Annotated in this window: 36 protein-coding genes, 1 tRNA gene and 1 other annotated feature; of the genes, 2 read left to right on the forward strand and 35 right to left on the reverse strand. The window is 45.4% G+C overall.

Annotated features, from left to right (window positions below; translation table 11 throughout):
• Positions 1–589: 589 nt before the first annotated feature.
• The 6 genes from hemL to hemA form a co-directional block, all read right to left on the reverse strand.
• Complete coding sequence (hemL, locus tag J7E38_RS23075; protein ID WP_214704717.1) at positions 590–1,882, reverse strand: glutamate-1-semialdehyde 2,1-aminomutase; 1,293 nt, start codon at positions 1,880–1,882, stop codon at positions 590–592.
• A 79-nt stretch (positions 1,883–1,961) separates the two neighbouring features.
• Positions 1,962–2,942 (reverse strand): porphobilinogen synthase, encoded by a 981-nt coding sequence (hemB, locus tag J7E38_RS23080; protein WP_214704822.1) that lies wholly within the window; start codon positions 2,940–2,942, stop codon positions 1,962–1,964.
• 3 nt (positions 2,943–2,945) lie between these two features.
• Complete coding sequence (locus J7E38_RS23085; RefSeq protein WP_215038992.1) at positions 2,946–3,722, reverse strand: uroporphyrinogen-III synthase; 777 nt, start codon at positions 3,720–3,722, stop codon at positions 2,946–2,948.
• Positions 3,719–4,654: a hydroxymethylbilane synthase gene (gene hemC / locus J7E38_RS23090; protein WP_214704719.1), complete on the reverse strand. Its 936-nt coding sequence runs from the start codon at positions 4,652–4,654 to the stop codon at positions 3,719–3,721. Before hemC ends, J7E38_RS23085 begins: the two co-directional genes overlap by 4 nt.
• 13 nt (positions 4,655–4,667) lie before the next feature.
• On the reverse strand, positions 4,668–5,501 hold the full coding sequence (locus J7E38_RS23095) for a cytochrome C assembly family protein (RefSeq protein ID WP_214704720.1): 834 nt from the start codon (positions 5,499–5,501) through the stop codon (positions 4,668–4,670).
• Between the two features lie 12 nt (positions 5,502–5,513).
• A complete protein-coding gene (gene hemA, locus J7E38_RS23100; protein ID WP_214704721.1) occupies positions 5,514–6,860 on the reverse strand; it encodes a glutamyl-tRNA reductase in 1,347 nt (448 codons plus the stop codon).
• Positions 6,861–7,117: 257 nt separating this feature from the next.
• Between hemA and J7E38_RS23105 the strand changes: the two genes are divergently transcribed.
• Positions 7,118–7,603 (forward strand): LiaI-LiaF-like domain-containing protein, encoded by a 486-nt coding sequence (locus J7E38_RS23105; RefSeq protein WP_214704722.1) that lies wholly within the window; start codon positions 7,118–7,120, stop codon positions 7,601–7,603.
• Between the two features lie 55 nt (positions 7,604–7,658).
• On the opposite strand, the gene yihA is transcribed toward J7E38_RS23105, so the two are convergent.
• The 29 genes from yihA to J7E38_RS23250 all read right to left on the reverse strand — a co-directional run bounded on the left by yihA (position 7,659) and on the right by J7E38_RS23250 (position 40,478).
• Positions 7,659–8,243, reverse strand: coding sequence for a ribosome biogenesis GTP-binding protein YihA/YsxC (gene yihA / locus J7E38_RS23110; RefSeq protein WP_214704723.1), 585 nt, complete (start codon positions 8,241–8,243; stop codon positions 7,659–7,661).
• A complete protein-coding gene (gene lon, locus J7E38_RS23115; RefSeq protein WP_214704724.1) occupies positions 8,240–10,567 on the reverse strand; it encodes an endopeptidase La in 2,328 nt (775 codons plus the stop codon). The genes yihA and lon overlap by 4 nt, the downstream gene beginning before the upstream one ends.
• A gap of 138 nt (positions 10,568–10,705) precedes the next feature.
• A complete protein-coding gene (locus J7E38_RS23120; RefSeq protein ID WP_214704725.1) occupies positions 10,706–10,879 on the reverse strand; it encodes a hypothetical protein in 174 nt (57 codons plus the stop codon).
• Positions 10,880–12,547: an ATP-dependent protease LonB gene (gene lonB, locus J7E38_RS23125; RefSeq protein ID WP_214704726.1), complete on the reverse strand. Its 1,668-nt coding sequence runs from the start codon at positions 12,545–12,547 to the stop codon at positions 10,880–10,882.
• 1,208 nt (positions 12,548–13,755) lie between these two features.
• A complete protein-coding gene (gene clpX, locus J7E38_RS23130) occupies positions 13,756–15,018 on the reverse strand; it encodes an ATP-dependent protease ATP-binding subunit ClpX (RefSeq protein WP_214704727.1) in 1,263 nt (420 codons plus the stop codon).
• A gap of 477 nt (positions 15,019–15,495) precedes the next feature.
• Complete coding sequence (gene tig / locus J7E38_RS23135; protein WP_214704728.1) at positions 15,496–16,785, reverse strand: trigger factor; 1,290 nt, start codon at positions 16,783–16,785, stop codon at positions 15,496–15,498.
• A gap of 158 nt (positions 16,786–16,943) precedes the next feature.
• Entirely contained in the window at positions 16,944–17,981 is a 1,038-nt protein-coding gene (locus J7E38_RS23140; RefSeq protein WP_214704729.1) for a tetratricopeptide repeat protein, read from the reverse strand.
• A 181-nt stretch (positions 17,982–18,162) separates the two neighbouring features.
• Entirely contained in the window at positions 18,163–18,759 is a 597-nt protein-coding gene (gene leuD / locus J7E38_RS23145) for a 3-isopropylmalate dehydratase small subunit (RefSeq protein ID WP_214704730.1), read from the reverse strand.
• Between the two features lie 60 nt (positions 18,760–18,819).
• Positions 18,820–20,232, reverse strand: a complete 1,413-nt coding sequence (gene leuC / locus J7E38_RS23150; protein ID WP_483297189.1) for a 3-isopropylmalate dehydratase large subunit — start codon at positions 20,230–20,232, stop codon at positions 18,820–18,822.
• A 105-nt stretch (positions 20,233–20,337) separates the two neighbouring features.
• Positions 20,338–21,450 carry a 3-isopropylmalate dehydrogenase gene (gene leuB / locus J7E38_RS23155; protein ID WP_214704732.1) on the reverse strand — a complete coding sequence of 371 codons (1,113 nt, stop codon included), beginning with the start codon at positions 21,448–21,450 and terminating at the stop codon, positions 20,338–20,340.
• A gap of 33 nt (positions 21,451–21,483) precedes the next feature.
• Positions 21,484–23,022 (reverse strand): 2-isopropylmalate synthase, encoded by a 1,539-nt coding sequence (locus J7E38_RS23160; protein WP_214704733.1) that lies wholly within the window; start codon positions 23,020–23,022, stop codon positions 21,484–21,486.
• Complete coding sequence (gene ilvC, locus J7E38_RS23165) at positions 23,009–24,031, reverse strand: ketol-acid reductoisomerase (protein ID WP_214704734.1); 1,023 nt, start codon at positions 24,029–24,031, stop codon at positions 23,009–23,011. Before ilvC ends, J7E38_RS23160 begins: the two co-directional genes overlap by 14 nt.
• 38 nt (positions 24,032–24,069) lie before the next feature.
• Positions 24,070–24,585: an acetolactate synthase small subunit gene (gene ilvN, locus J7E38_RS23170; protein WP_214704735.1), complete on the reverse strand. Its 516-nt coding sequence runs from the start codon at positions 24,583–24,585 to the stop codon at positions 24,070–24,072.
• Positions 24,582–26,297, reverse strand: a complete 1,716-nt coding sequence (ilvB, locus tag J7E38_RS23175) for an acetolactate synthase large subunit (protein ID WP_214704736.1) — start codon at positions 26,295–26,297, stop codon at positions 24,582–24,584. Before ilvB ends, ilvN begins: the two co-directional genes overlap by 4 nt.
• An 85-nt stretch (positions 26,298–26,382) precedes the next feature.
• Positions 26,383–26,619, reverse strand: a binding site (T-box leader).
• A 59-nt stretch (positions 26,620–26,678) separates the two neighbouring features.
• Positions 26,679–27,581: a branched-chain-amino-acid transaminase gene (gene ilvE, locus J7E38_RS23180; RefSeq protein ID WP_214704737.1), complete on the reverse strand. Its 903-nt coding sequence runs from the start codon at positions 27,579–27,581 to the stop codon at positions 26,679–26,681.
• 328 nt (positions 27,582–27,909) lie between these two features.
• A tRNA-Arg gene (locus J7E38_RS23185) sits at positions 27,910–27,986 on the reverse strand.
• 121 nt (positions 27,987–28,107) lie between these two features.
• Positions 28,108–28,632 (reverse strand): metallophosphoesterase, encoded by a 525-nt coding sequence (locus J7E38_RS23190; RefSeq protein ID WP_214704738.1) that lies wholly within the window; start codon positions 28,630–28,632, stop codon positions 28,108–28,110.
• Positions 28,633–28,637: 5 nt separating this feature from the next.
• Positions 28,638–29,231 carry an XTP/dITP diphosphatase gene (locus J7E38_RS23195; protein WP_214704739.1) on the reverse strand — a complete coding sequence of 198 codons (594 nt, stop codon included), beginning with the start codon at positions 29,229–29,231 and terminating at the stop codon, positions 28,638–28,640.
• Positions 29,232–29,244: 13 nt separating this feature from the next.
• Positions 29,245–30,000 carry a ribonuclease PH gene (gene rph, locus J7E38_RS23200; RefSeq protein ID WP_214704740.1) on the reverse strand — a complete coding sequence of 252 codons (756 nt, stop codon included), beginning with the start codon at positions 29,998–30,000 and terminating at the stop codon, positions 29,245–29,247.
• Positions 30,001–30,112: 112 nt separating this feature from the next.
• Positions 30,113–31,183 (reverse strand): GerMN domain-containing protein, encoded by a 1,071-nt coding sequence (locus tag J7E38_RS23205; protein WP_214704741.1) that lies wholly within the window; start codon positions 31,181–31,183, stop codon positions 30,113–30,115.
• Between the two features lie 137 nt (positions 31,184–31,320).
• Complete coding sequence (gene racE / locus J7E38_RS23210) at positions 31,321–32,118, reverse strand: glutamate racemase (protein WP_214704742.1); 798 nt, start codon at positions 32,116–32,118, stop codon at positions 31,321–31,323.
• Between the two features lie 10 nt (positions 32,119–32,128).
• Positions 32,129–32,587, reverse strand: coding sequence for a MarR family winged helix-turn-helix transcriptional regulator (locus J7E38_RS23215; RefSeq protein ID WP_214704743.1), 459 nt, complete (start codon positions 32,585–32,587; stop codon positions 32,129–32,131).
• 189 nt (positions 32,588–32,776) lie between these two features.
• On the reverse strand, positions 32,777–33,001 hold the full coding sequence (gene gerE, locus J7E38_RS23220; protein ID WP_019154738.1) for a spore germination transcription factor GerE: 225 nt from the start codon (positions 32,999–33,001) through the stop codon (positions 32,777–32,779).
• 243 nt (positions 33,002–33,244) lie between these two features.
• Positions 33,245–33,712 (reverse strand): acyl-CoA thioesterase, encoded by a 468-nt coding sequence (locus tag J7E38_RS23225; RefSeq protein ID WP_214704744.1) that lies wholly within the window; start codon positions 33,710–33,712, stop codon positions 33,245–33,247.
• A gap of 131 nt (positions 33,713–33,843) precedes the next feature.
• Positions 33,844–36,129, reverse strand: coding sequence for a DUF6359 domain-containing protein (locus J7E38_RS23230; RefSeq protein ID WP_214704745.1), 2,286 nt, complete (start codon positions 36,127–36,129; stop codon positions 33,844–33,846).
• Between the two features lie 213 nt (positions 36,130–36,342).
• Entirely contained in the window at positions 36,343–36,909 is a 567-nt protein-coding gene (locus J7E38_RS23235; RefSeq protein WP_214704746.1) for a class D sortase, read from the reverse strand.
• 338 nt (positions 36,910–37,247) lie between these two features.
• Complete coding sequence (sdhB, locus tag J7E38_RS23240) at positions 37,248–38,009, reverse strand: succinate dehydrogenase iron-sulfur subunit (protein WP_214704747.1); 762 nt, start codon at positions 38,007–38,009, stop codon at positions 37,248–37,250.
• Positions 38,010–38,015: 6 nt separating this feature from the next.
• Positions 38,016–39,773 carry a succinate dehydrogenase flavoprotein subunit gene (gene sdhA / locus J7E38_RS23245; protein WP_214704748.1) on the reverse strand — a complete coding sequence of 586 codons (1,758 nt, stop codon included), beginning with the start codon at positions 39,771–39,773 and terminating at the stop codon, positions 38,016–38,018.
• Between the two features lie 96 nt (positions 39,774–39,869).
• Positions 39,870–40,478, reverse strand: a complete 609-nt coding sequence (locus J7E38_RS23250; RefSeq protein WP_214704749.1) for a succinate dehydrogenase cytochrome b558 subunit — start codon at positions 40,476–40,478, stop codon at positions 39,870–39,872.
• A 456-nt stretch (positions 40,479–40,934) separates the two neighbouring features.
• Here J7E38_RS23250 and J7E38_RS23255 point away from each other — a divergent pair, with 456 nt between their 5' ends.
• On the forward strand, positions 40,935–41,387 hold the full coding sequence (locus J7E38_RS23255; RefSeq protein ID WP_214704750.1) for a YslB family protein: 453 nt from the start codon (positions 40,935–40,937) through the stop codon (positions 41,385–41,387).
• The last annotated feature ends 288 nt before the right edge of the window (positions 41,388–41,675 follow it).

Below are 41,675 nucleotides of genomic sequence, written 5' to 3' on the forward strand. Positions count from 1 at the left end.
ATTGTTTGTCTGAACCTGGAGCTACTTTGGACAAAGTTACGGGATTACCTCTAGGTTTTGTCCGAACCTGGGGCTATTTCGGAAAAAGTTACTGGATTACCTCTAAGTTTTGTCCGAACCTGGAGCTACTTCGGACAAAGTTACGGGTTTACTTCTAGGTTTTGTCCGAACCTGGAGCTACTTCGGACAAAGTTACGGAATTACCTCTAGGTTTTGTCCGAACCTGAAGCTACTTCGGACAAAGTTACGCGATTACCTCTACGGTTTGTCCGAACCTGGGGCTACTTCAGACAAAGTTCCGGCATTTCCTCTAGGTTTTGTCCGAACCTGAGGCTACTTCGGACAAAGTTACGGGATTACCTTTAGGTTTTGTCCGAACCTGGTACTACTTCAGACAAAGTTACGGAATTACCTCTAGGTTTTGTCCGAACTTGAGGCTACTTCGGACAAAGTTACGGGATTACCTTTAGGTTTTGTCTGAACCTGGTACTACTTAAGACAAAATTACAGAATCGACACAAGGTTTTGTCTGAATCATTCAGACAATTAAAAAAGACACTCCCAAAATATTGAGAGTGTCCAATTTCATTTACATATTCTGCAGCTTGGCAAATGCTTTTTCGGCTGCTTCGATTGTTTTTTGCAGGTCTTCGTCTGTGTGTGCTGTTGACAGGAACAGGCCTTCAAATTGTGATGGCGGCAAGAATACTCCTTCGTTTGCCATTTCACGGTAGTAGGCCGCGAAGAATTCAAGATTCGATGTCCTGGCCACTTCGTAGTTGATGACATTTTCGTTGGTGAAGAAGATGCCGATCATGGAGCCTGCGCGGTTGATGGTATGCGGGATTCCGTATTTTTCGGCCGCGGCTTTCAGTCCTGTTTCAAGAATGTCAGCTTTGCGCTCAAATTCTTTGTAGGATTCCGGAGTCAGCTGCTTCAACGTTTCGAGTCCGGCTGTCATGGCCAGTGGGTTCCCAGATAATGTACCCGCCTGGTAAATCGGTCCGCTCGGGGCGATTTGCTCCATGATTTCTCTCTTTCCGCCGTAAGCTCCTACAGGAAGTCCTCCGCCGATTACCTTTCCAAGGCATGTCAGGTCAGGGGTTACATTAAAGTATCCCTGAGCACAGTTATAGCCTACACGGAAGCCTGTCATGACCTCATCAAAGATCAATACTGTTCCGTACTGGCTTGTAATTTCACGCAAGCCTTCAAGGAAGCCTTCAACTGGCGGCACGACGCCCATATTGCCGGCTACCGGCTCTACGATCACGCCGGCAAGATCCTCACCATACTGTTCGAATGCGTAACGGACGCTTTCAAGATCGTTATAAGGCACCGTAATCGTGTTTTTAGCGACACCCTCAGGAACTCCAGGGCTGTCAGGCAAGCCAAGTGTAGCGACCCCTGAGCCAGCTTTGATAAGCAGCGAATCGCCATGGCCGTGGTAGCATCCTTCAAATTTAAGGATTTTATTCCGGCCAGTGTAGCCGCGCGCCAGGCGCAATGCACTCATCGTTGCTTCTGTTCCTGATGATACCATCCTGACCATTTCGATCGATGGCACGCGGTCAATGACAAGCTGTGCAAGCTCGTTCTCCACGACTGTTGGTGCACCGAAGCTTGTCCCAAGCTCTGCTACTTTCTTGATTCCCTCGACGACTCTGTCATTTGTGTGGCCAAGGATGAGTGGTCCCCATGATAATACATAGTCAATATATTCATTGCCATCAATATCATAGATTTTTGACCCCTTGCCTTTTTCCATGAAAATTGGATCCATATCAACGGATTTGAACGCGCGGACAGGGCTGTTAACTCCGCCTGGCAAAAGATCTTTTGCTTCTTTGAAAGCTTCAATCGATTTATTATATGAGCGCATAATATCCCTCATTTCTTTTGATTGTCTGCCTCTTTTTTTACAGAATCAGCTAACTGAAGTCCTGCAGCAAGAAGCATGATTACTGTTCCTTCAGCCAGCGCGCTGCATCCTTCGCATGGTAGGTGATGATCAGGTCTGAACCGGCACGCTTCATTCCTGTCAGCATTTCCATGACGATGCTCTTTTCGTCAACCCAGCCGTTTTGTGCAGCTGCTTTAACCATTGAATATTCCCCGCTGACATTATAGATGACAACTGGCAGGTTAAAGTTATTTTTCACATCGCGGACGATATCAAGGTAAGGCATCCCCGGCTTGACGATCAGGAAGTCAGCACCTTCCACTACATCGGATTCAGCTTCACGCATTGCTTCAATGCGATTTGCCGGATCCATCTGGTAGGATTTGCGGTCACCGAACTGCGGTGTGCTTTCTGCCGCTTCACGGAATGGACCGTAAAATGCAGAGGAGTATTTTACTGCATAGGACATGATCGGCACATCCTCGAATCCTGCTTCATCAAGAGCAAAGCGAATCGCAGCAACGAAACCGTCCATCATGTTTGATGGTGCGATGATATCTGCTCCGGCCTTCGCCTGGCTGACAGCTGTCTTGCCAAGCAGTTCCAATGATGGGTCATTCAAGACCTTGCCATCCTCGATGACGCCGCAATGGCCATGGCTTGTGTATTCACACAGGCATGTATCGGCAATGACAATCATTTCTGGAAAATCCTTTTTGATGACTCGGATTGCTTCCTGCAGAATACCGTGGTCATGATACGCCTGACAGCCTACTTCATCTTTTTCGTCAGGAACGCCGAAAAGCAGCACTGACTTGATACCCAAAGAATCCACTTCAGTCATTTCCTCTTTTAAATTATCAAGAGATAATTGATAGACTCCCGGCATTGAAGAAACTTCTTTTTTCACATTCTCTCCTTCAACGACGAAAAGCGGGTAGATCAAGTCTTCAGTTCGAAGATAGTTTTCACGTACAAGTGCGCGCATATTCGCTGACTGGCGAAGACGGCGATGGCGGCTGAATTCAAGGTGTTTCATCATTTACCCTCCAATTTGTATATACTTGGCAATGCTTTTCAGCATCTCTTCAACAGTGTATTTCTCTGGCATAGCATGGACCTTTAACCCCCATTGCTCGGCCTTCCTTTTGGACACTGGGCCGATGCAGGCAATGAGGCAACGCGCCAGCTTGCCTCTTAAATTATGTTCTTCAACGATTCCCATAAAATGATCAATCGTAGAAGGGCTTGTAAATGTAAGTATATCAAGTCTTTCATCAGTTAGCATCTGAACGAGCTTGTCACGGCTGTCTCCTGGAAGATAGGTTTCATAGATAATGAGTTCTTCGACGACGGCTCCCTTTTCTTTCAAGGACGAAGAGATATAGTCCCTGGCCAGGTTTCCTTTTGGGATGAGGATTTTGTCGCCAGCCTTCACATATGGCAAAAATTCTTCCACGAATCCTTCTGCCACATACTCTTCAGGCATAAAATCCACCTGTTCTCCCCTATCCTCGAGGGAAGCTCTCGTTTTGTCTCCAATGACCGCTATTTTAGGAAGCGACGGCCTATTTTTTTCAAAAAAAGAAAAAAAGGTTTCCACCGTTACATTGCTGGTGAAAATGATCCAATCATAAATATGTAATTCTGCAAGTGCATGAAGCAATTTTTCCGAAGCTGCAACCGGTTGAAAGGCAATAAGAGGGATTTCCACCGGAATCCCTCCATTTCTAGCAACCAATTCGGAGAAAGGCTTTGAATGGGCCTTTCCCCTTGGAATCAATACTGTTCTATTTTGCAGCGAAAAAGGGGCTATCATTCACTATCAAGCTCCTGCTTTACCTTGTCGATCAACTCTTTCGCACCCTGGCTGATCAATTTGTCTGCAGCAAGCTCTCCAAGCTCCTCTGGATTAGTTCCAGTAACCTGCTCCTTGATGATCGTCTTTCCATCCGGAGATCCAACAAGGGCTGTCAGGACGATTTCCTCCTGGTCGTTCAGGTGAGCATATCCGGCAATCGGAACCTGGCAGCCGCCCTCCATTTTGTGAAGGAATGACCTTTCTGCTCTTACTGTCGCACTTGTTTCTGCTGAAGTGAATTTTTCAAGAAGCTCAAGAAGTTCTGTATCATCGCCGCGGCACTCAATCGAAAGCGCTCCCTGGCCAACTGCCGGCACACAGATGTCCGGATCGATGAATTCAGTGACGACATCACTTGCCCATCCCATCCGTTTCAAACCGGCCGCAGCAAGGATGATCCCATCATAGTCATCTGTTTCCAGCTTTGAAATCCTTGTATCGATATTTCCGCGAATCCATTTCATTTCAAGATCAGGACGCTGAGCCAAAAGCTGGGCACTTCTGCGAAGGCTGCTTGTTCCGATAACAGAACCTGGTTGTAATTCTTTGAAAGGAACATGGCCGTTTGAAATCAAGACATCGCGGTGATCTTCCCTCTCAGGGATAGACCCAATGACAAGTCCTTCCGGCAATACTGCCGGCATATCCTTCATGCTATGTACAGCCATATCAATCTCTTTATCAAGCATTGCCTGCTCAATCTCTTTTACGAAAAGCCCTTTTCCTCCGACTTTAGAAAGTGTGACATCGAGGATTTTATCCCCCTTGGTCACAATTTCCTTCACTTCAAATTCAAAAGGAGCACCTAAATTTTTAAGCTGTTGTATTACCCAGTTTGTTTGTGTCAATGCGAGCTTACTCCGTCTGGAGCCAACGATAATTTTTCTCATGACAGCCTCCTATTTATTGATACCAAAAATGGAAAGAAGATAATTTTCCAGAAAGAAAGAAGTTAATTAATACGATCAGGAACGATGCAATATTCAATAGGGCAAGCGATTTCCCATACATCTCTTTGCCGACCCTCAAGTAAAGGTAAATGCTATAGACTGCAAGGACGATGAACGAGCCTAATAGCTTGGCATCATACCAGGCAAGATCGGGAACCTTGATCCATGCCCATTGCAGCCCAAGGATGAGGCTTAGGATCAGCATCGGCACCCCAATGACGTTCAATATGTAAGACCAATAGTCGAGCCGCGTTAAATCGGATATCCTCCATAACAGCTTACCCCACTTTTTCCTCTTTAAAAGGTCATATTGGATAAGATATAACAGCGAAAAGACGAATGAGATAGAAAAAGCCCCATAAGACAGGATCGCCATTGTGATATGGATGAGCAGAAGCTCTGATACCAGCTGCTCGGACATGACATTGGAGTCGTATTGCACCGGGGCGAAGGTATGGATTGCCATGATGATGAAACCCAGGATATTCGTGAAAAAAACAATGAAATCCACTTTCAGCAGTTTATTGATTGCCAGCGACAGCGTAACCAGCACCCATGCATAAAAGTAGAGCCCCTCAAAAAGAGTCAGGACCGGGAACCGGCCTGTCTCGACCATGTAATATACCAGGAAAACCGTCTGGAATCCCCATACAAATGCAAGTAACCAGAAGGCAACTTTATTCGCCCTCCGGTTACGGTTAAGAAAATCGATGAAATATAAGAGCACGCTGGCCGCATAAATCACAATGGTTATTTCATGGAGACGCGTAATATAAAGATCACCCATGGGCACCACCCCTTATGGCTGAAATGAAGCCTGAGGCGAAGGAACATTTACCTGCTTTGTCTCAGCCGTTTTCATTCCTTCTTGTTCTGCGACGAGCTGTTCAATATTAAAAATCTTGACGAAAAGTTCAAGAGCATCTTCTGCATCAGGACCAGCCGCAAGCTCCTTGGCCTGCAGGATTGGGTCTTTCAGAAGCTGGTTGATGATACTCTTTGTATGCTTGTTCAGCACCTTTTTATCCCGATCAGACAGATGCGGCAGTTTCCGTTCAATGCTATTCATTGTCTCTTCCTGGATCGAAAGGGCTTTGACTCTCAACGCAGAAATGACCGGTACAACACCTAGAGTGTTAAGCCATTGCTTGAATTGAACAATCTCGCCTTCGATCATGATCAGGATCTTCTCAGCAGCTTTCTGGCGTTCCTGCAGATTCGCTTCGACAATCCCTTCCAGGTCATCTATATCATATAGGAAGACATTTTCCAATGTTGCGATTTCCGGATCCAGGTCACGCGGAACAGCGATATCCACCATAAATAATGGCTTTCCTTTTCGCTTTTGCTCGACATTCGCCATCATATCCTTTGTGACAACAAAATCCTTGGCCCCTGTCGAACTGATCAGGATATCTGCATCAGCCAGTGCAGTCTGGAGTTCATCCAGGCTCTTGGCAACTCCAGAAAAACGATTGGCCAAGTCTTCCGCCTTCTGGTAAGTACGGTTGATGACCGTCACTTTCCTCGCACCATTAGCATGAAGGTTTTGGATGGCAAGCTCACCCATTTTGCCTGCCCCAAGAATCAGCACATGCTTTTGTTCTAACGTGCCGAAAATCTTCTTGGCTAATTCAACAGCCGCATAGCTGACTGACACAGCGTTCGCGCCGATATCCGTTTCGGAATGGCCACGTTTTGACAGCGTGACTGCCTGCTTGAATAACTGATTGAAAACAGTTCCAGTCGTGTTGCCTTCAAGGCCCAGCATGAAGCTTGAACGTACCTGTCCAAGGATCTGGGTCTCACCAAGTACCATTGAATTCAAGCCGCATGACACCTTGAATAAATGTTCTATCGCTCCATCCTGTTCGTAGATGAACAGGAATGGCGTGAATTCTGCCTGAGGGATCCCGAACCATTCAGATAAAAACTCTTTGATATAATATCTGCCAGTGTGAAGCTGATCCACGACAGCGTATATTTCTGTACGGTTGCATGTTGATACGATGACATTCTCAAGGATGCTTTTCTTTTGCTGGAGAGCGCTCATAGCTTCTCCAAGATTCGCTTCATTAAATGTCAACCTTTCGCGGATTTCGACAGGGGCAGTTTTATAGTTAAGACCGACAACGATAATATGCATTATGAATTGACACCCCCACATAGAAATTGCATAATTGGCTAAGGCAATTATACATGAGTTTTTCCACTTTTAACGTTGTAAATGTGAACAACTCTTGAAATTACATTTATATAATAGCATTGATTAAATTGAACTACTTTGCCTGTATGCTTGTTATACTTTTATACTATCTATAAAGCAACTAAACATACTCCCTAATGTACCTTATCAAAGTTTGTCCTTTAATTCAAGTGAGCCTTATTGGAAGTGGTGGAAGAATGAAAAATCAGAAAATCATACCCGGAATAATCCTGATTGGTTTTGGGATTTATTTTTATCTCCAGCAGGAAAACATTACGCTGTTCAATGAGTTTTATACGTGGCCGACACTGTTGATCATCGTCGGAGCCGCCTTTTTGGTCCAGGGATATTGGGGAAGGGATTATGAATCCATATTCCCGGGTGTGATCCTGGTTGGCTTTGGTATTCATTTTCATGTAGTTAATAAGTTCGAGCTTTGGCCCGATCATCTGGGAGCCTTTATCTTAATCATTGCCCTTGGTTTCTTGCTGCGTTATCAGAAAACCGGCAATGGCTTGTTCCATGGAGTCCTCTTTCTCATTTTAGCAGGTTTGCTGCTGTTTTATGACAGAGTCACTGCATGGCTCGGATTATTGGAAAATGGGGTTGCGACGGTATGGAGGTTCTGGCCTGCGGCATTAATACTGATTGGACTGTACTTGTTATTCATTAAGAAAAAATAAGAAGAACCCGCACAGATGTTGATCATTGTGCGGGTTCTTCTTATTCATATTCACTTTATCTCATAAAGCTTCCCATGACTGACCACGCTTTGTCTTTCCCTTCACCTGTTTCTGAAGAGAAGAGGATGATTGTATCCTCAGGGTCTAAATCAAGGGTTTCTTTAGTGATCTTCAAGTGCTTTTGCCACTTGGATTTTGGAATTTTGTCCGCTTTTGTAGCAATGATAATAACCGGGATTCCATAATGCTTTAGAAAATCATACATCATGACATCGTCCTTTGAAGGCGGATGCCTAAGGTCTACGATTAGCAGCACAGCCTTAAGCTGCTCGCGCGATGTGATGTAGGTTTCAATCATCTTCCCCCATGCTTCGCGTTCAGATTTCGATACTTTAGCATATCCGTATCCTGGAACATCAACAAAATGCAGCATTTCATTGATCAAGTAAAAATTCAAGGTCTGTGTCTTGCCCGGCTTCGAGGAAGTCCTGGCAAGTGCCTTCCTGTTAAGCATTTTATTGATAAAAGAAGATTTACCAACATTCGACCGTCCTGCAAGGGCGAACTCCGGAAGATTGCTTTCCGGATACTGGTTCGGCCTTACAGCACTGATCACGATTTCTGCGCTATTTACCTTCATTGAGAATCACCGCTGGCAAGAGCGTGCTTCAATACTTCATCTACATGTGAAACTAACACAAATTCAAGCTCCTTACGTACACTTTCAGGAATATCGTCAATATCTTTTTCATTATCTTTTGGACAAATAACCTTTGTCAGACCTGCCCTGTGTGCGCTCAAAGATTTTTCTTTGAGGCCGCCGATCGGCAGAACCCGTCCTCTTAAAGTTATTTCTCCTGTCATTCCTACTTCCCTGCGGATTGGCTTTCCTGATAAAGCCGAAACGAGTGCAGTAGCAATCGTAATCCCCGCTGAAGGTCCATCTTTTGGGACAGCTCCTTCTGGGACGTGGATGTGAATATCATTTTTCTCATGGAAATCCGGGTCGATGTCCAGATCCTTCGCTTTTGAACGGACATAGCTGAATGCTGCCTGCGCCGATTCCTTCATGACGTCGCCAAGCTTTCCAGTCAGGACCAGTTTCCCTTTTCCTGGAGATAAAGAAACTTCGATCTGCAGCGTATCTCCGCCGACCGTAGTATAAGCAAGTCCGGTGGCAACGCCAACCTGGTCTTCCAATTCTGCCTGTCCATACCTGAACTTGGTTTTTCCAAGGAATTCCTCTACATTCTTCTCGCTCACAATCACGCGCTTTTTCGTACCGGAAACTACGATTTTCGCCGTTTTCCTGCAGATTGAGGCAAGCTGTCTTTCAAGAGAGCGGACACCGGATTCACGGGTATAATAACGGATCACCTTTGTGATCGCTTCATCCTTCATTTGAAGCTGGGATTTTGATAATCCATGGTCTTTGATCTGTCTAGGAAGCAAATGGTCTTTGGCAATATGCAGCTTTTCCAGCTCGGTATAGCCAGCAATATTGATGATCTCCATCCTGTCGAGCAATGGCCCTGGAACGGTGGAGAGATTATTGGCTGTAGCGATGAACATGACTTTCGATAGATCATACGTCTCTTCAATATAATGGTCGCTGAAGTTATGGTTCTGCTCCGGATCCAGTACCTCGAGCATCGCAGAAGATGGATCGCCGCGGAAATCACTGGACATTTTATCGACTTCATCCAGAAGGAAAACAGGGTTGATGGTACCCGCTTTTTTCATGCCCTGGATGATCCGTCCAGGCATCGCACCTACATAGGTCCTTCTATGGCCGCGAATTTCTGACTCATCACGCACTCCGCCCAGGGAAATGCGGACAAAATTCCGGTTCAGGGACTTGGCAATCGATTTGGCCAAACTTGTTTTCCCTACCCCTGGAGGTCCAGCCAGGCAAAGGATCGGCCCTTTCAAAGAATTCGTCAGTTTCTGGACAGCCAAATATTCTAGGACTCTTTCCTTTACTTTTTCAAGTCCGTAATGGTCCTTATCTAGGATTTTCTCTGCCTTGCTGATATCAAGGTCATCCTCAGTGGATTTAGACCATGGCAAAGCAACCAGCCATTCAATGTAATTGCGGATTACGGCACTTTCAGCAGAGGTTGTCGGAACTTTTTCGTAACGGTCAAGTTCCTTCAACGCTGTTTCCTTCACATGATCAGGCATTCCGGCAAGCTCGATTTTTTCGGTAAGCTCGGATATTTCACCCGTCTTGCCTTCCTTATCGCCAAGCTCTTTCTGGATGGCCTTCATTTGCTCACGAAGGTAATATTCCTTCTGGGTCCGCTCCATTGAACGCTTTACGCGCTGGCCGATTTTCTTCTCAAGGCCAAGCACCTCTTTTTCATTGTGGATGATTTCGATGACACGGTTCATCCGTTCCTTTACGTCAATCGTCTCAAGGATTTCCTGCTTTTCCTTCAGCTTTAGCGGCAGGTGTGAGGCAATGATATCCGCCATCCTACCAGGTTCCTCTATATCTGAAACGGATGCATACGTTTCCGCAGAAATCTTCTTGGACATTTTTATGTATTGTTCGAAATACTCAAGCATCGTCCTCATTAATGCTTCATCTTCGACATCCTTCGTGTCATCGTCTTCAAACGTTCTGACTTTACAGGAAAAGTGATCATTTTCGTCGAAAAGCTCAATGATTTCTGCTCTGGATAAACCCTCCACCAATACGCGGATCGTTCCGTTAGGCAGCTTCAGCATCTGCTTGACGCGGGTAAGCGTGCCCATCTGGTAAAGGTCTTCCTCGCCCGGCTCATCTATGGATATATCTTTTTGGGTAGTAAGATAGATCAAATGGTCATCCACCATCGCCTTCTCCAGTGCCTGTACCGATTTTTCCCGGCCTACATCCAAATGCAGGACCATCGTCGGATACACAAGCAAACCGCGCAGCGGCAGGAGAGGGACAGTGTATTCGTTCTTGTTCACCATGACATTGCACCTCCAACATGCATTGTATCAAACCATAATACTTTGTTGTTCAATTCTATCGTATTTGTTTTCAAGTGTCTAATATCTAGAGCGGATTGCCCTGTTTTCATTCTTATGATTAGTATCCTGATATTTCTGTTAAAATATGTCCGAATCATGATGGACTTGAGGTTCAATTTGAAGTTTCTTTTGTTTAAATACTGCTACCATCCCTTTTCCTTTTTCAGGCAAAAATAAACACGTTTCACTGCGAGTCAGATAAATAGCTCCATAAAAAAAGAACGCAGACACGCGTTCTTTTTCATTATCCATTCAGCTGGTCTCTTTTTGGGTTAGATCACTCGCAGCCTTGATGATCTGCTCTCGCGGATGATCTTTTAAAAGAGCGATTTCAAATACCTCATCCAGATGGGTGACGGGAATGATTTCAATTCCTGTGATTTCATTCAGGATCGTCTGAACATTTTCCTTTGGAATGATGACCTTTGTGGCGCCTGCCTTTTTCGCAGCCTTCACTTTTGGATAGACCCCGCCAATCGGCTTCACATTTCCATGGATGCTGATTTCACCTGTCATCGCAACGGTATTGTCCATCGGGATTTTATAAATCGCTGAATAAATGCCAGTTGCCATGGCAATTCCTGCAGATGGCCCATCAATCGGAGTTCCCCCCGGGAAGTTCACGTGGATGTCAAACTCATCTGCAGGTACGCCCATCGACCTCAGGACAGTTATGACATTTTCAATCGAACCCCGCGCCATGCTTTTTCTGCGGATTGATTTTCCCTGTCCGCCAATGCTTTCTTCATCTACGATGCCAGTGATATTTATGGACCCTTTTTCCTTCGCCTTGATGACGGTTACCTCGATTTCAAGAAGAGCGCCGGTATTTGGGCCATATACAGCCAGACCATTTACCAGTCCAACCGCTGACTTTTCGTTAATTTTCCTTTCCATTCTTGGTGTCAGCTGACTTGAATGGACGACCCATTCAATTTCCTCTTCCTTGATGTATGTCCGATCATCCGTTATGGCAAGCCCTGCGGCGATTTGAACCATATTGACCGCTTCACGGCCATTCCTTGCATAGTTTGACAAAATCTCAATCGCTTTTTCACTCATGTTCAGCTGTACTTTTTCAGCTGCATTCCTGGCTACTTCAGAAATTTCCTCTTCGGTTAGCTCACGGAAAAATACTTCCATGCATCTTGACCTGATTGCCGGAGGGATTTCGCTTGGAGTTCTCGTCGTCGCGCCTACAAGGCGGAAGTCTGCCGGGAGCCCATTTTTGAAGATGTCGTGGATATGACTCGGGATTTGCGTGTTCTCTTCATTATAATACGCACTCTCTAAAAATACCTTCCTGTCTTCCAGCACTTTCAACAGCTTGTTCATCTGGATTGGATGCAGTTCACCGATCTCATCGATGAATAAAACTCCGCCGTGTGCATTGGTGACCGCCCCTTGCTTAGGCTGAGGAATACCGGCCTGTCCCATTGCCCCGGCTCCTTGATAGATCGGGTCATGCACCGAACCGATCAAAGGATCCGCAATCCCTCTTTCATCGAATCTGGCAGTGGTAGCATCCAGTTCAACGAATACCGATGATTTTTTGAAGGGGGATTTTTGGTTTTGCTTTGCTTCTTCCAAAACCAGTCTCGCTGCCGCGGTTTTCCCTACTCCAGGAGGTCCGTAAATGATGACATGCTGAGGATTGGGTCCGCATAACGCAGCTTTCAATGCCTTTATTCCATCTTCCTGCCCGACAATATCATTGAAGCTTGATGGCCTGACTTTTTCAGCAAGCGGCTCACTCAGTGACACAGACCTCATCTTTCTTAACTGTTCCATTTCCTTTCGGGATTCCCGATCAATTGATACCTTTTGCGTCCTCTGATTCCTTAATAGATTCCAGAAATACAGCCCGATAATGATACCGAAAAACAGCTGTATAAATAAGGCGATTCCGGTCCAACTCAATGTACATTCCCTCCCGTAAGTTGATACTATTCGCTTTAACCTAGTATCCCCCTGAGAGTGTTGGAATAAACAATATTTTCAAGTGAATTTTTCCACCTGCAGTGAGCGGGTTTGGTAGGAGATTATTTAAGTTTTGTCGGGAGGATTAGAGATCGTTCGGACAGCTTTTCTTCTTTATTTATCAAACCTGTCCGAAGTTGGCCCTGGTTTTGATAGCTTTTCCTCTTCTACCGCTAAACCTGTCCAAAGTTGACTCTAGTTCGGACAGCTTTTCTTCTTTCATCACCAATCCTGTCCGAAGTTGACCCTAGTTCGGACAGCTTTTCTTCTTTCACCACTAAACCTGTCCGAAGTTCGCCATAGTTCGGACAGCTTTTCCTCTTTCAACGCTGAACCTGTCCGAAGTTGACTCTGATTCTGACAGTTTTTCCTCTTCTACCGCTAAACCTGTCCGAAGTTGGCCCTAGTTCGGACAGCTTTTCCTCTTTCAACACTGAACCTGTCTGAATCCGGCCCTGATTCTGACAGCTTTTCCTCTTCTACCGCTAAACCTGTCCGAAGTTCGCTCTAGTTCGGACAGCTTTTCTTCTTTCATCACCAATCCTGTCCGAAGTTGACCCTAGTTCGGACAGCTTTTCTTCTTTCACCACTAAACCTGTCTGAAGTTCGCCCTAGTTCGGACAGCTTTTCCTCTTCCAACACTAATCCTGTCCGAAGTTGACTCTGATTCTGACAGCTTTTCCTCTTCTACCGCTAAACCTGTCCGAAGTTCGCTCTAGTTCGGACAGCTTTTCTTCTTTCATCACCAATCCTGTCCGAAGTTGACCCTAGTTCGGACAGCTTTTCTTCTTTCACCACTAAACCTGTCTGAAGTTCGCCCTAGTTCGGACAGCTTTTCTTCTTTCATCACCAATCCTGTCCGAAGTTGACCCTAGTTCGGACAGCTTTTCTTCTTTCACCACTAATCCTGTCCGAAGTTCGCCCTAGTTCGGACAGCTTTTCCTCTTCCAACAATAATCCTGTCCCAAGTTGGCCCTAGTTCTGACAGGTTTTCCTCTTTCATTACCAATCCTGTCCGAAGCTGGCTCTAGTTCTGACAGCTTTTCCTCTTCTACAACTGAACCTGTCCGAAGTTGACTCGTTCTTACTAGATGAGTTCCTGCATACAAAAAAAACCCCGGTGAACATTCACCGGGGTTTAAAAAGCATCAAGCTGAATTTCTTTCGTCTTTCAGGACTGTGCCGTCTTCAAGGACTAGCTTTGGCGGCATGTTGTTTTCGACTGTTTCCTTGGTGATGATACACTTAACGATATCATCACGGGATGGAAGGTCGAACATGACATCAAGCATGATTCCTTCGATGATTGAACGAAGTCCGCGGGCACCTGTTTTGCGTTCAATTGCCTTTTTGGCAATTTCAATGAGTGCATCGTCTTCAAAATCAAGCTCAACCTCATCAAGCTCAAGCATTTTTTGATACTGTTTTACAAGTGCGTTCTTCGGTTTTGTCAGGATTTCGACTAGCGCTTCTTCATCAAGCGGAGTCAAGCTGGCAATTACCGGAAGACGACCGATGAATTCAGGGATCAAGCCGAATTTCAGCAAGTCTTCTGGAAGCACTTTTGACAGTAATTCCTTCTTGTCTAGATCTTCTTCCTTTTTCTCGGAGCCGAAGCCGATTACTTTCTGGCCAAGGCGGCGTTTGATAATTTGCTCGATACCATCGAATGCCCCGCCGCAAATGAACAGGATATTCGTCGTATCAATCTGGATGAATTCCTGATGAGGATGCTTTCGTCCACCTTGTGGCGGTACGCTTGCAACTGTTCCTTCAAGAATTTTAAGGAGCGCCTGCTGCACACCTTCACCGGACACATCTCTTGTAATAGATGGGTTTTCGGATTTTCTTGCGATTTTATCGATTTCATCGATGTAAATGATTCCTTTTTCAGCTTTTTCCACATCATAATCAGCTGATTGGATCAATTTCAACAGGATATTTTCAACGTCTTCACCTACATATCCTGCTTCAGTTAATGATGTTGCATCCGCGATCGCGAATGGAACATTGAGAATGCGGGCCAATGTTTGCGCAAGCAATGTTTTACCGCTGCCTGTAGGCCCGATCATAGCAATATTACTTTTTGAAAGTTCAACATCATCGATCTTGCTGTTTGAGTTGATACGCTTATAGTGGTTGTAAACGGCTACAGACAGGTTTTTCTTCGCCTGGTCCTGGCCAATTACATACTCGTTAAGGATATCGCGGATTTCCTGTGGCTTCGGAACATCCTTGAACTCAACTTCTTCTTCAGTACCTAGTTCTTCTTCAACGATTTCTGTGCACAATTCAATACACTCGTCACAGATATAGACACCTGGACCGGCTACCAGTTTGCGGACCTGATCCTGGGTCTTGCCGCAGAAAGAACATTTGAGCTGTCCTTTTTCATCATTAAATTTGAACAATGCCTTCACCCCTTGAGAACTTCTAAAACATATATAAAGCTGCGATTCATAAGCAAACGAACAGTTAAGTAACGGTTTTTCTGCTGCATTGTAGCAGGTATGTATTGCATTGTATCATATTTTGCCAGGGTACAGGAAATAATAACCCTCGGCCATTTCAGGTTCGCGCTTATGAATCGAAAAAAAAATATGTACTAAATCATCTTAACCATAAATCCGGCCATTAAATCGGCTTACAGGAAATTGCTAAAAAATTATGTATGTATATTGGGGATAATGGTAGAAAACAAGGCACGATTCACTCGCGCCTTGTTTCTATCTAATATACTAAGTATAAAATTCACTTTGAGAAATGTCTAGCTGCGGCTCCTAACTCCTCGAGACGCTTCGGTCCTGCCAATGAAGTCAAAGAACGACTTCACTGGCAGGCCCTCCAGCGCTTGTCGGAGTTAAGCAGTCGCCTCCGCTTTTCTCTTATTATGCAACAGTTTTACTATTTTCTACAAGGAAATCAACTGCTTTTTTCAGTTGAAGGTCGCCTTTGATTCCTTCAAGGCTTCCGCCTAGTGCTGCCTGGATCTGGTCAGCAGTCATATTGTACATTTCAGACATCTTTTCAAGCTCTGCATTCACTTCTTCATCAGTTACTTCGATGTTTTCAGCTTTTGCGATTGCTTCAAGAGTCAGGTTCACACGAACGCGTGTAGCAGCTTCTTCTTTCATTTGTTCGCGAAGAGCAGCTTCATCTTGTCCTGAGAACTGGTAGTACAGGTCAAGGTTCATGCCTTGCATTTGCAGGCGCTGTTCGAATTCGTTTACCATGCGGTCGATTTCAGTGTCGATCATCGCTTCAGGAACTTCGATTTCAGCGTTAGCCGCTGCCTTTTCAACAACAGTGTCGCGCTCGAAATGTTCTTTCTGGTGCGCTTTGTCGTGTGCAAGACGATCTTTGATTTTTGCTTTAAGCTCATCTAAAGTTTCAACTTCTTCGTCAGCATCTTTAGCGAACTCGTCATCTAGAGCTGGAAGTTCTTTTCCTTTAATTTCGTGAACTTTTACTTTGAAAGTTGCAGGCTTACCAGCAAGTTCAGCTGCATGGTACTCTTCTGGGAAAGTAACCTCTACATCTTTTTCTTCGCCAGTAGCTGTTCCAACTAGCTGTTCTTCGAACCCAGGGATGAATGAACCTGAACCAAGTTCAAGTGCATAGTTTTCAGCTTTGCCGCCTTCGAAAGCTTCGCCATCAACGAATCCTTCGAAATCGATGACAACACTGTCGCCATTTTCAGCTGTGCCTTCTTCTTTAACAACAAGCTCAGCTTGCTTTTCTTGCATTGCTTTCAATTCATTCTCTACTTCTTCATCTGTAACGTTTGTGTCGAATGCTTCTACTTCAAGTCCTTTGTAATCGCCAAGCTTTACTTCCGGCTTAACTGTTACAGTTGCCTTGAAGATCAGGCTCTTGCCCTTTTCGATTTGTTCAACATCGATTTCAGGGCGGTCAACTGGCTCAATTCCAGTTTCGTCGATTGCACTTGCATATGCTTCTGGAAGAAGGATATCAATTGCATCCTGATATAAAGACTCTACGCCGAAACGCTTTTCGAACATTTGGCGAGGCATTTTTCCTTTACGGAATCCTGGTACGTTAATTTGCTTAACGACTTTTTGGAATGCAGCGTCAAGACCTTTATTGACCTTTTCTGCATCTACTTCAATTGTTAGAACCGTTTGGTTCCCTTCTCTTTTTTCTACCTTTGCAGACATACAGTTCCCTCCAACAATAATCTATTGTCATTTTCATTCGACGATGAATACTCTTGTTATCCAAGCAATATTCCAGATTAAAATGTAAAATAGAATGATTTTTACATAATACAACCACTACATTATAACACAGGTTTATTTCGTTTCAACAGCCTGGACTATATTATCGGGTAAGAAATTTCTTCTAACTCCCTGATAAACTCAAGAACCTTGGCTGCTTCATCATGGTGACTGCCATAAAGATTAGCAAACTCGTTAAGCGGATCATCAAATCCATAGTACTCGTTGGCAATGAAATGAACGGCAGCAGCCCAGGCAGCCGGCATGCCGACACGAGCTTTAAACGGATACATCAGGAAAAAATACCGCTCAACCAGGCTCTGCACCTGTTCATACAATACTGGATCGTCATTTTCAATCTCATCGGCCAACAACTGAAGCACTCCGCGGTCCTCGATATACTCCTTCACATCAGGCAAATGGGCGGGAGTAAAAGATTCTTCCCAGCCGAATTTACTTATAGCAATTTCCTCTGAATACTCTTGTTCTCTCAAGATATTGACCGTCATGGTTTTCAGAAAAGGGTGGCCTTCTTGTGAAACCAAATAGTCCTGCAAAATTTTGATGAATGGACGAATATTCACGTTCGTGAGGCTGGCTAAAGCCATAACCTGTTTATTGATGTCGTTTGTGGCAAACAGATTGGCGATTTCCTGTTCATCATCGTGAATTTGAGCTTCATCTTCATGAACCTCTTCCGTTTCATATTCTTGAGGGGCATCTTGCATCTTTCTCCCAAACTCGAGCATCCTGACGAAATGCTCATGCTTATCTGGCGGGATTTCCCGATCTTCCAGCAGTCCTTCAATGGTAGTAACTACTTCACGGTACTCATTTAACTGGACGAGGATCATCAAGTACATTTCAATCACCTGGATATAATCACCCCGGCCGCTCCTTAGCATCTCCGCCGCGATTTCCTTGGCCTGCTTGAGGTTGCCCGTTTCATAATGGACGAGTATGAGCCCTACATATATATCGCTATTCTCAGGTTCGTGCTCCAGGGCCTGCTCAAGACATTGAATGGCATCCCTGTACTTTTGCTGTTTTAAATAATCCAGGCCTTTTTCCAAAAGCCGCTTTCCCAGACCAGGAAACAGGATTAGATTATCCTTATTTGCATCCCGTTTTTTCATACACATACCGCCTTACTTTTTAAAAAAAATATCTATATGGTAATCCATTTAGCACTTCAGCTTTTTAGAAAGTGTAGCATGATTTCTGGAAAAAACAAAAAGATTCACAAGCAGAGCCTGTGAATCAGTCAATTTTATAAAAATTAGTTGCCAAATGAACAATTTTTCTTGTTGCCGGAAACTAGCACCCGGTCTTCACAAACCCATCCTCGTATTCCTTAATGCTTCCTTCAAGCTGGAGAGTCAATTCGATTTCGTCCCACCCATTCAGGAGCATATTATACCAGTATGGGGTTATCTCGAACTCAGCCTTGAAGCCCTCATTGTCATGAACACTTTTCCGCTCAAGCGAAACGGTCAAATTATACTCCTGTCCGGCTGCTTTTTTAAGAAGATAGGATACTTCCTTTTCAGACAATACCACAGGGAGAATTCCATTCTTCAGGCAGTTTTGCTTAAATATGTCTGCAAACGATGGAGCAATGATTACCCGAAACCCGTAATCCTGCAATGCCCATGGCGCGTGTTCCCTGGAGGAGCCGCATCCAAAATTTTCGTTGGCGATTAAAATCGATGCTCCCAGGGCTGCAGGGTGATTGAGTTCGAACCTTTCATTTGGCTCACCATCCGGCTTGAAGCGCCAGTCGTAAAACAAATATTGACCAAACCCCGTCTTTTCGATTCTTTTCAGGAATTGCTTCGGTATGATCTGGTCAGTATCCACGTTGGTCCGGTCCATTGCAGCCGCTTTTCCTGTCATTTCTTTAAAACTGGACATTTCAGGCTCCTTTCATCGTAAATTTTTTCTTTTGGAATTTATTTTATTTTGTAAAACCACCTAAACCGTTACCCCAGCCAGCGTCCTGACATCGACAAAATGTCCATTAAGAGCGGCAGCAGCAGCCATGGCGGGGCTGACTAGATGCGTCCGCGCTCCAGCACCCTGTCTCCCTTCGAAGTTTCGGTTGGACGTGGAGGCGCAATGCTCTCCGGCTGGTACGATATCTGCATTCATGCTCAGGCACATGCTGCAGCCTGATTCCCTCCACTCAAATCCGGCTTCGATAAAAATAGCGGCAATGCCTTCTTCTTCTGCTGCCTTTTTCACCTGCTGGGAACCTGGTACGACAATCGCATTGACTCCGGCAGCAACCTTCTTCCCTTTGACAATCTCAGCGGCTGCACGAAGATCCTCGATCCTTGAATTTGTACAGGAACCGATAAAGACTTTCGTCACATGGATATCTTTGATAAGCTGGCCTTCCTCAAGTCCCATATACTCAAACGCTCTTTGAACAGATTTCTTTTCTGCTTCCGTTTCACACTCTGCTAAATATGGCACTCTTTCCGTCACCGGCGCCGTCATCGCTGGGTTCGTACCCCAGCTGACCATCGGTGCGATTCCCTGACCATCAACCTCAATCACATGGTCATATTCAGCATCTGAATCAGACGCTAGCTGCTGCCATTCAAGAATCTGGTCGAGAAACGCATCTCCCTGTGGTACATACTTCCTTCCATTAAGGTAGGCGAACGTCTTTTTATCAGGAGCAACGATTGAAGCTTTCGCCCCACCCTCAATCGACATATTGCAGAGCGTCATCCTTTCTTCCATCGACATATTCCTGATCACATCGCCGCAAAATTCGATGACATATCCAGTACCGAATTTGACGCCATATTGACTGATGATGAAAAGGATGACATCTTTGGCGCTGACTCCAGGACCGAGCGAACCGGAAACTTCGATTTTCAATGTTTTCGGTTTTGTCTGCCAGAGCGTTTGCGTAGCAAGAACATGTTCAACCTCACTTGTTCCAATCCCAAAGGCAAGTGAACCGAAGGCTCCGTGTGTCGATGTGTGGCTGTCTCCGCAGACGATGGTCATTCCTGGCTTCGTCAATCCGAGCTCTGGCCCGATGACATGGACGATTCCCTGTTCCGGACTGTCAAGGTCAGCGAGCGGAATGCCAAACTCCTCGCAATTATTCCTTAATGTGTCCATCTGGTTCCTGGCAACCTTGTCATTGATCTCCCGGCGATTAAGGGTCGGAACATTGTGGTCCATCGTCGCAAATGTCAGGTCAGGCCTCCTTACTGTCCGATTTTTCATCCTCAGCCCTGAAAATGCCTGTGGGGAGGTCACTTCATGGACAAGATGCAAGTCGATGTACAATAGGTCCGGCCTGCCCTCTTCCATATGGACGACATGCTTCTCCCAGATTTTTTCAATGATCGTTTTTCCCAAAATACCCTCCCCTTTCATTTGTGCTTAAAGATAGATTTTTCTTTCCAAGGATTTTTAACAACAATTGGTTTAAGCTGACACGCTAGATGTTAGATCATTACTACTCTTTTAAGCATAAGCGCCCATGATATTGAAAATCGCTTCATTATCGAGCAGGGCCGCTTTGATTTCTTCGGCCATTTGTTCGGTGGTGACCGGGAAGCTTCCCAAAACAGCGATATCCCGTGTCCTGCTTCCTGATTCAAGGACCTGCTTCACGGCGTTCTCGACTGCTTCTGCTTCCTCATCCAGCCCAAAGGACATTCTCAGCATCATCGCAGCTGAAAGGATCATCGCGATTGGGTTGGCAGCATTCATTCCGGCGATATCTGGCGCCGAACCATGGATCGGCTCATATAAATATGGTCCCTGGACTGAAACGCTGGCTGACGGCAGCATGCCAAGGGATCCGGTCAGCACTGAAGCTTCATCGCTTAAAATATCTCCAAACATATTTTCCGTAACCATAACATCGAACTGCCGAGGATTTTTGATCAGCTGCATCGCTGCGTTATCCACAAGCATATGTTCAAGCTTCACATCCGGGAACTCTGTCGCGATTTCTTCAGCTGTTTCCCGCCACATTCGGCTTGATTCCAGGACATTGGCCTTATCCACAGAAGTGACCTTGCCTCTGCGCGTGGCGGCCAGCTCGAACGCGTAGCGAATGACTCTCTCCATCTCATTTTTTTGGTAAAACAAAGTATCCACTACGGAAGCTTCACCCTTTTGGACTGTCCGCTCACTCGGCTTCCCGAAGTAAAGCCCGCCTGTCAGTTCCCTGACGACCACCATGTCAGCTCCCTCGACGACTTCCTTGCGAAGCGGAGATACACCGGAAATGCTGGAGTAGTATTGGACTGGCCGGACATTTGCGTATAACCCCAGCTCTTTCCTGATTTTCAACAATCCCTTTTCGGGGCGGATATGCCCTGGCATCCGGTCCCATTTCGGGCCGCCTACTGCTCCTAATAGTACAGCATCGCTGCCTTTACAGAGATCCAGGGTGTGTTCTGGAAGCGGGGTTCCATATTCATCGATGGCTGCACCGCCAATTTCCCCATACACACATTGGAATTTGTGTCCAAAAAGCTCAGCTACTGCCTGGAGGATGGTGACCGCCCCCCTGCTTACTTCTTTGCCTACGCCATCTCCTGGCAGGATCGCGATCCTTTTTTCCATTACACTCGCCTCCACTATTTTAGTAGTTGTTGATCAGCCGTTTACGGCAACCTTCTTTGTTTCTTCCATATAAAGGACTCTATTGACAGCATTCAAATACGCCTTCGCCGAAGCTTCAAGCACATCCTGTGCGAGACCTCTTCCGCTTGTCTCGATTCCCCCGAATTCCAGTTTTACATATACCTGTGCCAGAGCATCCCTGCCCGCTCCGACAGACTGGATCCGGTAATCTAGCAAACTCGCTGTTTCTTCCACGCATTTTTCAAGCGTATTATATAAAGCTTCGATACTTCCGGAACCTGTAGATGCCTCCTGGATCTTTTCATTTTGACAGCCAGACAAGGTGACCGTTGCGGTAGGTACCTGGTTGGTCCCGTACTGTACCTGAATGGAATCGAGCCGGTAATACTGCTGTTCTTTTGATAGTTTTTCTTCGAGGATGATGGCTGCAAGGTCATCATCGGTCATTTCCTTTTTCCGGTCTGCCAGTTCCTTAAAAACTGAGAATAAGTGATTGATCTCATGATCCGGCACCGATAGCCCGATTTCATTCAGCCTGTTACGGAAAGCATGGCGACCTGAATGCTTTCCGAGAACCATTGAATTATTCTGTAAGCCAACCAGCTCAGGAGAAATGATTTCATAAGTCGTTTTCTCTTTCAGCACACCGTCCTGGTGGATTCCCGACTCATGTGCGAATGCATTCCGTCCGACCACCGCTTTGTTCGCTGGAACAGCCATTCCCGTCAGCTTGCTGACAAGGCTGCTCGTTCTGCTGATTTCCTTCAAGTTCATCCTTGTTTCTGCTCCGTAAAAATCTTTCCGGATATGGAGTGCAACAGCGAATTCCTCGAGTGCTGCATTCCCGGCCCGCTCGCCAATTCCGTTAATGGTTCCTTCCACCTGGGAAGCACCTGCAGATACAGCGGCAAGGGAGTTGGCAATGGACATCCCAAGATCATCGTGGCAATGCGCAGAGAGTTCGACCTTACTAATAGAAGGAACATGCTCACGCAAATAAGTAAAAATCTGTCCATATTCCTGTGGCGAAATATATCCGACAGTGTCAGGAATATTGATGACCTTCGCCCCTGCCTGGATTACCTCTTCCACGATTTCTGCAAGAAAATCAAGTTCGGTGCGGCATGCGTCCTCAGCAGACCATTGGATCACCGGGAATTTGGCTGCTGCATATTTGACTGTCCTTACCGCCGTTTCGACCACTTCTTCTTTTGTCTGCTTCAGCTTGTGAATCCTGTGGATCGGCGAGGTAGCGATAAAAAGGTGCAGCCTTGGCTCCACTCCATGTTTCAACGCTTCCCAGGCAGCGTCAATATCCGTCAAAACCGATCGTGCCAAGCCTGTCACTGAACAGCCCTTGATCTCGCGGGCAATTTCAGCAACCGAGGCAAAATCTCCTTTGGAAGCGGCCGGGAATCCGGCTTCGATGATATCGACATTCAGCCGCTCAAGCTGTCTGGCAATCTCCAGTTTTTCCGTGAAATTCAAATTGACTCCCGCTGATTGCTCCCCGTCCCTCAATGTCGTATCAAAAATTTTAATTCTTCGCACTGGCAGCCACTTCTCTCTGCTTTTGTTTGTTGACAAACGGCATCATCTTTCTCAGTTCTCTTCCCACCTCTTCAATCTGGTGGCTGTTTTCTTTTTCATTGATCGCATTGAAGACCGGCCTGTTGTTTTCATTTTCTGCAATCCAGCCTTTTGCAAAGGTTCCTTCCTGGATGTCTGTCAAAACTTTTTTCATTTCCGCTTTCACCTGGTCATTGACCACTCTCGGCCCGCTGACAAAATCGCCCCATTGCGCCGTGTCAGAGATGGAATAGCGCATTCCTTCCAATCCGCCTTCATACATCAAATCAACGATCAGCTTCAGCTCATGCATTGTTTCAAAATAGGCCAGCTCCGGCTGGTATCCTGCTTCGACAAGTGTTTCAAAGCCCGATTTCACGAGCGAAGTCAACCCGCCGCAAAGCACTGCCTGCTCCCCGAATAGATCCGTTTCCGTTTCTTCCTTGAAGGTTGTTTCCAACGCTCCGGCCCTCAATGCACCAATTGCTTTTGCATAAGCGAGTGCTAATTCCCTTGCCTCTCCTGTTACATCCTGATGGATGGCGAAAAGCGCTGGAACACCTGCCCCTTCCTCGTATGTCCTTCTGACAAGATGTCCCGGCCCTTTTGGAGCTACCAGCAACACATCACAAGTTTCCGGCGGCACGATCTGGTTAAAATGGACATTAAAACCGTGGGCAAACATCAAAGCCTGATTTGAAAGCTGGGGCTCAATTTCATTTTTGTATACAGCAGTTTGCCTCTCATCCGGAAGCAATACCATAACCACATCTGATGATGCAACTGCTTCAGCAACCGTCTTGACTTCAAATCCATCTTCTGCAGCCTTTTCCCATGACTTTCCTGGTCTTAAGCCAACGACAACCTCCACGCCGCTGTCACGGAGATTTTGTGCGTGCGCATGTCCCTGTGATCCATAACCGACAACCGCAACCCTCTTTCCGTTGAAATAAGCCTCATTCGCATCTCCGTTATAGTACATTTTCGCCATATTCTCTCTCCCTTTCTATTTAAAAAATTTGGTTTTTATCAAACAAAAGAAAATGTTTTTTGCTGGCTGGGCCGCTGGTTCCCCCGCGGGAATGCAGTCGTTCCAGTCCGGGCCAGTTCCCTGATTCCATATGGTTTGATCAAATCGATAAATGCCTCGATTTTTTCCGTTTCACCTGTCAATTGAATGATGATACTATCCTTGCTCACATCTATCACCGATGCCCGGAATGGTTCAATGATGGAGTAGATTTCTGCCCGGTTTTGCGGAAGGACCGGCACTTTCACAAGAACCAGCTCACGGGCGACAATCGCCTGGTCGCTGATATCCGCCACCTTCAGCACATCGATCTGCTTGTTCAACTGCTTCGTGATTTGCTCAACCATACTGTCATTCTCCACATGGACAACGCAGGTTATCCGGGAAACTCCCTCCAGCTCTGTAAGGCCAACCGAAATACTCTCAATATTGTAATTTCGTTTTGTAAAAAGATTGGTGATCCTGTTCAAGACTCCGGGCCGGTTCAGGACCGTCATCGTTATGATTCGTTTCATTTCCTCACTCCCACCATTTCGTGGATTCCTTTTCCTGGGGCAATCATTGGATATACGTTTTCAGCACCATCCACCCTGAAATCGAGCAACACTGGTTCATTGTCATTGAGCACTTCATCGAGGATGGCATGCGCTTCAGCTTCGGAGTGGATTTCAAATCCTTTGATGCCATATGCTTCAGCCAACTTTACGAAGGACGGCTGTACCGGATTTTTGCTGTGAGAATACCTTTCCTGGTAAAAAATCTCCTGCCACTGCCTTACCATCCCAAGTGCCTTATTATTGAAAATCGCAATCTTGATCGGCAGCTGGAATTCGGCAATCACCGCCAGCTCCTGTGTCGACATCTGGAAACCGCCATCACCGAGAACGGCGACTACACATGCCTGCGGGTCTGCCAGCTGTGCGCCGATACTTGCCGGAAGACCAAATCCCATTGTCCCGAGTCCTCCTGAGGTGACCCACCGATCAGCTGTTTTGAACTGATAGTATTGAGCTGCCCACATTTGATGCTGACCGACATCGGTAACGACAATCGCTTCGCCGGCCGTTTTTTCATAGAGCAGTTCCATGACCTTTTGCGGTTTCAGGACTTCATTGTCTTCGTAATGAAAAGGATAATCATTTTTCCAGGTATCGAGAGTTTCGATCCATTCTTGCTGTTGCGGAGGTTTCCCCTCGAGCTTGAGCAGCTGTTTTAAAGCTTCCCTTGCATCTCCTACAACCGGAATTTGCGTAGGGACGTTCTTGCCAATCTCCGCCGGGTCGATATCGATATGGGCGACAGCTGCTTTTGGCGCAAAGTGCTGCAGGTTGCCTGTCAGCCGGTCATCAAACCGGGCGCCGATATTGATCAGCAAGTCACAATGATAGAGTGCCATGTTGGCCGTATAGCAGCCATGCATCCCCGCCATCCCCATGAACAATTTATGCCCTGCCGGAAACCCGCCCAGCCCCAGCAGTGTATGGACAACCGGAATGTTCTGCTGTTCGGCGTATTCTTTTAATAGATTTGATGCCTTTGCATGAAGGATGCCAGCTCCGGCGAGGATGACTGGTCTTCTTGCCTTGCTTACTGCTTCTGACAGCTTCCTGACCTGCAGGAAATTCGGCTCGATTGTCGGCTGGTAACCTGGTAAATGGATCTCCTGGTCTGCCGACTCCGGTTCTGCCAGTAATCCCGCTGCAAGATCCTTCGGGAAATCGATGACCACCGGACCAGGCCTTCCGCTTGTCGCAATATAAAAAGCTTCCTTGATGATCCGGGGGATGTCTTTGATCTCCCTGACCTGATAGTTGTACTTGGTGATCGGGGTGGTGATTCCCAGTATGTCAGCTTCCTGGAAGGCATCTGTACCGATGACGCCTGTCGCCACCTGGCCGGTGAAAACGACCAGTGGCAGCGAGTCCATCATCGCATCGGCAATGCCAGTGATGATGTTGGTCGCGCCAGGACCAGAAGTTGCGATGACCACACCCGGTTTCCCGCTGATCCGCGCATATCCTTCCGCCGCATGGATTCCTCCCTGTTCATGTCTTGGCAGCACATGAAGAATCTTAGAATCATAGATTTTGTCGTAGATCGGGAGGACAGCTCCTCCTGGGTAGCCGAAAATGACTTCGACGTTTTCCTTTTCCAGAGCCTTAAGCAGCAAATCTGCACCGCTCACTTCACTCGTTTTAGCCTTTGTTTCCTTCAAGGCAGCTTCCATTTATCGAACCTCCCATACTTGAATTCACTGTATTTTTTCAAAATAAAAAAGCCCATCCATCTCCATATGCCTAAGGTTGCCCAGGCAAAGGGATGGAAAAGGCTTTATCTCCTTGTTCCACGGTACCACCCTTCTTCACGCATAACGCGTGCGCTCGTGATTTTGATAACAAGTGCGATGCACTCGACCAGTTTTACTAGTTTCCTTTCAAACTGGTGCTCCAGGGTGAGTTCATTCAATACGGCATCACCGGCTTCCAGCTAACCCGGCTCTCTGTGCATGCTGATTGCATTGAATTACTTGTCCCTGTCTTCGCTTTATCTATATTCAATTAGACTCAGATAGTAATGTTGCGTTTGCAAGATTAATCAACAATTTTATTTAACTTACTTGATGGGCTTCCTCCTGATAGACCTGGATGCCATCGGCTACAACACTTGCCCTGAATTCCTTCAGGATGTTTTGGGTATGCTCGCCTGGCACCCCATCACCGATGACTCTTCCATCCACTTTGACAACGGCGATCACTTCTGCAGCAGTTCCGGTAAGGAACACTTCGTCTGCCGTGTAAACATCATGGCGGGTAAATGGTTCTTCCTTCACCTCGTACCCTAGTTTTGCGGCGATTTCAAGCACCGCGCTCCTTGTGATTCCTTCAAGCGCTCCCACATACCCTGGCGGTGTAAGGAAAGTGTTTCCTCTCACGATAAAAATATTATCCGCAGAGCCTTCGGCAACATAGCCCTGGTCGTTCAGCATCAAAGCCTCGCTCACATTCGCCAGATGCGCCTCAATTTTTACGAGGACATTATTTAAATAATTCAGTGATTTCACTTTAGGACTTAATACATCAGGCCGGTTTCTTCTTGTCGCTACGGTGACAATCTCAAGTCCGCGCTCATACAATTCCTTCGGGAAAATGGCGAGCGGCTCTACGATGATGACGACATTCGCATTCGGGCACTTATAGGGATCCAATCCCAGATCACCAACACCCCGTGACACGACAACCCGGATATAGGCATCTCTTAATTGGTTCCGTCCTACTGTCTCTACTATAAGATCAGTGAACTCCTCTTTAGAGTGTGGCATATTCAGCATGATGGATTTAGCTGACCGGTAAAGACGGTCCATATGTTCTTCCATCCTGAAAATATTGCCGCTGTATACCCGTATCCCTTCAAAAATACCGTCTCCGTATAAAAATCCATGATCATATACCGAAATCTTAGCATTTTCCTTGGTGACGAATTCACCGTTTAAGTAGATCCACTGCTCGGGCACAACACAACACTCCTTTAATGAATAGACGCTTTAAATGAATAAAATTAAGTTTAAAAAAAATACAATTTTACACAATGGGTTGTTGCAAAAACTGCATTGGTGAAACTTGTATTTTTTATATTTGAGGATTATCTTACGCCCATTTATCAGCCTCGTCAACACCCTTTTTCTAAATTATTTGATAATTTTGATTTGTTAACCAATTTGTATACGCTTACATTGTTGATATATTCACATTTATAAATTTTTAATTTTTTTTCGATTTGAGACTCTAGAAATATAAAAAAAACTCACCTTCATGAAGGTGAGTTAAGATATGTAGTTTAAATGGCGTCCCAGGAGAGATTCGAACTCCCGACCGTACGCTTAGAAGGCGTATGCTCTATCCAACTGAGCTACTGGGACATGGTTGTTTTTTAAAGACAAGATTTATTATATTAGGCAAATAACGAAATGTCAATAAGAAACCGAAACTTTTTTCCGAGGGGAAAGATCGCCCCCCCCTCAGAAAACTATTATAGTAGTATCAGCCTTTTTTGTGAAGTGAAAACTCCTGCCTTAAGTCGGACAACTCTCCGTTACCATAGTCAAAGATCTTCAATATGGCTTTATCCTTATCCAGCTCGAGGATTGCATAGGTCTTTTCATTTCGGCCGCGCGGAAGCCTGATGCTCCCCGGGTTGATGAAAAGCACATCATCGACCATTTCAGCACCGAGGAAATGCGAATGCCCAAAACAAACAATGTCTGCCTGCACTTCTTTTGCCTTATAGTACAGGTTCACGAGGGTGGATTTCACTGAGTATAAATGCCCGTGTGTCACAAGGATTTTCAGGCCGTTTAAGTCGTGGACTTCATCATCAGGATAATTCCCGTAAAAATCGCAATTGCCTTTGACTGACCTGAAATTCACAATGGCAGGGTCATTCTCGGAAAGCTCCGAATCACCGCAGTGAATCATCAGGTCCACATCTTTCCCATGCTGTCTCTCGATTCCTTCCAGCATTTCTGTTGACCCATGGCTGTCACTGACAATCAGCACTTTAGTCATAACGTTTACTCCCGCTCCTTAAGAACTTCATCCAGTTTCCTGATGGCATTGGCACGGTGGCTAATGCTGTTCTTTTCCGCAGATGTCAATTCTGCCATGGCTTTTCCTTCTTTTTCGACGAAAAAAATCGGGTCATAGCCAAATCCATTGGTGCCCCTCCGTTCACGAAGGATTCTTCCTTCGCATGTACCGAAAACTGTCAAAGTTTCCTTGCCAGGCTCTGCCATCGCCAATGCACAGCAAAATCTGGCAGTCCGTTCGTTTTCTGGCACATTTTGAAGTTCATCGAGAACTTTGTCGATGTTTGCTTCGTCATTCTTTTTGATTCCCGCATATCGTGCCGAATAGACACCAGGGCGACCATCCAGGACGTCAATTTCAAGTCCAGAATCATCTGCGATCACCCTGACTCCGAGCACCCTGGCAATTGTCTCGGCCTTCAGGACAGCATTCTCCTCGAAAGTCGAACCTGTCTCTTCGACATCCTCAAGCTCCGGGTAGTCAAGCAGTGTTTTCACAGTGAGCCCTTTAGGCGAAAAAAGCTTTTCGAATTCCTTTGCTTTCCCCTGATTTTTTGTTGCGATAATCACTGATTCCATTTTAAGATCTCCCCTAGCGCTTTTTTGCTCCCTCGATCTTTGCTGCCAATTCCTCACCGAGTGCAGCTTTCTGCAATTCGAATAATTCCGTGATTCCTTCCTGTGCAGCTTTCAACAGTTCCTGCAGCTGACTATAGGAAAAAGTAGCTTCCTCCCCTGTTCCCTGCAATTCAACGAATTCTCCATTGCCCGTCATAACCACATTCATGTCGACATGGGCAGCCGAATCCTCCACATAATTCAGGTCCACAACCACTTCTCCGTCTTTCAAAACACCAACGCTTGTTGCTGCCAGTAAATCATTTACCGGGAAGGCAGACAGCTTCTTTTGCTTACTCAGCTTCTCAAGAGCTTGTGCCATGGCAATAAATGCTCCTGTAATCGATGCTGTCCGTGTGCCTCCATCTGCCTGGATGACATCACAGTCAATCCAGACCGTCCGCTCGCCAATGGCCTCGAGATTCACGACTGCGCGCAATGCCCTGCCAATCAAACGCTGGATTTCCATTGTTCTTCCAGAGATTTTCCCTTTTGCAGCCTCACGGATATTCCTTTGCTCTGTCGCTCTAGGCAGCATGGAATACTCAGCGGTAATCCATCCTTTTCCCTCGCCGCGCATGAAAGGCGGTACCCGATCCTCAATGCTCGCGGTGCAGATTACTTTCGTATCTCCTACAGAAATCAGCACGGAGCCTTCAGGGTGTTTTAAATAATCAGTTTCTATATGTATTGGTCTTAATTGTAAAGGTTCTCGCCCATCGTATCGCATTAAAAGCCCTCCTTAGCATGATTAGGCAATTTGCCTGTACCACAATAAATAAGAGGCAGGAAAAACGCCTGCCTCTTTGAATGTCTTTAATTAGTATATCAAAATTTTGTTATTAAAAACTACCTGTGTTTACTTTTTCAGGTCTGGTGACTGGCTCAGCCAGTTTCTCGCCCTTTTCTGACACCACATCTGCCTTTCCATTGACTGTCAGTGCTACACTCTTGACACCTTCCTGTTCTGTCAGTGACAGTACAAGTGAATTCAGCAGATGTTCGGAAATCATTTTTTCTTCCAGGCTTCCGAAAATCGATTCGTTGAAGTTCAATGTTACCTTGCCATCTTCAATCTTCGGCTCATCAAGCAGCTTAACACCGGACTCGAAATCAGACAGCAGATTCGAAGCATAGGCAGGACCCTCGACAAGCTCGTTGACAACGGCAGTGATGTTATCTTTCTGGTCATTGCTGACACGCTTGGTTACAGGAACATAGTAGTACGCGCCTTCCTCACCGCCAATATAATAAACGGTCACAGCTTTCGTATTTGTGATATCCACAACATCTGAATTGTCGACATTAATGCCATCCGCACGGCTCAATTCTCCTCCGATCGGAGTTCCATTCACAGGCATCGCTTCGAGCGGCGTGCCATTCATCTGGAGCTTCACCTCATCGACGGAATCAAATTGTGTAAGCGTCCAGGTCACAGCCTGAAGGATTCTTTTCTCATCCTCTTTTTTATAGGTTGCGAATTCTTTTGAAAAATCAACCGTTGCTGTCCCGTCCTTGATGTTCACTGTCATTTGCGTGTCAGCCGGAAGGACGGCCCTGAAGCCATTAGGGAGCATTTGCTCGACAGGACCATTCGCCACTAAGTATTCCAATGCCTGCTTTGCGACACTCTCTGTTTTCGGAAGTTCCATCGTCTGCGAGACGACATACCCATTTTTATCTATCAGGTACAGTTCTGTCTGGATGGATGTCTCCACCGCTTCTTTACTATTCTCTTTTGTTTCTGTCGTAACATTTTCATCAAGCGCCTCCCCATTCTCCATGAGAGTCACATCCTGAGGCGGGTCGATCTTCTTCTTCTCCTCGCCACCGAAAAGCCCACAGCCTGACAGGAATACCGTAGTTGCCAATGTAGCAGCTGTAACGACCACAGCCTTTTTATTTTTTGACATATAAATCCCTCCAAAGACAGTTTGTACTATCATGTATACGAGCCTTTCGATATTTTAGACCGTCTTTGGGAAGATTTTTATGGAATGGCAGTTTAATTTGTAAACAAAAAAAACCTCCATCTCTGGAGGCCTCTATTTCATCCTAATTTGATTTTTTCTGCATTCTCGATCGGCCTTTCGAGCCACTGTGACGCGATTGCAGTAAAGATCGTCCTGGATCCTGTCATGTAAAAGGAATGCTCAGGCAGCTCGTCCCGGTCTGCAAACATATCGTTGTGGCCGAGGATCGTACTCACTTCGCGTGCTGTTTCCTCTCCCGAACTGATGACCTTCACTTCAGGTCCCATAACTTCTTTGATGAGCGGCTCAAGCAAAGGGTAGTGGGTACAGCCAAGGATCAATGTATCAAGTCCCTGTCCCTGCAATGGTTTCAGCGTTTCAGTCACGACTTTCTTCGCAACACGGCCATCAAATTCCCCGCTTTCCACAAGCGGCACGAATTTTGGGCAGGATAGTGCTTCTACAGAAGTCTTTCGGTTGATCGATTTCAGAGCATGCTCGTACGCACGGCTTTTAACCGTGCCTTCTGTTCCGATAATCCCGATTTTGTAATTATCCGTTACCTTGATGGCTGTCCTTGCGCCCGGCTGGATGACACCCAGTACCGGAATGGATAGCTCTTCCCTGATTTCTTCCAGAACCACCGCGGTCGCTGTATTGCACGCGATGACTAGCATTTTAATATTCTTCTCAAGCAGGAATCGGGTCATTTGCCAGGTGAATCTCTTCACTTCCTCAACAGGTCTTGGTCCATAGGGACAACGGGCCGTATCTCCGACATAGATGATCTGTTCGTAAGGCAGCTGCCTCATGACTTCCTTGGCTACGGTTAACCCGCCTACTCCTGAATCAATGATTCCGATTGGTCGATTCAAAAAACTCGCCTCATTCTCCACGCATTTCTTGATGTAATTTTGCCAGGCCTTCCTTAAGCGATACGATTTCGTTACCGGAGAAATCCTTCAATACCTCCTGAAGGTACAGCTGGCGTTTCTTGATTACTTCATCGATGATCCTTTCACCTTCGTCGAGAAGATGGATGCGGACTACACGCCTGTCATTCGGGTCCTTTACCCTTACAACCAGCTGATTCTTTTCCATCCTGTCAACAAGGTCCGTCGTCGTGCTGCAGGCGAGGAACATCTTGTTCGACAATTCCCCGATCGTCATATCACCGTCTTCAAACAGCCATTGCAGGGCAATGAATTGGGGCGGTGTAATCGTGTAATTGCTGAGGATCTCCCGGCCCTTCTGCTTAATAATTCCTGATATGTACCTAAGATCCTTTTCAATATCAGCTACCGTCTCCAGCCCTTGATTTTGTTCTACCCCTTCAAGTTTCATCCGTAACAACTCCTAAAAAAATCTATTTCTATTATCCATAAAACTTGGTATCCAAGCCGAGATGATTTTTACTATTGCCCTTATTTTCTACCTTTTTCGAGCAAATTTCAAGAAAGAATTCCGATACCGCCTGTTTTTACCCCTATAAACATCTTAACCGGCCCACCACATACGGTGGGCCGGTCATGATTAAAGTTCTAGCTCTCCCATTCGCAGGAGCTCTACAACAGCTTGGGAACGCCCCTTTACACCAAGCTTTTGCATGGCGTTTGAAATATGGTTCCGAACTGTTTTTTCGCTGATAAATAATTCACTAGCGATCTCTTTTGTTGTTTTGTCTTGTACTAACAGTTCGAAAACTTCTCTTTCGCGTTTAGTGAGTAATGGCTTGTGAGTATATTCATTTTCCTTCAAGTATTGTAACCCTCCTTGCCTTCGCCAGCTGTGAACTGCGGGGTGGGTATAAATTTAGTCAAAATATCATATGTGAAGGAAAGTAGTGGAGTGACAATATTTAAGGGACTTCAGGCCAATTTTTATAATTAGGCTGAAATCCAGGTCCATTTTGGTTTTCAAACGCCTTATTTCATTGATATGCCAGGCGCTGGCAACAGACTTAAATCATGCAAATAAGTAGTTAAACTTTAAGAACACCCATTATTGAACGGTGGATTTTTTGCTTTTTAAAAATAGCTCCCTCATTTCTTCTGTCCAGGGTTCACCCTTGCCTGTCTTCTTGGAAATCTGGACAATCGTCCCCCTGCCAGTAAGGCAAATCGAACCATCGGCTTTCTTTGCCATATAATGAAGGTCTACCGAGGAATTGCCGATCGAGTTGGCTTTGACGAAAATCCTTAGGTCCTCGTCAAAAAAGATCTGGCTTAAAAAATCGCATTGCAGATCTGCGACAACCGGGATTGTTTTGTTTTCCGGCTTTACCCAATCCTGCATGAATCCCTGACTCTTGAAATATTCGATCCTCGCCTGTTCAAAATATGTAAACGGAACAGTGTTATTTAAATGTCCGAACATATCTGTTTCAGAAAAGCGCACTTTCACCTGGTAAAAAAAATCAAATTCCTTTTCCCAGCTGACTATCTCGTCAATGTATTCCATCTTCTTCATGTTGAAACCTCCCGTAAACTGAATGAACATTCATTCTTTTCTTTATTATAAGTATTTTTATGGAGTTTGGAAATAAAAAGAGATAAGAAAAACGAAAAGGAAGGATTGAGAGTCCCAATCCTTCCTTTTCATTAGCTTGCGCTTTTATATCCGCAAGCCTTCGCTTTTTTATCGTGTCCCAAGTGTTTTCCGTTATTGTCCTTCACCTTGCTTTTAACAGGGTTTCCACTTTGCTTCGGACACTGATTTTGCCCAAAATCAATTTGTACTAATACTGGATCATGGTCGCTTGCACGTCCATGCTCTTCCATATACAAAGAATTGATATTGACAATATCAACTTCACTGCTGTCAGCAAGATGGTTGGATACGAGAATATGATCCAGCACCTGGGAATTCCCTTGATAATTGTAGGTGAACCTCTCTCCAGCAGGCAATGTTTCAATCATGTTTGTTAATTGACCGTTTTCAAGCGCCTCAATCGGATTGGAATATTCGAAGTCATTCAAATCGCCAAGTACTACGATATTTGCGTCAGGATCTTGAGAGTGTATGCCTGCCACAAATTCATTCAGCAATCTGGCAATCTCGATTCTTTTCACTTCACTATCTAGTACCGGCGGCTGCGTTTTGCCGAATATTGGGTCATCTCCACCTTTGGAGTTAAAATGGTTGGCAATGACAACCACATCCTCCCCATTGAACTTAAACTCTGCAGCCAGTGGTTTTCTTGTGTCTTCAAAAATAGGATTCTGCGGATCGATTCTTCCAGGATTCAAAGTCAAGTCCCCATTCTCATAGGCAACTGCTTCTGTCGAAGTGCCTTTAGGGGCCTCTTTTAATTGCACTCGTTCCGGGTTATATAAGTATCCGACACGTATATTTCCGCCTGGCGCTCCTCCGTCCTGATTGTAGTCAGGAGCAATATCCGTCCATTTGTATACCGGCCCGCCCTGTGCCGCGATTTCATCGATCAAAGTCTGGTAACTCTGGGATGCATCTGCGGAACCGCTGGCTGTCTGGCCATCATTATCCTGAACTTCTACCAGTCCGATGATATCAGGCGAGTTCAGATTATGAATCATTGAATCAGCAATTCTCTTAGTCTTTGCTGCATTAGTTTCAGCGGAGAAGTTTTCAATATTATAGCTGGCAATTGTCAGGTGATCTTCTCCCGCTTTCAACTCCGTATAATCTTCAAGCAATTCTGCTTCATTTAAAGCAGGAAGTGTATCTTGGTCGACCAATACCTTGAAATTAGAGAAGCTATAACTTACAACCCCCGTGACCAGTCCGTCAAAACGGTCTCCTGCCTTTGCGACAAAGTCTCGATCGATGAGCAGGAACAATCTTTCAGGATTGCTGCTTTCCTTCGTCAGCAAAATGCCGCCTTGAGGGCTGTATACCTTCCCTTCAACCTGATTGGCGATGACGGGTACCTCTCCATATTTCTGAGGGCCGATTACCTGGGGACTTTCAACCCCGACTCTCATGCCTTCAAGGCTTTCATAAAAATCGATTCCATCTTCTTCTGGGTCGAAAACACCAAATTGATCATTGTCGATAATTTTGGTTGGCGGCATTCTGTCCTGGCCAATGATGACCGGCTCGGGCAGTTCCGTGCCTGAAGCAAGCTTTGTTACCGTTGTTCCATTGATTTCAGTCATTGCCAGGTCCGTTTGCAGCTTATCTCCATATCCATCAAGAACCCATTCCTTCACAAGTCCATCCACTTCAACCAAATCACCCACAGCAAGACCATGAGATTTTTTGTAAACGTAGATTGCTTCAGATGTATTAGGGTTCCCGTCACCTTCTGGTTCCTGCATAAAGAAAGCACTGTTGCCATCAATTTTTGTCACAACACCTGTCACACCGGCAACATTCTGGTCCTTATATGGAGAGACATGACCTTCTCCCTGAATATCATGGATTTTCAAATCAGTCACAGCTGGTGGCTCAGACTCTCCTGGATCACCAGGATTCCCGCCGCTTCCGTCAGCAAATTGCATCGCTGTCGGCGACTTCAGGCCAGGTACTGTGAAATAATCTTCGAGAGAGCCTGTAACCTGAACTTTTTTACCGATTAGATCAGGATTTGACATTAAGCCAAATTCAGCTCTGAATTCAGCTTTAATCTGTACTGGCAGGATCTTTGATGCCTCTTTTTCATCAGGGCTGTCTGCGAGCGCAAAGTTGTAATCATCTTTGAAAGGGGCTTCAAAATCATATGAATTCGTGCCTGTAGTATGGGCAACTATGTATCCTTCAACCGTTCCGTTACCGCTATTATTTTCTATCGCCTGCTGAACAGTCAGTATCCCTTCTGCAGATGTACCTGTAAAGGGCAAACCGATACTTATCACCAAAATAACAGCTGTCAGCAATGAAAAGAGTTTCTGTCGAATCTTCCCCACATATTTTCCTCCTCGGATTTTTATTAGACATATAAGGCTTTGTCAGAAGGAATATAACATGGATAAATCCGCTATACCATGAAGCCATTGTAAATTATGTCTAAATTTTGAAAAATGAATCAATAGTACGAAACCGCTTTTCATTTATAGAGTTACCATATTCCCAATTTAAAAACCGGCCAGGACTTTTGGTCCTGACCGGTTTTTGCTAGATTAATTGCCTTCCGATATTCTCTTGGCATAGATTATATACCGATCCGGAGCATCACCCACATAACTGAATGGGTAGCATGTTGTCAGCACGAGTTCTTCTTCAGAATTCTGGAGGGTAATGATGCTGGTATCGTCTGCGCTGACTATTTTTGTGCCGACGATTTCGTATGAGTAATCTCCGTATGGCATTTTCAACGTCAAATGATCTCCCAATTTCAAATCCCCTGCTTTTCGGAAAACAGTATCACGATGTCCTGAAAGCACGATTTGTCCGTTTTCATCAGGATAAAAAGAGTCTTTATAATGGCCGACTCCCTTTTCAAGATCATCCGAATCCGTTCCCTCTACTATCGGCAGTTCCGCTTCAATTTTCGGGATCAGCAGCAGGCCAGATGCCTCACCTGTCTCGGGCTTGAAAGCTTCCTTTTTCACAGCCTTTTGATCTTCTTGAACAAACTCTCTGGCAGTTTTAAGAGAAACCTGCCCCTGCCGCTTCATATCCCATAATTGGAACAAACCAATGCCGAGGATCACTGTTCCACTAATTATAATCGCAATAGCCAACATTTTCGATAGTTTAATATACTGCTCCTAATTGAGTTCTTTAGAATCAGTATTCCAAGCTGTACTTATGTAAAAAAAGCTTAAATTGAAAAACCTCCTTTTCCAAAAGGAAAAGGAGGCTGGTTACTATTTTAAAGATAAAGTTTTCAAACTTAGACGAGTGTCCAGTTCCAGCGCCTAGCCAGTTTTCACCCTCGAGTGTACTTCCTAGAGTATCTTGCGAAAAGCGTTAGCTTTGAGCAGCTCGAGTCGCTTCAGTCCGCCCAATGAAGTCAAAGAACGACTTCACCGGTCGGCCCTCCAGCGCTTGTCGGGGCTGACCAAGGCGCTTGCGCTTTTCTTTACACTTGGTCGCTTCCGAAGAAGTTCTTGAATGATTGGAATGTTGTATCACGATTCAAGGCAGCAATTGATGTAGTCAACGGAATGCCTTTAGGGCAGGACTGGACACAGTTCTGGGAGTTACCGCAGTTTGCAAGTCCACCATCTCCCATGATCGTTTCAAGTCGCTCGCCTTTGTTCAAAGCTCCTGTTGGGTGAGCGTTGAACAGACGGACCTGTGATAATGACTGTGGACCAATGAAATCTGATTTGCTGTTTACGTTAGGGCAAGCCTCTAAGCAGACACCGCAAGTCATACATTTCGAAAGTTCATATGCCCATTGACGCTTTTTCTCAGGCATACGAGGTCCTGGTCCAAGATCGTACGTTCCATCGATTGGAATCCATGCCTTTACACGTTTCAATGAGTCAAACATTCGGCTGCGGTCAACCTGAAGGTCACGGACAACCGGGAATGTTCTCATTGGCTCAAGTCTGATTGGCTGTTCAAGCTGGTCAACCAGCGCTGAACAGGACTGGCGCGGACGGCCATTGATGACCATCGAACATGCACCACATACCTCTTCAAGACAGTTCATATCCCAAGCAATTGGTGTAGTCTTCTCACCCTTAGCGTTAACAGGGTTACGGCGAATTTCCATCAATGAGGAAATGACATTCATATTTGGACGATACTCAAGTTCAAACTCTTCCTGATAAGGGGCTGAATCAGGAGTCTCCTGGCGGCTGATGATAAAACGGACAGTCTTTTTCTCTGACATACCTTATTACTCCCCTTTCTTCTTGGAATAATCGCGCTTACGCGGTTTGATTAAGGAAACGTCGACATCTTCATAATGGAAAGCCGGTGCTGAATTTGCATCAACAAACTTAGCCATAGTAGTCTTCAAGAACTCGTCATCATTACGGTCAGGGAACTCTGGCTTATAGTGTGCTCCGCGGCTTTCATTACGGTTATAAGCACCGATTGTGATAACACGTGCAAGCTGAAGCATGTTTTGAAGCTGGCGTGTGAATACCGCACCCTGGTTGCTCCATTTTGCTGTATCGTTGATATTGATATTTTTGTAACGTTCCATCAGTTCGACGATTTTATCATCGGTTTTCTTCAGTCTGTCATTGTAGCGGACAACTGTGACATTGTCTGTCATCCATTCGCCAAGCTCTTTGTGAAGGACGTATGCATTTTCAGTGCCATCCAATGACATAACATTATTCCACTTCTCCTGTTGCACCTTGATAGCATCATCAAACAGAGCTGATGAAACAGCGTCTGAGCTCTTTTCAAGCCCGTTGATGTAGCGGATCGCATTCGGGCCTGCCACCATTCCGCCGTAAATTGCGGACAATAATGAGTTAGCGCCAAGACGGTTCGCACCGTGCTGTGAGTAATCAACTTCACCGGCAGCAAACAGGCCAGGAATATTGGTCATCTGATCGTAGTCAACCCATAGTCCGCCCATGGAATAGTGAACAGCAGGGAAGATTTTCATCGGAACTTTTCTTGGGTCATCACCCATGAATTTTTCATAGATTTCAATGATTCCGCCAAGCTTGATATCAAGCTCTTTAGGATCCTTATGTGATAGGTCAAGGTACACCATGTTCTCGCCGTTGATGCCAAGCTTCTGGCTTACGCACACGTCAAAAATTTCACGTGTAGCGATATCACGCGGTACAAGGTTTCCATAAGCAGGATACTTCTCTTCAAGGAAGTACCATGGCTTACCATCTTTGTACGTCCATACTCGTCCACCTTCACCGCGGGCAGATTCACTCATCAGACGAAGTTTATCGTCACCAGGAATTGCCGTTGGGTGGATCTGGATGAATTCACCGTTTGCATAATAACCGCCCTGCTGGTATACGATCGCAGCAGCTGAACCAGTATTGATAACAGAGTTCGTTGTTTTGCCGAAAATGATGCCAGGGCCTCCAGTTGCCATGATTACGGCATCTGAAGCAAATGATTTGATTTCCATTGAAGTCAGGTTCTGTGCTACAACTCCGCGGCACACACCTTCCTCATCCTTCACTATTCCGAGGAATTCCCATCCTTCGTACTTGGTGACCAAACCAGCCACTTCATGGCGGCGAACCTGCTCATCCAAAGCGTATAATAGCTGCTGGCCTGTTGTCGCACCAGCAAAAGCTGTACGGTGATGCTGCGTACCTCCGAAACGTCGGAAGTCCAGCAATCCTTCAGGTGTACGGTTGAACATTACACCCATACGGTCAAGAAGGTGGATGATTCCCGGTGCTGCTTCAGCCATAGCTTTTACAGGAGGCTGATTCGCAAGGAAGTCACCGCCGTATATTGTATCATCGAAGTGCACCCATGGAGAGTCACCCTCACCCTTTGTATTTACTGCACCGTTGATTCCGCCCTGTGCACAAACAGAGTGGGAACGTTTAACCGGCACAAGAGAAAACAGTTCAACAGGAGTTCCTGTTTCTGCAACTTTTATAGTAGCCATTAAGCCAGCCAAACCACCGCCGACTATGATAACCTTACCTTTACTCATCGTGACTCACTCCCTTAAATCCAAGTCTGTCTTTCATATCCGTTCATGGGTAAATCTATTTTTTTTAGCATAAGCTTGTTCGTTTCAGAAAAAATCTTATACAAATGCCAGGATCGCGCGGACTCCGACGATTGAAAGCGCAACGAATACACCGATTGTGACATAAGTGGAAATCACTTGTGAACGCGGTGTAATAGTGATGCCCCAGCTTACGAAGAATGACCATAATCCGTTCGCAAAGTGGAAAGTAGTAGAAATAATACCAATCAAGTAGAACCATAGCATGAATGGATTTGAAAGAATCGTCTCCATCATCTGGAAGTTAACAGCAGCACCGAATGCCGCAGCAATACGTGTTTCCCACACATGCCATGCAACGAAGATCAAAGTGATGACCCCGGACACACGCTGAAGCATGAACATCCAGTTTCTGAAATAGCTATATTGTCCTATATTGTTTTTAGCTGTAAAAGCAATATAAAGACCGTAAATAGCATGGAATAATAATGGTAAGAAGATAATGAAAACTTCTAGAAAATACCTGAAAGGCAACTGCTCCATGAAATGTGCAGCATTGTTGAATGATTCCTCTCCCCCAGTAGCAAAGTGGTTGACTACAAGGTGCTGCGTGAGGAAAAGACCTACCGGAATGACACCCAGCAATGAATGCAGCCTCCGCCAATAAAACTCTTGTCTACCTGCCATATGTATACCCCCCTTGAAATTTGGCCGTGATGTTAAGGCTTCTCTCCCCATCCCTATTAACCTAACAGATTGATGCAGCCTAACATCAAAAATATAAGCATTTCTTACAATTATGTGACATGTTCATTTTACTCCCATCATATTGGAGCGTCAAGAAAACGTATACATAAAAATGCTTATATAAATAAAATTTTTAAAATATATTGATATCGTAAAAATCCCACTTTTTATTTATTCCAACCCCAGAAAGAGTATATTAAAATAATACTATTGCCCTTTCCAACTGGATGACACAAAATTAATTTTTGAAATTCCTAGTAACGGGTATGGTATAAACATGGAAAAAATTTATAAAATTTTTTATGGAAACAAAATTTAACAGTTCTTTATTTTTAGCAACGCCGGTTGTTTTTTCGGCAAATTGTTTATAATAGAGTCATAGAAAGAGGGGAGAACATGAGCGAAACAACCACTTCAGAGCCAAAAACCGAAAGCGAGCCACTCGCTGTCAGCACATTCGGATATGAATTGATCAGGGAAGAACTTTTGAACGAACTGCTCGGCAAAGATACTCCAGAAATCCTTTACTGGGCCGGTAAACGTCTCGCCCGTAAACATCCTTTGTCAAATCTCGAGGAGACCATCCAGTTTTTCCAGGACGCCGGCTGGGGCCGCCTCACCGTCAAAGAAGAGTCCAGAAGAGAAATGCTGCTCGAACTCAGCAGCGAACTGATTTCCTCCCGACTGAAAAAAAACCCAAATACCACATTCCAGCTGGAAGCCGGTTTCATTGCCCAGCAAATGGAACACCAGAAGAAATACACAGCAGAAGCATTCGAGCACCCCAATAAAAAATCATTCAGAGTCCAGTTTACAATCAAGTGGGATAAGACTGATATTATTGAGTAACTAATGCTAGCCTTATTTTGAGGGTTACTGCGCACGAATTTGGATTAAATCTCGAAATTCGGTCGCAGTAGCCTTTTTATTTTGGTCGGAAAGCAACCTGATCTTTTTACGGCTATGCATTTTTCTTTTGTGTCACCATCAGCTCTCTCTTCTACCTCTAATGGGAATAATCCCCCTTATAACTGCCCGTTCGTTCTCTTTTTTCCTTTTCACGGGTACATGTTTCCCTTTTTTGTGACCGTCAGCTCTCTCTTTTCCTTTTCACGGTTACATGTTTCCCTTTTTTGT

Source organism: Bacillus sp. ISL-35 (assembly GCF_018613355.1).
Lineage (GTDB): Bacteria > Bacillota > Bacilli > Bacillales > Cytobacillaceae > Mesobacillus.

Excerpts from the sequence above, each read along its gene's own strand:
- sdhA (WP_214704748.1), bottom strand. The coding sequence starts at position 39,773 with ATGAGTAAAGGTAAGGTTATCATAGTCGGCGGTGGTTTGGCTGGCTTA.
- J7E38_RS23195 (WP_214704739.1), bottom strand. The coding sequence starts at position 29,231 with ATGGAATCAGTGATTATCGCAACAAAAAATCAGGGGAAAGCAAAGGAA.
- J7E38_RS23140 (WP_214704729.1), bottom strand. The coding sequence starts at position 17,981 with ATGAAAAAACGGGATGCAAATAAGGATAATCTAATCCTGTTTCCTGGT.
- J7E38_RS23235 (WP_214704746.1), bottom strand. The coding sequence starts at position 36,909 with ATGTTGGCTATTGCGATTATAATTAGTGGAACAGTGATCCTCGGCATT.
- J7E38_RS23095 (WP_214704720.1), bottom strand. The coding sequence starts at position 5,501 with ATGGGTGATCTTTATATTACGCGTCTCCATGAAATAACCATTGTGATT.
- hemL (WP_214704717.1), bottom strand. The coding sequence starts at position 1,882 with ATGCGCTCATATAATAAATCGATTGAAGCTTTCAAAGAAGCAAAAGAT.
- J7E38_RS23215 (WP_214704743.1), bottom strand. The coding sequence starts at position 32,587 with ATGAAACTTGAAGGGGTAGAACAAAATCAAGGGCTGGAGACGGTAGCT.
- J7E38_RS23120 (WP_214704725.1), bottom strand. The coding sequence starts at position 10,879 with ATGGATAATGAAAAAGAACGCGTGTCTGCGTTCTTTTTTTATGGAGCT.
- hemB (WP_214704822.1), bottom strand. The coding sequence starts at position 2,942 with ATGAAACACCTTGAATTCAGCCGCCATCGCCGTCTTCGCCAGTCAGCG.
- ilvN (WP_214704735.1), bottom strand. The coding sequence starts at position 24,585 with ATGAAACGAATCATAACGATGACGGTCCTGAACCGGCCCGGAGTCTTG.
- J7E38_RS23225 (WP_214704744.1), bottom strand. The coding sequence starts at position 33,712 with ATGAAGAAGATGGAATACATTGACGAGATAGTCAGCTGGGAAAAGGAA.
- tig (WP_214704728.1), bottom strand. The coding sequence starts at position 16,785 with ATGTCTGCAAAGGTAGAAAAAAGAGAAGGGAACCAAACGGTTCTAACA.
- hemC (WP_214704719.1), bottom strand. The coding sequence starts at position 4,654 with ATGAGAAAAATTATCGTTGGCTCCAGACGGAGTAAGCTCGCATTGACA.
- J7E38_RS23255 (WP_214704750.1), top strand. The coding sequence starts at position 40,935 with ATGAGCGAAACAACCACTTCAGAGCCAAAAACCGAAAGCGAGCCACTC.
- J7E38_RS23085 (WP_215038992.1), bottom strand. The coding sequence starts at position 3,722 with ATGATAGCCCCTTTTTCGCTGCAAAATAGAACAGTATTGATTCCAAGG.
- J7E38_RS23250 (WP_214704749.1), bottom strand. The coding sequence starts at position 40,478 with ATGGCAGGTAGACAAGAGTTTTATTGGCGGAGGCTGCATTCATTGCTG.
- J7E38_RS23190 (WP_214704738.1), bottom strand. The coding sequence starts at position 28,632 with ATGACTAAAGTGCTGATTGTCAGTGACAGCCATGGGTCAACAGAAATG.
- ilvC (WP_214704734.1), bottom strand. The coding sequence starts at position 24,031 with ATGGCGAAAATGTACTATAACGGAGATGCGAATGAGGCTTATTTCAAC.
- yihA (WP_214704723.1), bottom strand. The coding sequence starts at position 8,243 with ATGAAGGTAAATAGCGCAGAAATCGTGATCAGTGCTGTAAGGCCGAAC.
- rph (WP_214704740.1), bottom strand. The coding sequence starts at position 30,000 with ATGCGATACGATGGGCGAGAACCTTTACAATTAAGACCAATACATATA.
- sdhB (WP_214704747.1), bottom strand. The coding sequence starts at position 38,009 with ATGTCAGAGAAAAAGACTGTCCGTTTTATCATCAGCCGCCAGGAGACT.
- hemA (WP_214704721.1), bottom strand. The coding sequence starts at position 6,860 with ATGCATATTATCGTTGTCGGTCTTAACTATAAAACTGCCCCTGTCGAA.
- ilvB (WP_214704736.1), bottom strand. The coding sequence starts at position 26,297 with ATGGAAGCTGCCTTGAAGGAAACAAAGGCTAAAACGAGTGAAGTGAGC.
- J7E38_RS23105 (WP_214704722.1), top strand. The coding sequence starts at position 7,118 with ATGAAAAATCAGAAAATCATACCCGGAATAATCCTGATTGGTTTTGGG.
- lon (WP_214704724.1), bottom strand. The coding sequence starts at position 10,567 with ATGGTGAACAAGAACGAATACACTGTCCCTCTCCTGCCGCTGCGCGGT.
- leuB (WP_214704732.1), bottom strand. The coding sequence starts at position 21,450 with ATGGAAAAAAGGATCGCGATCCTGCCAGGAGATGGCGTAGGCAAAGAA.
- J7E38_RS23205 (WP_214704741.1), bottom strand. The coding sequence starts at position 31,183 with ATGTCAAAAAATAAAAAGGCTGTGGTCGTTACAGCTGCTACATTGGCA.
- leuD (WP_214704730.1), bottom strand. The coding sequence starts at position 18,759 with ATGTCCAGTTTTAAAGAAATGACAGGAAAAGCGGCTGCAATGGACCGG.